This is a genomic window from Acinetobacter oleivorans DR1 (genome assembly GCF_000196795.1).
GTDB classification, from domain to species: Bacteria; Pseudomonadota; Gammaproteobacteria; order Pseudomonadales; family Moraxellaceae; genus Acinetobacter; species Acinetobacter oleivorans.
The window spans coordinates 3,977,479-4,035,149 of record NC_014259.1 but is presented as its reverse complement, the minus strand read 5'-3'; the positions used below and the strand labels follow the sequence as shown (position 1 = coordinate 4,035,149).

The 57,671-nt window shown below is 40.3% G+C and carries 51 protein-coding genes, 2 tRNA genes and 2 pseudogenes (2 of these 55 only partly in view); 45 read left to right on the top strand and 10 right to left on the bottom strand.

From position 1 onward, the window contains the following. The 9 genes and pseudogenes from AOLE_RS19015 to AOLE_RS18975 form a co-directional block, all read left to right on the top strand. On the top strand, window positions 1-918 hold the 3' end of the coding sequence (locus AOLE_RS19015) for a DUF2345 domain-containing protein (protein WP_013199235.1). The gene continues 1,863 nt to the left of window position 1, outside the view; the window shows 918 of its 2,781 coding nt (coding positions 1,864-2,781); its start codon lies beyond the left edge, outside the window; it ends in the stop codon at window positions 916-918. 8 nt (window positions 919-926) lie between these two features. Further along, entirely contained in the window at window positions 927-2,171 is a 1,245-nt protein-coding gene (locus tag AOLE_RS19010; RefSeq protein ID WP_013199234.1) for a hypothetical protein, read from the top strand. After that, on the top strand, window positions 2,171-2,533 hold the full coding sequence (locus AOLE_RS19005; protein WP_013199233.1) for a hypothetical protein: 363 nt from the start codon (window positions 2,171-2,173) through the stop codon (window positions 2,531-2,533). The genes AOLE_RS19010 and AOLE_RS19005 overlap by 1 nt, the downstream gene beginning before the upstream one ends. Window positions 2,534-2,538: 5 nt before the next feature. After that, entirely contained in the window at window positions 2,539-2,880 is a 342-nt protein-coding gene (locus AOLE_RS19000; RefSeq protein WP_013199232.1) for a hypothetical protein, read from the top strand. A gap of 6 nt (window positions 2,881-2,886) precedes the next feature. Beyond that, on the top strand, window positions 2,887-3,228 hold the full coding sequence (locus AOLE_RS18995) for a hypothetical protein (protein ID WP_013199231.1): 342 nt from the start codon (window positions 2,887-2,889) through the stop codon (window positions 3,226-3,228). A gap of 4 nt (window positions 3,229-3,232) precedes the next feature. Then, window positions 3,233-3,721, top strand: a complete 489-nt coding sequence (locus AOLE_RS18990; protein ID WP_013199230.1) for a hypothetical protein — start codon at window positions 3,233-3,235, stop codon at window positions 3,719-3,721. Between the two features lie 8 nt (window positions 3,722-3,729). Then, window positions 3,730-4,140 carry a hypothetical protein gene (locus AOLE_RS18985; protein WP_013199229.1) on the top strand — a complete coding sequence of 137 codons (411 nt, stop codon included), beginning with the start codon at window positions 3,730-3,732 and terminating at the stop codon, window positions 4,138-4,140. Continuing rightward, a pseudogene (locus AOLE_RS20800) lies at window positions 4,094-4,279 on the top strand (hypothetical protein); the annotation flags it as partial. The gene AOLE_RS18985 and the pseudogene AOLE_RS20800, both read left to right, overlap by 47 nt. Window positions 4,280-4,379: 100 nt before the next feature. Beyond that, window positions 4,380-5,252 (top strand): hypothetical protein, encoded by an 873-nt coding sequence (locus tag AOLE_RS18975; protein WP_013199227.1) that lies wholly within the window; start codon window positions 4,380-4,382, stop codon window positions 5,250-5,252. A 48-nt stretch (window positions 5,253-5,300) separates the two neighbouring features. On the opposite strand, the gene AOLE_RS18970 is transcribed toward AOLE_RS18975, so the two are convergent. Then, on the bottom strand, window positions 5,301-6,002 hold the full coding sequence (locus AOLE_RS18970; protein ID WP_013199226.1) for an SDR family NAD(P)-dependent oxidoreductase: 702 nt from the start codon (window positions 6,000-6,002) through the stop codon (window positions 5,301-5,303). Window positions 6,003-6,318: 316 nt separating this feature from the next. Here AOLE_RS18970 and AOLE_RS18965 point away from each other — a divergent pair, with 316 nt between their 5' ends. From AOLE_RS18965 to AOLE_RS18935, 7 genes are all read left to right on the top strand, one after another. Next, on the top strand, window positions 6,319-6,903 hold the full coding sequence (locus AOLE_RS18965; RefSeq protein WP_013199225.1) for a TetR/AcrR family transcriptional regulator: 585 nt from the start codon (window positions 6,319-6,321) through the stop codon (window positions 6,901-6,903). Between the two features lie 197 nt (window positions 6,904-7,100). Continuing rightward, entirely contained in the window at window positions 7,101-8,300 is a 1,200-nt protein-coding gene (locus tag AOLE_RS18960) for an MFS transporter (RefSeq protein ID WP_013199223.1), read from the top strand. Window positions 8,301-8,787: 487 nt separating this feature from the next. After that, window positions 8,788-9,291 carry a DUF2867 domain-containing protein gene (locus tag AOLE_RS18955; RefSeq protein WP_013199222.1) on the top strand — a complete coding sequence of 168 codons (504 nt, stop codon included), beginning with the start codon at window positions 8,788-8,790 and terminating at the stop codon, window positions 9,289-9,291. A gap of 80 nt (window positions 9,292-9,371) precedes the next feature. Then, complete coding sequence (locus tag AOLE_RS18950) at window positions 9,372-10,073, top strand: DUF1003 domain-containing protein (RefSeq protein ID WP_023274344.1); 702 nt, start codon at window positions 9,372-9,374, stop codon at window positions 10,071-10,073. Window positions 10,074-10,183: 110 nt separating this feature from the next. After that, window positions 10,184-10,849 carry an RluA family pseudouridine synthase gene (locus AOLE_RS18945; protein WP_013199220.1) on the top strand — a complete coding sequence of 222 codons (666 nt, stop codon included), beginning with the start codon at window positions 10,184-10,186 and terminating at the stop codon, window positions 10,847-10,849. 127 nt (window positions 10,850-10,976) lie between these two features. Then, window positions 10,977-11,357: a ribonuclease E inhibitor RraB gene (locus AOLE_RS18940; RefSeq protein WP_004706008.1), complete on the top strand. Its 381-nt coding sequence runs from the start codon at window positions 10,977-10,979 to the stop codon at window positions 11,355-11,357. A 25-nt stretch (window positions 11,358-11,382) separates the two neighbouring features. Next, window positions 11,383-11,763: a nuclear transport factor 2 family protein gene (locus AOLE_RS18935; protein WP_013199219.1), complete on the top strand. Its 381-nt coding sequence runs from the start codon at window positions 11,383-11,385 to the stop codon at window positions 11,761-11,763. 44 nt (window positions 11,764-11,807) lie between these two features. Here AOLE_RS18935 and AOLE_RS18930 read toward each other — a convergent pair whose 3' ends face one another. Next, window positions 11,808-13,898 carry a TonB-dependent receptor gene (locus AOLE_RS18930; RefSeq protein ID WP_013199218.1) on the bottom strand — a complete coding sequence of 697 codons (2,091 nt, stop codon included), beginning with the start codon at window positions 13,896-13,898 and terminating at the stop codon, window positions 11,808-11,810. Window positions 13,899-13,972: 74 nt separating this feature from the next. Between AOLE_RS18930 and AOLE_RS18925 the strand changes: the two genes are divergently transcribed. Then, window positions 13,973-15,118, top strand: coding sequence for a DUF1624 domain-containing protein (locus tag AOLE_RS18925; protein ID WP_013199217.1), 1,146 nt, complete (start codon window positions 13,973-13,975; stop codon window positions 15,116-15,118). Window positions 15,119-15,158: 40 nt separating this feature from the next. On the opposite strand, the gene AOLE_RS18920 is transcribed toward AOLE_RS18925, so the two are convergent. Beyond that, window positions 15,159-15,626, bottom strand: a complete 468-nt coding sequence (locus tag AOLE_RS18920; protein ID WP_001247568.1) for an Lrp/AsnC ligand binding domain-containing protein — start codon at window positions 15,624-15,626, stop codon at window positions 15,159-15,161. A gap of 136 nt (window positions 15,627-15,762) precedes the next feature. On the opposite strand from AOLE_RS18920, the gene AOLE_RS18915 reads away from it, so the two are divergent. The 5 genes from AOLE_RS18915 to AOLE_RS18895 all read left to right on the top strand — a co-directional run bounded on the left by AOLE_RS18915 (window position 15,763) and on the right by AOLE_RS18895 (window position 21,928). Beyond that, complete coding sequence (locus AOLE_RS18915) at window positions 15,763-17,028, top strand: D-amino acid dehydrogenase (protein ID WP_002118025.1); 1,266 nt, start codon at window positions 15,763-15,765, stop codon at window positions 17,026-17,028. Between the two features lie 20 nt (window positions 17,029-17,048). Then, window positions 17,049-18,152 carry an alanine racemase gene (gene alr / locus AOLE_RS18910; RefSeq protein ID WP_013199216.1) on the top strand — a complete coding sequence of 368 codons (1,104 nt, stop codon included), beginning with the start codon at window positions 17,049-17,051 and terminating at the stop codon, window positions 18,150-18,152. Window positions 18,153-18,162: 10 nt separating this feature from the next. After that, the gene (locus tag AOLE_RS18905; protein WP_013199215.1) at window positions 18,163-18,522 is read left to right on the top strand and encodes a RidA family protein; all 360 of its coding nucleotides are present in this window, start codon (window positions 18,163-18,165) and stop codon (window positions 18,520-18,522) included. A 161-nt stretch (window positions 18,523-18,683) separates the two neighbouring features. Continuing rightward, window positions 18,684-20,123 (top strand): amino acid permease, encoded by a 1,440-nt coding sequence (locus tag AOLE_RS18900; protein ID WP_005309081.1) that lies wholly within the window; start codon window positions 18,684-18,686, stop codon window positions 20,121-20,123. Window positions 20,124-20,500: 377 nt separating this feature from the next. Continuing rightward, complete coding sequence (locus AOLE_RS18895; RefSeq protein ID WP_081399393.1) at window positions 20,501-21,928, top strand: amino acid permease; 1,428 nt, start codon at window positions 20,501-20,503, stop codon at window positions 21,926-21,928. Window positions 21,929-21,986: 58 nt separating this feature from the next. Here the strand turns inward: AOLE_RS18895 and AOLE_RS18890 are convergent, their stop codons facing one another. Continuing rightward, window positions 21,987-22,868, bottom strand: a complete 882-nt coding sequence (locus AOLE_RS18890) for a LysR family transcriptional regulator (protein ID WP_004640467.1) — start codon at window positions 22,866-22,868, stop codon at window positions 21,987-21,989. Window positions 22,869-23,034: 166 nt separating this feature from the next. On the opposite strand from AOLE_RS18890, the gene AOLE_RS18885 reads away from it, so the two are divergent. The 7 genes from AOLE_RS18885 (at window position 23,035) to AOLE_RS18855 (ending at window position 31,635) form a co-directional block, all read left to right on the top strand. Beyond that, complete coding sequence (locus tag AOLE_RS18885) at window positions 23,035-24,552, top strand: CoA-acylating methylmalonate-semialdehyde dehydrogenase (RefSeq protein ID WP_013199213.1); 1,518 nt, start codon at window positions 23,035-23,037, stop codon at window positions 24,550-24,552. 11 nt (window positions 24,553-24,563) lie between these two features. Further along, window positions 24,564-25,454 (top strand): 3-hydroxyisobutyrate dehydrogenase, encoded by an 891-nt coding sequence (gene mmsB / locus AOLE_RS18880; RefSeq protein ID WP_013199212.1) that lies wholly within the window; start codon window positions 24,564-24,566, stop codon window positions 25,452-25,454. A gap of 77 nt (window positions 25,455-25,531) precedes the next feature. Continuing rightward, complete coding sequence (locus tag AOLE_RS18875) at window positions 25,532-27,181, top strand: AMP-binding protein (RefSeq protein WP_013199211.1); 1,650 nt, start codon at window positions 25,532-25,534, stop codon at window positions 27,179-27,181. Between the two features lie 11 nt (window positions 27,182-27,192). Beyond that, a complete protein-coding gene (locus AOLE_RS18870) occupies window positions 27,193-28,320 on the top strand; it encodes an acyl-CoA dehydrogenase family protein (protein ID WP_004795362.1) in 1,128 nt (375 codons plus the stop codon). A 21-nt stretch (window positions 28,321-28,341) separates the two neighbouring features. After that, window positions 28,342-29,115, top strand: coding sequence for an enoyl-CoA hydratase (locus AOLE_RS18865; RefSeq protein ID WP_013199210.1), 774 nt, complete (start codon window positions 28,342-28,344; stop codon window positions 29,113-29,115). 12 nt (window positions 29,116-29,127) lie between these two features. Continuing rightward, window positions 29,128-30,153: an enoyl-CoA hydratase/isomerase family protein gene (locus tag AOLE_RS18860; RefSeq protein WP_013199209.1), complete on the top strand. Its 1,026-nt coding sequence runs from the start codon at window positions 29,128-29,130 to the stop codon at window positions 30,151-30,153. Window positions 30,154-30,273: 120 nt separating this feature from the next. Further along, the gene (locus tag AOLE_RS18855) at window positions 30,274-31,635 is read left to right on the top strand and encodes an MFS transporter (protein WP_013199208.1); all 1,362 of its coding nucleotides are present in this window, start codon (window positions 30,274-30,276) and stop codon (window positions 31,633-31,635) included. Window positions 31,636-31,774: 139 nt separating this feature from the next. Here the strand turns inward: AOLE_RS18855 and abaI are convergent, their stop codons facing one another. After that, window positions 31,775-32,341, bottom strand: coding sequence for an acyl-homoserine-lactone synthase AbaI (abaI, locus tag AOLE_RS18850; protein WP_081399226.1), 567 nt, complete (start codon window positions 32,339-32,341; stop codon window positions 31,775-31,777). Window positions 32,342-32,404: 63 nt separating this feature from the next. Then, a pseudogene (locus tag AOLE_RS18845) lies at window positions 32,405-32,820 on the bottom strand (DUF4902 domain-containing protein). Between the two features lie 635 nt (window positions 32,821-33,455). On the opposite strand from AOLE_RS18845, the gene abaR reads away from it, so the two are divergent. The 9 genes from abaR to AOLE_RS18800 all read left to right on the top strand — a co-directional run bounded on the left by abaR (window position 33,456) and on the right by AOLE_RS18800 (window position 50,582). Then, window positions 33,456-34,172, top strand: coding sequence for a LuxR family transcriptional regulator AbaR (gene abaR, locus AOLE_RS18840; protein ID WP_013199205.1), 717 nt, complete (start codon window positions 33,456-33,458; stop codon window positions 34,170-34,172). 863 nt (window positions 34,173-35,035) lie between these two features. Next, entirely contained in the window at window positions 35,036-36,925 is a 1,890-nt protein-coding gene (locus tag AOLE_RS18835; RefSeq protein WP_013199204.1) for a fatty acyl-AMP ligase, read from the top strand. Window positions 36,926-36,975: 50 nt separating this feature from the next. Then, window positions 36,976-38,751 carry an acyl-CoA dehydrogenase gene (locus AOLE_RS18830; RefSeq protein WP_081399392.1) on the top strand — a complete coding sequence of 592 codons (1,776 nt, stop codon included), beginning with the start codon at window positions 36,976-36,978 and terminating at the stop codon, window positions 38,749-38,751. Beyond that, complete coding sequence (locus tag AOLE_RS18825; protein WP_004795344.1) at window positions 38,748-39,008, top strand: acyl carrier protein; 261 nt, start codon at window positions 38,748-38,750, stop codon at window positions 39,006-39,008. Before AOLE_RS18830 ends, AOLE_RS18825 begins: the two co-directional genes overlap by 4 nt. Next, window positions 39,005-42,964 (top strand): non-ribosomal peptide synthetase, encoded by a 3,960-nt coding sequence (locus AOLE_RS18820; protein WP_013199202.1) that lies wholly within the window; start codon window positions 39,005-39,007, stop codon window positions 42,962-42,964. The genes AOLE_RS18825 and AOLE_RS18820 overlap by 4 nt, the downstream gene beginning before the upstream one ends. A gap of 24 nt (window positions 42,965-42,988) precedes the next feature. After that, window positions 42,989-46,642, top strand: a complete 3,654-nt coding sequence (locus tag AOLE_RS18815) for an outer membrane lipoprotein-sorting protein (protein WP_013199201.1) — start codon at window positions 42,989-42,991, stop codon at window positions 46,640-46,642. Further along, window positions 46,639-47,913 (top strand): DUF1302 family protein, encoded by a 1,275-nt coding sequence (locus AOLE_RS18810; RefSeq protein WP_013199200.1) that lies wholly within the window; start codon window positions 46,639-46,641, stop codon window positions 47,911-47,913. Before AOLE_RS18815 ends, AOLE_RS18810 begins: the two co-directional genes overlap by 4 nt. Window positions 47,914-47,967: 54 nt before the next feature. After that, window positions 47,968-49,821, top strand: coding sequence for an alpha/beta fold hydrolase (locus AOLE_RS18805; protein ID WP_013199199.1), 1,854 nt, complete (start codon window positions 47,968-47,970; stop codon window positions 49,819-49,821). Next, complete coding sequence (locus AOLE_RS18800) at window positions 49,821-50,582, top strand: 4'-phosphopantetheinyl transferase family protein (protein WP_013199198.1); 762 nt, start codon at window positions 49,821-49,823, stop codon at window positions 50,580-50,582. Before AOLE_RS18805 ends, AOLE_RS18800 begins: the two co-directional genes overlap by 1 nt. Window positions 50,583-50,749: 167 nt before the next feature. On the opposite strand, the gene AOLE_RS18795 is transcribed toward AOLE_RS18800, so the two are convergent. Both AOLE_RS18795 and AOLE_RS18790 read right to left on the bottom strand, forming a co-directional pair. After that, a tRNA-Gly gene (locus AOLE_RS18795) sits at window positions 50,750-50,825 on the bottom strand. Between the two features lie 45 nt (window positions 50,826-50,870). Further along, window positions 50,871-50,946, bottom strand: a tRNA-Gly gene (locus tag AOLE_RS18790). 229 nt (window positions 50,947-51,175) lie between these two features. Between AOLE_RS18790 and AOLE_RS18785 the strand changes: the two genes are divergently transcribed. From AOLE_RS18785 to AOLE_RS18765, 5 genes are all read left to right on the top strand, one after another. Beyond that, window positions 51,176-51,484 carry a BolA family protein gene (locus AOLE_RS18785; protein ID WP_000051228.1) on the top strand — a complete coding sequence of 103 codons (309 nt, stop codon included), beginning with the start codon at window positions 51,176-51,178 and terminating at the stop codon, window positions 51,482-51,484. A gap of 11 nt (window positions 51,485-51,495) precedes the next feature. Then, complete coding sequence (locus AOLE_RS18780) at window positions 51,496-51,888, top strand: SirB2 family protein (RefSeq protein ID WP_013199197.1); 393 nt, start codon at window positions 51,496-51,498, stop codon at window positions 51,886-51,888. Between the two features lie 76 nt (window positions 51,889-51,964). Next, on the top strand, window positions 51,965-52,807 hold the full coding sequence (locus AOLE_RS18775) for a ParA family protein (protein ID WP_013199196.1): 843 nt from the start codon (window positions 51,965-51,967) through the stop codon (window positions 52,805-52,807). A gap of 10 nt (window positions 52,808-52,817) precedes the next feature. Continuing rightward, window positions 52,818-53,204 (top strand): hypothetical protein, encoded by a 387-nt coding sequence (locus AOLE_RS18770; RefSeq protein WP_004795328.1) that lies wholly within the window; start codon window positions 52,818-52,820, stop codon window positions 53,202-53,204. Between the two features lie 214 nt (window positions 53,205-53,418). Then, on the top strand, window positions 53,419-54,009 hold the full coding sequence (locus AOLE_RS18765) for a LysE family translocator (protein ID WP_004795327.1): 591 nt from the start codon (window positions 53,419-53,421) through the stop codon (window positions 54,007-54,009). Here AOLE_RS18765 and AOLE_RS18760 read toward each other — a convergent pair whose 3' ends face one another. Then, window positions 54,010-54,657 carry a DedA family protein gene (locus tag AOLE_RS18760; protein ID WP_005309124.1) on the bottom strand — a complete coding sequence of 216 codons (648 nt, stop codon included), beginning with the start codon at window positions 54,655-54,657 and terminating at the stop codon, window positions 54,010-54,012. It lies immediately after the preceding gene. A gap of 194 nt (window positions 54,658-54,851) precedes the next feature. Here AOLE_RS18760 and AOLE_RS18755 point away from each other — a divergent pair, with 194 nt between their 5' ends. Continuing rightward, window positions 54,852-55,289 carry a DoxX family protein gene (locus AOLE_RS18755; protein ID WP_004795325.1) on the top strand — a complete coding sequence of 146 codons (438 nt, stop codon included), beginning with the start codon at window positions 54,852-54,854 and terminating at the stop codon, window positions 55,287-55,289. A 66-nt stretch (window positions 55,290-55,355) separates the two neighbouring features. Here AOLE_RS18755 and AOLE_RS18750 read toward each other — a convergent pair whose 3' ends face one another. Continuing rightward, window positions 55,356-56,573 carry a DUF445 domain-containing protein gene (locus AOLE_RS18750; protein ID WP_171056882.1) on the bottom strand — a complete coding sequence of 406 codons (1,218 nt, stop codon included), beginning with the start codon at window positions 56,571-56,573 and terminating at the stop codon, window positions 55,356-55,358. Window positions 56,574-56,958: 385 nt separating this feature from the next. On the opposite strand from AOLE_RS18750, the gene guaA reads away from it, so the two are divergent. Then, window positions 56,959-57,671, top strand: partial view of a glutamine-hydrolyzing GMP synthase gene (gene guaA, locus AOLE_RS18745; protein WP_004795322.1) — the 5' portion only. The gene runs 856 nt beyond the window's last position; 713 of the gene's 1,569 nt are visible here — the first part of the coding sequence; the start codon lies at window positions 56,959-56,961; its stop codon lies beyond the right edge, outside the window.

The window sequence follows — 57,671 nt, the reverse complement described above, 5'->3', positions numbered from 1 at the left end:
GACCAGTGGGGCGCGGTACGTGCGGGCAGTGGGCTACTTGTTAGTACTCACAAGCAGGATCAAGCTCAAGGTGTACACCTTGATGCAAATGAGGCCAAACAACAAATCGACGGTGGCCTTAACAATGCCAAAGCACTCAGTGAAGTTGCTAAAAATCAGCAAACTGACCCTTTAGAAAATTTAGAAAACCTAAAATCCTTTATTGAAAAACTTGAGCAGCAAGACAACGCAAAAGCCAAAACCTTTAAAGAGGCGATTATGTTGTTAGCGAGCCCAAATAGCATCGCGCTGAGCAGTAACGAAGACATTCACTTAAGCGCAGATGGCCAGATAAACCAAACTGCTGGAGACAGCATTAATCTGTCTACACAAAAGAACTTGATTGCACATGCTCAAAATAAAATTAGCCTTTTTTCAGCGCAAGAAGGGGCAAGACTCTATGCAGGCAAAGGTAAAGTTGAGATACAAGCACAAGGCGATGGAGCAGATTTAATTGCCCGTAAAGCTGTTCAGGTGATTTCTACTGAAGACAAAATCGAAGCGACCGCAGCCAAAGAAATTGTACTCACCGCAGGCGGCTCTCAAGTCAAAATTACTGGTTCGGGCATTTTTATGACCACAGGTGGTAAGTTTGAGGTAAAAGCTGGGCAGCATTTGTTTATGGGGGGCGGGAGTACGAATGCTAATGTTCCTGCATTGCCAGTATTAGGCGAAATTAATAAATATAACTTGAGATATTTTTTGCAAGATAAAGATGGCAATAACTTTGCAAATCATAAATATATCGCTTTCTTACCTAATGGGGATATTGTAGAAGGTTGTACGGATGATAAAGGATATACAGATCTATTTAAATCCTACCAACCAGAAGAGATATCACTTCATTTATTTAAAGATGAAAAAATTGATATAGAGTAAAAATAATAATGGCAAAGTATTATCCGTATGTTGTTTTGGAAACAAATGTAAAACCTAGCTTATTAAAGTATAGATTGTACGTTTACAATACCGTAAAAAATAAGGCAGAAACTTCGATACTTTTTACAAGTAAGGAATTCAAAAAAGTAGGAAATAATCTTTATCAAACAAGATCTGCCGAGATAGATGGTAGTAAGTTAGGTATTGAAAATATAAGAGACTGTGTAATTCTTTTTGACTTATATCGATTGAGTATCAGTGGGAAAGAAGCTTTAGTATTAAGTAATTATATTTTGCCAGATAAGATTGAGTCTTATCCTTCAGCAAATTTTAGCCAAAACACTAAGATATCTAAAGTAAAGTATAACGAAGCAACTTACATGACTAAGGTTGTTAAAGAGGTTAAGTCTAAAAATACATTCCAGCTCAATTTGAGCAGAGATAGAGTTTTTCAATGTATAGATCCTGGCTGTAAGCCTGGGGAAGCGAAAGACCCATTTTCAAAACTTCAAATTGAAGCTGGTTTACAAGCTCGTTTGAACGAACCTCTACCTGACCAATTTGACGCTTCTTTGTGTGGCCCAGCAGCTTATTTCTTCTGTCTTATCAATTTAAGTCCGACTAAATATAAGTTTGCAGTTAAACAATTATGGGAAACAGGAAAGACAAGGATTGGAGATTTAAATATAGAGGCAACTTTAGATGGATGTCGTCGAGTAAAAAATTATTATAGAAAAAATGGAACTCCTAAAATTCCACCAATTGATTGGATAACTTTAGCTAGTTTACGAGAATCAGAAAATATTGCACTACGGTTAAAAGATCCTAATCAAGAAGTTGCAGGTATTACACTATGGGGAGAGCTAATAAATTGGTTTAAAAAAAGTGGATTTCTTGGGATACAAACTTTTCCATTTTATATTAATGGTTATAACCCTAGTTTAATTAATGAACTGAACCAGTATGCTGGAACTGGTTACTATGTAGTTAGTTTAATTTCTGCGAGCTTATTAAGTAGTGGTTCTAGTTCAGGCACGCAAAGTTTTCCAGATCATTGGATTGTTTGGACTGACAAATTAAGACAGAGTAATGGTCAGCCTATAACAAATACAACAGATCCATATAAGACGGAAGTTCAATTACAAGCCTTTTCTTGGGGAGAGAATAAACAACAATTAAAACCGAATTTGTCTCTATATGATTTTGAAAAAGCAGTTTTTTTTGCATTAATAGTAAAAAGGGAGTCTTTCTAATGAAATTTAATAAATTGGCTGTAATATTTTTAAGTTTGAGTCTTTGTGGCTGTAGTAAGGATTATAATATTGAACCAAATAAGCTTCCGATAGCACATATTGGCAAAGAATATAATCAGACATTAAAAATTACTGGTGGAAGAGTGATACCACAGTCTTTTGAAGTAAAAGATAATTTTCCAAGTGATATGAATATCTCTATTGAGCCAATAGATCAAAATGAAGCGGATGCTTATAATAATTTAAAAATTTCTGGAGTTCCAAAACATAAGGGAACTTTTACTATTAATATATATGCCAGTTTTTATGCTGGTGGTGATGGGGAGTTGGATAAGACCTATGAGTTTGTAGTTAAAGAATAAGATATATGTTTAGATATATCTTATTAGGGTTAATACTAAGTGGTTGTAGCAACTATGATGCACAACCAAAGGAACTCGCTGTAGCTTATGTTAATAAGTCATATTCCCAGAATATAAAAATTACAGGTGGAAAAGTCTCTGAACAACATTTTGAATTAACTTCTAATATCCCAGAGAATCAGGAGATTAAAATTACTCCTGTAGATGATATAGATGGATACAATCATTTAAGAATTGATGGAATTCCAAAATATAAAGGGAAATATGAAATTATAATTAATGCACATTTTTATGGGCGAGGTGATGATAAGTTAAATAAAACCTATGAATTTGTAGTTAAAGAATAAAAAGACATGTTTCGATATATTCTATTGGCAATGACCCTTAATGGTTGTAGCAACTATGATGTACAACCAAAGGAACTCGCTGTAGCTCATGTCAATGAAGCATATTCCCAGAATATAAAAATTAGTGGTGGCAAAGTAGTGGATAAGTATTTTGAAATAGATACTGATATGCCTGATGATTTAGGATTAAAAATTCAACCGAACAATGACACTAGCGGTTTTAATGACTTTTCAATTAAAGGTATTCCCAAACATAAAGGTGAATATACAATAAATATTTCAACAGGGTTTTATGGCCGTGGTAGTGATGAGCTAAATAAGAAATATAAATTAATTATTGTAGAATGAATAGATGCATAAATATTTTTTAATTATTTTATCCATTTTATTGTCAGGTTGTAATCCTTTAGCCAAAAATGAGAAAGAAAATTTTAAGGATATAGCCCTTAAGAATTTAACTTATTCTTATATGGATGGTATGAGTGGTGATATTTTTAAATTTAATTTAGAAACAAATGATGATTTAAATAAGATTTATCAAGAGAATAATTATAAATATTCACATTTTAAGTGCAATAATATTAAAAATTACTTTGTGACAGGAGCTATCTCAGTCGAGGGAGAGAAGTTAAAAAATGGAAAATATACTTCATCTGGGTACTTCAAAGTCTGCGAAGATGAATCCATGAATGTATGTATCGATAAGAATCAATTGGAAAAATTGTTAACTAGCAATATGTCTTGTAGAGTAGTTTTTGGAAGCTTATTACAAAGTAGTAAAGTTATAGCAGATAATATTTTAATATCAAAAGAAGCTATAAGAAAATCCAATTTCCAATAGAGTTTTAAATGAAAAAAATTCTTTACCTATCAGGGCTAATTTTTTTAACTGGATGTAGTGAAAGAATTTCAAATTTCACAATAGATCATATTATGAAAAGCAATGAAAAATTAAATTTTTCTATAAAAATTGAAGGTAAGGAAGTTTTAAATAAAATAAAAAAATCATCATCAAAAAAGTTAATTTGTGAAAATATGATTGATCCTCAGCAAACATTAGATGCGGATATCGATAGATTTGAGAATAACCAAATTGATGTATCTGTAGAATTCTGCTCAAATAATGATAATAGAAGCTGTGAGCCTATAGATATCAGTTCAGTTAAAAAAATCAATTTAGAATGCCAAGCCATTTTCTCTGCAATGATTGGTAATGTCTCTAAATCAGAAAAATTTCCCATTGTATGGGAAGAAAAATAATTTATTTAAAAATCTGAAACTTAAATTAATAAATTTGAGTGTGCCATTGTTAGTTATGACAGGGTGGGGTCGAGAATATACAATTGAGCCTGAAAGGCTTCCAGTAGCCTATGTAGGAAAGGTATATAATCAGCAATTGAAAACCATTTCTAAATGGGGAAATAGTAAAGCCGATTTTAAAATATATTCGAGTAGTAATAAGGGGAAGACTTGTTGCTAGATAGGCCTGGAAACTTATTATGAAGAACTATTTATCTTTATTTATCTGCATCTTTACATGCCTATTTTTAATTGCATGTAAACCAACAAGTATTAGTTTAAAGAACCAAAATCAAGATGTAATAGCCCTTCATTTTGGTAAACAAGGCATGCAGGATTTTACTAAAAATAGTACTACGCCAGTTGATCGTCAGCCTGCAGGGATGAATTTTTTATCATTAGATTGGACTCCACCAAAACTAGGTCGAGTACGTGTATTTAGTGAAAAGAGTAATTTAGAAATAGAAAATGTGATCAGTGTGCTAGGTACACAAGTAGCTCGACGAAGCAATGATGGTATTCAAATCATGGACATTAATGCCAGCTTACATCCAAATGAATATACCACGAGCCAAGAAGCCTATACTGCTTATACTAAATTAGTGCATCAGATAAATGACAAACAATGGAAGCAGTATTTTTTACCTTTTAGTGCTCGAATTGATAAACAAGATAATTTAAAGCATATGAATGAAACCATGGGTGAGGTTATAGATCCAACTTATATCTTAAGTTTTAAAGAATGGCAGGATGTTCTTTCGAAAACAAATAGGTTGGTATTTAATTTGTATAATGGGGATGTGGAATTAGGTATTAGTCTTCGACAGACCTATAAAGATGATAAAAAAGAACAGTATATGGTGAGGTATAGCTTTGAGAACTTTAAATATGCAGGGCGAAATGCTATATCTGATACAGATAAGATGAATTCAGAGCAGTTAAAGCAAGCATTTGAAACTGAAGTTGCCAATAATAAGAAAGCACGTAAAACTGAAGAAAATAATATGAAAAAAGAGGGTTACCATATAGATGAGAGCTATATAGACCCAGATATTTGGCCTTATGTGCAATAAGCTGTAAGAAGCGTAATTGATTACGCTTCTTCTTCCATACAAAATAGTTTAAGCAGCTTGAATGGCTTCACCACAAAAGGAAACAGTTTCTTGCTTATGCTGGTGTAAGTACCAGAACTGCTCTGCAATCGTTTCTGGATGCACCGTGTAGGTTTTATCTTTCGCTTCAGGAGTTCCATCTACAAAACCATTTACAATCACTTGGCTCACGTAAACATTTGAGTCAGCGAGACTATGAGCAAGCAAGTTGGTGGCTTTGTATTGAGCGGCAGCCGTAGTCGCTAATGATGAATATTCTTTGGCAACTAAATCGATGCCCACTGCATCGAAAGCAAAAATTCCGTTTGTCGATAAAATGCTACCGTGATTCTTCTCTAAATCACCTAAGCAAGCTTGCACCGTCGCAATATAGCTCGAAACACGAATATGAAAGCTTTTAGTAAGCTCTAGTGGAGGGGTTTTTAAGATATTGCCTTCAATATCATGGAAAGCATTCCAATGAATATTTTTAATCTCTCCGAATTGGTCTTTAATACGTTTAACTAGGTTTGGTATATCTTCAAGAACCGCTAAATCACATGTAAAAGTGTAAGCTTCAATACCTTGTGTTTTAAGTTCTAAAATGGCTTTTTCAAGTTTTTCAGCATTACGTGCCACTAAACCGATTTTATAGCCTTCTTTACCAAACTTATGTGCTACGGCTTTGGAAATACCTGTTCCATAACCAAAAATTATAATATTGTTGTTCATTATAAAGTTCCAAAAAACCAATTATTTGGTTAGAAATAGTTTATAATATGTTTTTATAATGTATTCAAGCGAAAAAATTAAATCTAAAAATAATGCAGAAAGAACAAGACAAAAATATGAAAAACAGTCATCAATCAGTTTGGTTTGAATAGTCCAGATGGCGTAGCTTTTATTAAATATTTTTAATTTTATAAAAATATAGAGTCATCATTTTCAAATTGCAGAAATGTTTACCCATGAAATAATTTTTTAGTTTGACTTCTTTATTAGTCTATCTTAAATTAATTGGAATGATCGTTCCTAATAAGTGTGTTTTATGCGAACTAAAGAATTTGAAACTGATGAAATTGCTGATGCTGCAATGCAGGTTTTTTGGCGTCGCGGTTATGCTGCAACTTCAGTTCAAGACTTAGTTGATGGTACGGGACTATCTAGAAGTAGCCTTTACAGCACTTTTCAAAACAAACAAGGTCTTTATCAAAAAGCGTTACAGCGCTATGAACTTTTAACTACACTAAATAATGTGAAGTTGTTGTCTGGTTCAGGTTCTGCGAAAGTACTTATTCGACAGTTACTTCTTAATATTGTTGAAGATGAGCTAAGTGATCCAGAACATAAAGGGTGTCTTGTCGCAAATGCATGTTTAGAACTGGCTGGCCATGATGAAGATGTCGCTCAATTTGTTGTAAGTAACCTACAGAAAATACAACATGCTTTAGAGAGTTTATTCATTAAAGCTCAACAGTCTGGTGAAATTCCTTCTACCCAAAACCCACGCGCGTTAGCAAGTTTTTTTGTAAATACTATTCAAGGATTACGTGTTTTGGGAAAAGGCAGCCCGCTTGAACAAAGAAAGCAATCTTTAATGGATGTGGTCGAGGTTGCTTTAAACGTTTTATAAAACTCATTTAAACCTTAACTATGGTTGAGCTGAATAGTTAAGGTTTTTATTTAACTTAAATTGGAACGATCATTCCGTAATAATGACTTTAGTTCATATGGAGAACAAATGTCTTCCCATCCTAACCTGATAAAACAAGCTTATAGCGATGCAGAACAGAGTAAGTACTCTGCAAAAAAATTTGAGAGTAAAGCTTTATGAATATTAAGAGTAATGAAACATCTCATCAGTTAACTGAAGAATTCTCTACTCAATTACCGATTTGGAGACTGTTCGCTTTTACAGTTGCAGGCTTTCTGACCATCATGACAGAAACCATGCCAGCAGGGCTTTTGCCTCAAATCAGTCAAGGGTTAAATATTTCAGAAGCTTATGCAGGGCAGCTTATAGCAGTGTATGCCTTAGGTTCTGTTCTAGCCGCAATACCGCTGATTAGCCTTACCCGTAGTTGGAATCGGAGACCTTTATTACTCAGTGCTATTGCAGGGTTACTTTTATTTAATGCGATTACTGCCTTATCAAATGATTATATTCTGACTTTGATTGCTCGTTTTATTGCAGGGATGGCAGCGGGTGTTATTTGGGGGCTTTTAGCGGGTTATGTAAGACGCATGGTGGCAGCATCGTATCAAGGACGAGCTTTAGCAATTGCTGGAGTTGGGCAACCCATTGCCTTATCAATTGGCGTTCCTTTGGGGGCGTGGTTGGGAACGTTGTTTGAGTGGCGTGGCGTATTTTGGATCATGTCTTTACTGGCATTAATTTTATTTTTCTGGATTCGCTTTAGTATTCCCGATTTTGCAGGACAGTCAGCACAAAAAAGATTGCCCATTTTAAAAGTTCTTTTAATGCCGGGCATCAGAGCTATTTTAGCAGTTGTCTTCCTTTGGATATTGGCTCATAGCATTCTTTATACTTATATTTCACCATTTTTGGCCTCAACAGGGCAGCCATACAACGTTGAGACTATCCTTTTTATATTCGGGATTTCTTCAATTGTAGGCATTCTCATTACAGGGATGTTCATCGACCATTCATTAAGAAAAATAACGATTTTAAGCTTATTTATCTTTGCAATCGCGACCGCGCTGTTAGGTGTTTATAGCTCTTCAAGTTTTGTCGTACTGGTGGGTGTTGTGTTATGGGGAGTAACTTTTGGTGGTGCTCCAACACTATTACAAACAGCTCTGGCAAATACCGCGGGTCACGAAGCAGATGTGGCGCAGTCTATGTTGGTCACGGTATTTAACCTTGCTATAGCTTCTGGTGGAATGGTTGGTGGTGGATTACTTGAAAGTTTTGGGGCAGCCTATTTTCCATGGTTTATGCTGGTTTTTGCCCTAGTCGGATTATTTACTGTTTACCATGCTCGTAAGCATGGTTTTATTTCTTCATAAAAGACTATTGCCCTTCATGACTAAAAAATGAAGGGTAATTTACTTTTTACAGTCTGGTGCCTAATTCCTCAAAACAGTTAATAATTTGGTAAAATAAACCGAAAAACACAAATAAAGTGGAATTTAAAATTAACTAGTTATTATGAAATGGGAATATATTCTTTTTAATTTGACTTTTTGCGTAAAAATTACCAAAAATATTTAAAATTAGCTGTTCTTAGAAAAACAATCCCATAGGGTGCTGGCTAAACTATATCTCAAGGGTGTGATAGGGATCGAAAAGAGTAGCATGCACCAAAACGTATAACGTTAGTGTGTACTCACCCAAAAGGTCTCGATTCGGCTTAGGACGCTATAGATCAAAAGTTTATAGGCATAAGGTTCTAACTTACAAAGTTATAATTGTTGAAGTAAACCATAGACGGTTTCCCTTGACACCCTAAAAAATTCTCTATAATAAAAACGATACTTTACAAGAATATAATTTATGAATAAGCCTTATCTTTCTACTTTACCTACCGACAGTCAAATCTCTTCTCAATTGAACAATGCCTACTTCCACGACTCGTGGAGTATTGTGCTGGGGCAACCCGACCTAAATGTATTTCAGCAGCTTATTAAGCTATTTCAGCATACTCCGCAGTGGATAGAATGGAGTATGAATCTGCGCAATAAAATTACTTCAAAGATTGGGCTGAAAGATTTAGGAAGTTTTAAGCAGATTGATTCGAATAAAAAAGAAAATGAATATGTCGCAGGTGACCGAATTGGAATTTTTACCTTAAGGCAACGTACCGAAAATGAGTTAGTCATTGGAGATGATGATAAACATTTGAATGTGACTTTATCTATTTATAAAAATGAAGATACCCAAGTGCTTACAGTGACTACAGTAGTACATATTAAAAATCTGCTTGGGCGATTGTACATGGTGCCTGTGATTCCTGCCCACCGAAAAATAGTGCCAGCAACTTTACAGATATTGGGTTAGAGCACTATTTTTATTTACGATGTGTTAGGCCGAAATCGTTTATATACTAATCTTATTATCATAATAATGGGCTGAATAATATGGACAATAAAAATCAGTATCGCCAATGCGCCGTATGCGGAAAGAGTTTTCCCTTGAAAGATCTGGTCTCTGGTGAAGTCATTCGAGATGTCATTGGTGAAGAAATCTTGAAAGATTATCCAGAGTGGTCTTTTTCAACTTTTATTTGTCGTGCTGATTTGGCGGACTACCGTATTAAATATGTGCAGTCCCTATTGCGTTCAGAAAAGGGGGAGCTAACCACTTTGGAGAATGAAGTAATTGGTAGTATGCAACGGCATGAACTCATTACTCGTAATACAGAGACAGAGTTCGATCAGAATTGGACTTTGGGTGAAAAGTTAGCAGATAAAATAGCTTCATTTGGTGGAAGTTGGGTCTTTTTAACTTGTTTTGGGCTGTTTTTAGTGGCTTGGATCCTTTTTAATACCGTAGTGATGGTGGTGCATCCTGTTGATCCTTATCCATTTATTTTGCTTAACCTGATTTTGTCATGTTTGGCTGCAATTCAGGCACCTGTCATTATGATGAGTCAGAACCGTCAAGAAGCCAAAGATCGCTTACGTTCGCAACATGACTATCAAATTAATTTAAAAGCTGAGCTTGAGATTCGTCATTTACATGAAAAAATGGATCATCTTTTATCGCATCAGTGGGAAAGGCTTGCGCATATTCAAGAAATTCAGCTCGATCTTTTAGCTGAAATGAATAAAAAACGATAAAGCTTTCCCGAGTTTCACGTGGAACATGATGATAGCTTATAGATTGTTTTGCGGTAGGTCTGAAATTTCTTTATGATTTGCCGCCATGCTCCATTGCTGTTTCTACGACCATGCCTTTAAACGACAACTTTGTTTACGCTCCGCCACAAGATCCGCTTTCAATTTTATTTGAAGATGACGATTTAATTGTGGTTGATAAACCTGCGGGATTGTTGTCTGTGATGGGTCGCCTACCTGAGCATCATGATAGCGCTTATTTACGGGTGTTAGAAAAGTTCCCTTTGGCTAAAGTCACGCATCGTTTAGATATGGCGACATCGGGCCTACTTATGTTTGCCAAGCACCGTGATGCAGAGGTTGCGGTAAGTAAAATGTTTCAGGCCAGAACAGTCAAAAAACATTATATTGCGTTGGTGCAAGGCCAAGTCACAGAAGAGGGCAGTGTTGAAGTTCCGCTCATTACTGACTGGGAAAATCGCCCAAGACAAATTGTACATTTTGAATTAGGCAAGCATGCTAAAACCTTGTTTCAACCGCTCGTTTATGACGAAAAAGTCGATCAAACGCGAGTATTACTTGAACCAGTCACAGGCCGTTCGCACCAGCTCCGTGTGCACATGATGCACATTGGACACCCGATTATGGGCGACAAGCTGTATCACCCTGAGCCTAAACGTTTTCATTTAAGCCGTATGGCTTTACATGCTGCGCATCTGGCTTTTCAGCATCCATTGAAAGGCACAGATGTAGTCATTCAATCCCAAGTGCCTTTTTAAAATTTACATACAATTAAAAATTCAATTTGATGCAATTGGGAACGGAATATATACCCAAACTGCAATAAAAGTCGGGTATTCTAAGTCCGAATAATATTAATACTGCGACAACAACAAGGATCACTTTATGACTCGTGACTACGAACAATTTCCAGATGACGATAACGGCAATGTACTTTGGCAAATGGCTGAAGATGGGGATGATTTAACCGAGCTGCATGAAATTGAATTTTCAATTGCATTTCAAGATCAAAAAAATGCAGAGCAATGTGCACTCTATTTACTTTACCAAGAACAAAAAGTTTCACTTTTCCAAGATGACTCTGTTGAGCCAAACGAGTGGGTGATCACCATCTTTGTCAATATGGAACCTGAGTATTCAGACATTGTTGACTTGGAGCAATGGTTTGCCAGCATCGCTGAAAAATTTCAGGGCGAATATGACGGATGGGGCTGTATGGCCTATGTCTTTGAGGAAGAAAGTGAAGAAGACGACCTCTTGCAATAAGGTCTAAAAAGAGTAGGAGATACTCATGAACTTATCTCAAAAACAAATTGCGGTACGGTTTTTAGAACTTGCCGCAGCAGGCGAAGTTGATGAAGCCTACAGCAATTACACTGCGCCTAACTTCAGGCATCACAACCCTTATTATGCGGGTGATGCAACTTCGTTGAAGGAAGGTATGCGTGAAAGCGCGGCTGAAAATCCCAATAAAGTCTTTGATGTTCAGCATGTCATTGAAGATGGGACTTTAGTCGCCGTGCATTCGAAACTTGAAATGCAAATGAATGACAAACCTACCATTGTGGCTGTGGTTCATATTTGTCGTTTTGAAAATGGAAAAATTGCTGAGTTTTGGGATATTGGTCAAGTACAGCCCGACCCAATCGTCAATGAAAATGGTATGTTCTAATAAAAAAAGCCCGAAATAATTCGGGCTTTTTATTTATATATGAATTAAAACTTCCACTGTGCCGAAATTGAAGCGTTGAGTGGTTCTCCTGGTTGAACCCATAAATCGCTATAGCTTGAAACATAGTAAGTTTTATCAAACAGGTTGTTTACATTCAGCTGATAGCGTAAGCGGTCTGATGGGGCATAGTAGCCATTTAGATTGACCAGTGTATAACTTGGTAAATTAAAGCCATTATCAAGATTATGTCCACTGCGTTCGCCTACATAAGTAAGGTTGGCACCTACGCCTGCTTTTCGTGGACCTTCTTGTAGAAACTCATAGTTAGTACTTACAGCGCCTTGGTGTTTTGGAACATTGCTTAGACGTGCACCCTTTGCCAAGTCTTGGTCTTTTTCAATTTGAGCATCGGTATAACTATAATTTGCATTGACGAACCAACGGTCAGTGATTTGGCTATTTAAGTCAAACTCAATTCCTTTACTGCTTACTTCGCCTGCTGCAGTTTGAAAGTTACTGTCGATTGGGTCGGTTGTGAGTACATTTCGTTTTTTCATTTTAAACAAAGCGAGACTAAGCACACTTTGGTCATTCACTTTATATTTGGTGCCGACCTCGTAGCTTTCGCCTTTTTCAGGAGAAAAAGTCTGACCATTTCGGTTCATACCACTATTCATGGCAAATGAGCGACCATAGTTGGTGTAAAAAGCCCATTTGTCAGAGGCTTTAAAATTTATTCCGAAACGCGGACTATTTTGATGAAGTGTCTGGTTGCTTTCAGTCTGTGTCAGGTGATTTTTAAAGTCTTGTTCGACCTGATCAAAACGATTGCCGAATAGCACACTCCACTGATCATTGAAAAAGATCTGGTCTTGTAAATTAAGCGCAAAGTAACGCTGCTGTTCTTTGGTGTTAGTAAACGGAGCTAAGTTCGGTAAATATTTGCCGTATTCAGGTTGGTAGATATCAATTGTGTTTTTTGAGCTTGTGCTGTGATTGCGACGAAGCTGGTTTTGCTTATAGTCGAGTTGACCAAGTTCAGTTGAAAGTAAAATTTCATGACGAGCCCACGACGTATCAACCTTGCCAAGTAACTCTGTCTGAGCAAGAACATCTTCACTCGTATAATCACGATAGCGACGTTGACGCTCTAAAGTACGTCCATCGGCTTGTATACGGCGAGGTTCGGTTGCAAAGCCGACCATTTTGGCGTCTTTATAACTGACAGCACTATTTAGCTTCCAGTCAGGGTTAAATTCGTGACTCAGACGTAATTGGTAAAAGTAATCTTTTATTTTTAAATCGCCGTCGTCAGGTTCACCTGTAAAGGTTTTCGGGTCCATCACAAACTCATGATTGACTGTGCTGACACCACGGTCAAAGGTTCCTTTATGCTCTGTAAATTCACTGTCAAAGTCGAGTAGTGTCTGGTCTGAAATTTTCCATGTGAGCTGTGGTGAAAAGAACCAGCGTTCACTGCTGACATGATCACGAAAGCTTTGATTATCTTCATGAGCTACTGCTACACGATAGGCCAGTTCATCGTTAATAGGGGCAGTGTGTTCTAGACTTATTCGATATTGTTCTTGGGTATTGGCACGTAGGTTAACTTCACTTTCGCTTTCCCACTGCGGTTTTTTACTGTTGAGGTTAAGCAAACCACCAGTTTCGCCGCGACCATATAGAGCAGCCATTGGCCCTTTTAAAAACTCTAAAGATTCAATATTTACGACATCTTTTGGCGCACTAATCCCACGGTTGACACTCAAGCCGTTACGAATCATAGAAGCACCTAAATTGGGATCGGTACTAAAACCACGGAAAGAGTAGTTATCCCAAAAGCCGCCACCAAAACTGTTTTGATGAAAAACCCCACTCACTAAGCTTAATGCGTCATCAATCCGTTGAACGTCTTGTTGTTCCATCATTTGTTTTGAAACATAAGCACGGTTAAAAGGGACATCTAAAACATCGTGAGAAAATTTAGTCGCCGAGCTATTTTGGCTCACACCTTCTTGGGTACTTTCAGCCTGAACGCGTATGGTCTCAAGTACTGTTGAGGTTTCGTCTCCCCAAGAGAATGTTGATATAAAAGATAACCCTAATGAAGACAACAATCCTAATTTATGTTGCATAAATAATCAGCCATGAAAGACAAAAGAAGTTTAATGTAATAATATAACGTTACATTATTTTATTGATTACCGCTATGTCTTTAGAAAAGAATATTGAACGTTTACAGTCGATTGATGCATTGCGTGGTTTGGTGATCATCATTATGCTGCTCGACCATGTAAGAGAAACTTTCTATTTACATAAACAGGTTACCGATCCAATGGACGTAACAGTAACAGAACCAGCATTATTTGGCAGTCGATTATTGGCACATATTTGCGCTCCGGTTTTTGTACTTTTAACCGGTATTTCTGCGTTTTTATTTCAATCAAAAAAACAGGACTCACAACAAACGCGTGCCTTTCTATTAAAACGTGGCTTATTTTTAATTGTATTAGAGCTTACGCTTGTGAATTTTGCATGGACAGCAACTTTTCCACCCGAAGTCATTTATTTACAGGTGATTTGGGCGATAGGTATTAGCATGGTGGTATTAGCTTGTTGTGTAAGTTTGCCTTTGCCAGTTCTTGCTGGTGTAGCGTTGGTCATTATTTTTGGGCACAACCTGCTAGATTCTGTGCACTTCTCACAAGGTGTTTTACAAAATATATGGTTCATTTTACATGAACGTGGTTGGATTGAATTTGCGGGTATCAAGCTTCGTACAAGCTATCCTGTTTTACCTTGGATTGGAGTGATTTTATTAGGCTATGTTTTAGGTCAGTTCTTTAGTTTAAAATATACAGCAAATCAAAGAAGCCGCGCTTTACTCAGCATTGGTTTAATAATTATTGGGTTATTTGTTTTACTACGTTTTATCAATATCTATGGTGACCAGCCGTGGCAGTATTTTGAGTCATTACAACTGAGCCTTATGAGCTTTTTTAACCTCACCAAGTATCCGCCATCTTTACTGTTTATTTTGCTGAATGTTGGAATTGGTTTGCTTGTGCTCGTTGCTTTTGAATGTATGCAGCAGCACTCGTTTTTAAAACCATTAGTGGTATTTGGCTCGGTGCCTATGTTCTTTTATTTATTGCATTTATATGTGCTGAAACTGATCTATGTGTTTGTGCTAAACGTGTGGGGAGCCAACTACGGGAATTATTTGTCGGTCAGCCATGTATGGATGCTGTGGTTAATCACAATTTTGCTGTCTTTTGCACTCTACCCAGCGGTTAAGTGGTTCTCGAAGTTCAAACATCAAAATAAACATATTTCGATTTTAAAATATTTCTAATTTTTAAAACGTGAGTAAAGCGAGTTCAATAATGCTCGCTTTACTTGCTTACATCTAAATATAAAGTTTCTTTCACTTCTTCCATGACCACATAACTGTGCGACGATGCCGAAGCGGGGAGTTTCTTTAATAGATCTCCCAATAAGCGGCGGTATGCGCTCATTTCTTTTAAACGGGCTTTTACAAGGTAGTCAAATTCGCCTGAAATAAGGTGACATTCGAGCACTTCAGGAATCTCAACGAGGTCTCTGGCCACTTGGTCAAATACATCGCCTGATTTGGCAGATAACTTAATTTCTAAAAAGACGAGCAGGTTACGGTCTACGTAAGCTGGGTTTAGACGGGCGTAATAACCCATGATAATGCCATCGCGTTCGAGACGTTTTACACGCTCTGAACAGGGGGTGGTAGAGAGGTTGACTCTCGATGCCAATTCACTAATCGCAATTCGTCCTTCGCGCTGCAAAATGTCCAGAATCATGCGATCTATACGATCTAAGGGGCGCATAGATATTTCCTCTTTTTTTAAAATTCTCGCGAGAAAAACATAAATTTACCTAGATTATACCCTGAAAAACAGTGAAATAAACTATTGAAGCAGAAATATACTAGTTAAATAAACTGGTGTGCGTGAGGGAATGGAAATGCGCGTAATTGTATTAGGTAGCGGCGTTATCGGAGTGGCAAGTGCCTATTATCTAGCTCAACAAGGAGCTGAGGTCACTGTTCTTGACCGTCAGTCAGGTCCTGCTGAAGAAACAAGCTTTGGTAATGCAGGTCAAATTTCGCCAGGGTATTCGACCCCTTGGGCAGCACCAGGAATCCCTTTTAAAGCTGTGAAGTGGATGTTCCAACATCACGCACCGCTTGCGATTAATTTAGATGGCAGCATGTGGCAGTTACAGTGGATGGCGCAAATGCTAAAAAACTGTAATCCACAAAGTTATGCTGTGAACAAAGAACGTATGATGCGTGTGGCTGAATACAGCCGTGATTGCTTACGTGAACTTAGAAAAGATACAGGCATTAATTACGAAAACCGTGCTAAAGGTACGTTGCAGTTATTCCGTAAAGAAGCTCAAATGGAAGCGGTTCAACGCGACATTAGCGTGCTACAAGAGTGCGGCGTAAGCTACGAATTATTAAATGGCAACGAACTTGGTCGTGTAGAACCAGCTTTGGCAAATGCGCAAGATAAACTCGTTGGTGGTTTACACTTACCAAATGACGAAACAGGTGACTGTTATTTATTTACCAATGCTTTAGCTCAAATTGCTAAAGAGTTGGGTGTTAACTTCCAGTTCAACCAGAACGTAGAAAAATTGATTGTTGAAGGCGATGAAATTAAGGGCGTTCAGGTCAATGGTAAGGTCTTAACCGCAGATCGTTATGTCCTAGCGTTTGGTAGCTATTCACGTGATTTCTTGAAACCACTCGATCTACAGTTACCTGTATATCCTGTGAAAGGTTATTCGTTGACGATTCCAATTGTTGACCCTGCTTTTGCTCCGCAATCTACAGTGCTTGATGAAACCTACAAAATTGCGATTACGCGTTTTGACCAACGTATTCGCGTAGGTGGTATGGCTGAGTTAAGTGGTTTCAATTTAGGTCTGAACGAAGACCGCCGTGCAACCTTGCAAATGGTTACTCAGGACTTGTTCCCGGGCGGCGATATGGCACAGGCGTCTTTCTGGACGGGTCTACGTCCAATGACACCAGACAGCACTCCAATTATTGGAGCGACTCGCTTTAAAAATCTGTTCTTGAATACAGGTCACGGTACTTTAGGTTGGACCATGGCATGTGGTTCAGGGAAATTAATCAGTGACATCGTATTGAATCATAAGACTGATATCAGTACCGATGGCCTTTCAATTCAGCGTTACTCACACGCGCACGCGGCATAACGGACGTTAGGAAAGTAATCATGCCTCGTCCTATTACCGCAGTGATCCACCGTCAAGCCTTACAAAATAACTTGGCGGTGGTACGCAAGACTATGCCAAACAGTAAGGTCTTTGCCGTTGTAAAAGCCAATGCTTATGGACACGGAATTGAACGTGTTTATGAAGCATTTAAAGCAGCAGATGGCTTTGCCTTACTTGATCTTGATGAAGCAAAACGCATTCGTGCTTTAGGTTGGACAGGTCCAATTTTATTGCTCGAAGGGATTTTTTCTCCTCAAGATTTATTTGATTGTGTGCAGTATCAACTCAGTTTCACCATTCATAGTGAAGCGCAAATTGAGTGGGTAGAAAAGCATCCTTATCCAGCCCAATTTAATGTTTGTCTAAAAATGAACAGTGGTATGAACCGTCTTGGTTTTAAACCACAAAACTATGTTCAGGCTTGGGAACGTTTAAATAACTTGGCAAATGTGTCCAAGATTACGCACATGATGCATTTTTCTGATGCAGATGGTGATCGTTTCGGCCAGCAAGGCATTGATTATCAAATCACTGCATTTGAAGAAATTATTAAAGATTTACCGGGTGAAAGATCTGTAAGTAATAGCGCAGCAATTCTGCGTTATCAAGACCAGCTCAAATCAGATTATGCACGTAGCGGCATCATGCTCTATGGCAGCTCGCCAGACTACCCGACGCATAGTATTGCGGATTGGGGCTTACAACCGACCATGAGCTTACGCAGCGAAATTATTTCAGTTCAGCATTTAGAACCGAATGAAAGCGTAGGTTATGGCTCAAACTTTGTCGCAGAGCAGCCCATAACGATTGGGATTGTCGCTTGTGGCTATGCCGATGGTTATCAGCGTATTTCACCAACAGGTACGCCTGTTTTAGTGGACTCTGTCCGCACTCGTACAATTGGCCGCGTCAGCATGGATATGTTGGCAGTCGATTTAACAGGTATTGAAAGTGCCAAAGTCGGCAGTGAAGTCGTGCTTTGGGGCCAATCAAGTACAGGCGTCGTTTTACCTATTGATGATGTCGCAGTTTCATCCGGTACGGTGGGCTATGAACTGATGTGTGCTGTCACCGTCCGTGTTCAATTTATTAATCAGGTATAAGGAAATCCGAATGTCTAATTCAGATATACAAAAGATTAACACTAACGAAGTCATGAGCGCCGTGACTGTTTTTAACAAAGTGGTTTATCTGTCAGGTCAGGTACCTAAAAATACCGAACAAGACGTGGCAGGCCAAACTCGTGAAATTCTTGCAACAATTGATGAACTTTTGGCATTAGCCAATACCGACAAATCTCGCTTGCTTTCTGCACAGCTCTATTTGAAAAATCTTTCTGACTTTTCAACCGTAAATGCAATTTGGGTTGACTGGTTAAAAGGGTGTGTTGTTCCATCGCGTGCCACAATTCAGGCCGATTTGGTCAATCCAGATTGGTTAATTGAAATTGCCGTGACGGCAGCACAAAAGTAATTCGTTTTTACTCCGAAAATGATGATGTATCTAACAGAAGGAAGATAGATACGGTTTATCCAGTCATTTTTGGTGAACAGATTCAGTGACCTATGGCATACGGTTCGATTTTCGCCATAGGTTGCTGATCTTAACAAAGGAATTCAAAAAGGAATTTTAATATGACAACGGCTCGTCATTCAGATACGGAAAACTCTCCTGATCATCTGCAACGAAAACTGTCTAACCGTCATTTACAACTGATTGCAATTGGCGGTGCAATTGGAACCGGCCTATTTATGGGTTCGGGCAAAACCATCTCCCTCGCAGGTCCTTCAATTCTTTTAATCTATATGATTATTGGAGGAATGTTCTTTTTCTTAATGCGTGCAATGGGCGAGTTGCTTCTTGCAAATCTGCATTACAAATCTTTTGTTGATATGGCTCATGACTTAATTGGTCCTTGGGCCGGTTATTATTTGGGCTGGACCTATTGGTTAGGCTGGGTACTGGTGGGTATTGCGGACCTTTCAGCAGTCATTAACTATTTGAGTTTCTGGTTGCCCGATGGCACGAGCTTTTCACCAACGCAACAAGCCATGATTAGTGCAGGTTGTGTGCTGTTTGTCATGGGTCTTAACCTACTGACTGTACGCCTATTTGGTGAAATTGAATTTTGGTTTGCACTCATTAAGATTTTAGCCATTATTGGCCTGATCGGAGTGGGTGGCTATATGATTTTCAGTCATTTCCAAGCTCCGCAAGGCGCTGTTGCAAGCATTAGTAATGTTTGGTCGCATGGCGGTTTATTCCCGAAAGGTACAGAAGGCTTCTTGGCAGGATTCCAGATTGCCGTGTTTGCTTTTGTCGGGGTTGAACTGGTTGGTACAACGGCTGCTGAAACCAAAGATCCAGAGAAGAACTTACCGAAAGCAATTAACGCGATTCCTGTACGTATTATTTTGTTCTATGTACTAGCACTCTTTATTGTGATGTCAGTAACGCCTTGGGACCATATTCGTGCAGACAAAAGTCCGTTTGTTGAGTTGTTCTTAAATGCCGGTATTCCTGTTTCAGCTATTATCATGAACTTGGTGGTACTGTCTTCGGTGATGTCTTCAATGAACAGCGGTGTGTTTTCAACCAGTCGTATGCTGTTCGGTTTATCAAAAGACGGTCAGGCTCCAGGTGCATTTGGTCGTTTATCAAAACGTGCCGTACCTTCAAATGGTTTGATTTTCTCATGTATTTTCATTATGGGCGGGGCAGTACTTCAGTACTTTGTTCCAAACACCATGGAAGCATTTACTTTGGCAAGTTCACTCTGTGTGATTCTATTCATTAGTGTCTGGAGTCTTATCATGGTGTGCTATTTACGCTATCGTAAATTACGTCCTGAATTACATGAAAAATCTACTTTTAAAATGCCCGGTGGCATTTGGATGAGCTATATCGTTTTGGCATTTATGCTTTTCACTTTAGTCATCTTGGCACTTGAGCCAGATACATTGAAAGCGCTCTATGTCAGTCCAGTATGGTTAGTTATCTTAGGTGTTACCTATCATGTGCTCTATAAACCACGCATGAAAAAACTAGGACGCGAACTCGTCAACGATCATTAAGTTTTATTAAAAGCCAATCAAACATGATTGGCTTTTTTTATTTTCTTTCGATTTTTTATCGGAATAATGTTGTTTATTTTTAACTCAATAGAGCAGTTTAGAGGGGGGCGTAAAAGCGACATCTAGCATTATCACATGCTACACTCCGGCTAATCTGGAGAATCCAGATATGTTAATTAAAATTGCCGTGAAGGCAGTACATAAATAATGTGACTTAAAAAAACAGGACAAACGATTTATCAATTAAGGAAAAAATATACTTGAACATCTTGTCCTGAGGTATAGACTCAGCAACCCACGATATACGGTTCGTTTTTCTCCCTATAGGTTGCTGATTTTAAGTTAAGCAAAATATAAAAAGGACTTCTAATATGACAATGGTTCATCATCCCGATGAGGCAGGCTCCCCTGATCATTTACAACGGAAATTAAATAATCGCCATCTACAAATGATTGCAATTGGCGGTGCAATTGGAACCGGTCTATTTATGGGCTCGGGCAAAACCATCTCCCTCGCTGGTCCTTCAATTCTCGTGATTTACATGTTAATTGGTGGCATGTTTTTTTTCTTAATGCGTGCATTAGGTGAATTACTACTCGCTAATTTGCATTACAAGTCATTTGTCGATATGGCATATGATTTGATTGGCCCATGGGCTGGTTATTATATAGGTTGGACCTATTGGTTAGGCTGGGTACTGGTCGGTATTGCAGATTTATCTGCGGTCATTAACTATTTAAGTTTCTGGCTGCCCGAAGGCGCCAGTTTCTCACCAACACAACAAGCCATGATTAGTGCAGGCTGTGTACTATTCATTTTAGGGCTTAACCTTCTTACGGTGAAGTTGTTTGGTGAAGTTGAATTCTGGTTCGCACTCATTAAGATTTTGGCCATTATTGGCCTGATTGGAGTCGGTGGTTACATGATCCTCACTCATTTTCAAGCTCCGCATGGTGAGGTTGTTAGTGTAAGTAATGTGTGGTCGCATGGTGGCATATTTCCAAAAGGCGTAAGCGGATTTTTGGCAGGTTTCCAGATTGCCGTATTTGCCTTTATTGGCGTCGAATTGATTGGTACAACAGCCGCTGAAACGAAAGATCCAGAGAAAAATCTACCGAAGGCAATTAACGCGATTCCTGTACGTATTATTCTATTCTATGTCCTAGCACTCTTTGTGGTGATGTCAGTAACACCTTGGGATCACATTCGTGCAGATAAAAGCCCATTTGTTGAGTTGTTCTTAAATGCGGGTATTCCTGTTTCAGCTATCATCATGAACTTGGTGGTACTGTCTTCAGTGATGTCTTCAATGAACAGCGGTGTGTTTTCAACCAGTCGTATGCTGTTCGGTTTATCGAAAGATGGTCAGGCGCCAAGTGCATTGGGGCGTTTATCAAAACGTGCCGTGCCTTCAAATGGTTTAATCTTCTCATGTATTTTCATTATGGGTGGGGCAGTGCTTCAGTACTTTGTTCCAAACACCATGGAAGCATTTACTTTGGCAAGTTCACTTTGTGTGATTCTCTTTATTAGTGTATGGCTTCTGATCATGGCGTGCTATTTACGTTACCGTAAGTTGAGTCCAGAGTTACATGCTAAATCGACTTTTAAAATGCCGGGTGGTGTGTTAATGGCGTATGTTGTCATTGCATTTTTCTTGTTCACTTTAGTGATTTTGGCACTAGAGCCAGATACATTAAAAGCACTCTATGTTAGTCCATTGTGGCTAGTTGTTTTAGGCGTTAGCTATCATGTGTTTTATAAACCACGCATGAAAAAACTAGGCCAAGAAAGTTTTGATTAATTATTACTAATTTCAAAAAAGCCAATCATCCGTGATTGGCTTTTTTTATTTACACTCTTTAATCAACCAACAAATGCTGATATTTATCGGCTTGTTTACGCAAATAGTCCCAGACGAGTTTAATGCGCGGTTCATGCTGTAAATCAACAAAAGTCAGCATCCAGAAGGTATGAGTAAAGCGAACTTGCTGCTCTAAAACGACGTCTAGTTCTGGTTTATCATCTGCTAAAAACTTGGGCAAAATCGCAAGTCCTGCACCAGCACTCACCGCAATTTGTTGGGCTAAAATACTGCTGCTACGGAAGTTCGCGTTAAGCTTTAAGGGTAACCGTTCTAAACAGTACAGTTCAGGGCTATACACCAGATCATCAATATAGTTCACAAAGCGGTGTTGGGTTAAATCTTCTAAACCACGAATGGGTGGGTTTTGCGCCAGATAGTTTTGGCTGCCGTAAATTTTTAAACAATAGTCTGATAACCGCGTAATGATGTAGGGTCCAGACGTAGGACGATCAATTGACACCACAATGTCTGCCTCACGGTGGGAGAGTTTAATCATTTTCGGTACTGGAATTAGGTCGATGGTCAGCAATGGATATTGAATAGAGAACTCAGCCAGTAAACGGGCTAAAAACGCAGTGCCAAAACCTTCAGGTGTGCCAATTCGCACACGACCTTGCAAAGGTTGATGTGGTTTCTCAATTTGTAAGAAAGCTTGTTCCATTTGCTCAACTCGGGGAACAAGTGCCATACCTTCGAGTGTCAACTCATAACCAGTCGCTTCACGCTTAAACAGCGTTGTACCCAAAGCAAGTTCTAGTGCCTGAATCCGTCTAGCTACTGTACTGTGCTCGACACCAATAATCCGCGCAGCGTTGGTCAATGTTTTAGTCCGAGCTAAAACCAGAAAAAAATGTAGATGATCCCAATCCACTTTCATTTTTGTTGTCATCCTTGTGCATATTTGCACAACAATCGTGCATGAATTTCCGTTGGTGGTCAAAGTTTTCTTTGTTAGTCTCAATTGAAACTGGAATAAAGAAAATACGATCAAGAAGTATTTTCTAATAATTGAACACAATAAAAATATGGCCTACGGAGAGGTTATGAACACAATCCAAAAAATCGAATTGGAAACCGCTAAATTACTCATTAACGGAAATTTTATCGAATCTGAAACACAGGAATGGCAAGACATTGTTAACCCTGCAACTCAGGAAGTGATTGGTCGTGTACCATTTGCAACGGTTAAAGAAGTTGACGCTGCTATTCAAGCTGCACAAGATGCTTTTGCTTCTTGGCGTCAGACCCCAATTCAGGCACGTATGCGCATCATGCTTAACTTACAAGACTTGATCCGTGCCAACATGAAAGAAATTGCACAAGTACTAACGGCTGAACAAGGCAAAACCTTGGCAGATGCAGAAGGTGATATTCAACGTGGTTTAGAAGTGGTTGAACATGCGTGTTCAATAGGCACTTTGCAAATGGGTGAATATGTTGAAGGTGTTGCGCGTGGTGTAGACACGTATACCTTGCAGCAACCTTTGGGTGTCTGTGCGGGTATTACGCCGTTTAACTTCCCTGCCATGATTCCACTTTGGATGTTCCCAATGGCAATCGTGTGTGGCAATACATTTGTCTTAAAACCATCAGAACAAGATCCGTTATCAACCATGATGCTGGTTGAGCTTGCGATTCAAGCAGGGGTTCCAGCAGGTGTGCTCAACGTTGTGCATGGTGGTAAAGAAGTGGTTGACCGTCTGTGTACACACAAAGATATTAAAGCGATTTCATTTGTAGGTTCAACTGCTGTTGGAACGCATGTTTATAACCTTGCTGGACAACATGGTAAACGCGTCCAGTCAATGATGGGTGCAAAAAACCATGTGGCTGTTATGCCTGATGCCAATAAAGAGCAAACCTTAAATGCCTTGGTCGGTGCAGCATTTGGTGCAGCGGGGCAACGCTGTATGGCACTGTCGGTTGCAGTCATGGTGGGTGAAAGTAAACAGTGGATTCAAGAATTAGTTGAAAAAGCGAAGACTTTAAAAGTAAACGCAGGCCATGAGCCAAATACTGACATTGGCCCAGTCATTTCAAAACGTGCTAAAGCGCGTGTGCTTGATTTAATTAATAGCGGTGTTGAGCAAGGGGCAGAGTTACTACTCGATGGCCGTGATGTTCAAGTCCAAGGCTATGAATCGGGCAACTTTGTAGGTGCAACGATTTTTAGTGGCGTAAATACCGACATGCGTATTTATAAAGAAGAAGTCTTTGGCCCTGTACTTTCCATTATTTGTGTAGACACCCTTGAGGAAGCGATTGCACTCATCAATGCCAACCCATTTGGTAATGGTGTAGGTCTATTCACACAAAGTGGCGCGATTGCACGTACTTTCCAAAACTTAATTGATGTAGGTCAAGTTGGTATCAACATTCCAATTCCTGTGCCAGTACCGTTCTTTAGTTTTACCGGTTCAAGAGGTTCAAAACTTGGTGATTTGGGACCATACGGCAAACAAGCTGTGCAGTTCTATACCCAAACCAAAACCATTACCAGTCGCTGGTTTGAAGATAGCCATGAAGTTGGCGGTGTAAATACAACCATTAGTTTACGTTAAGGGGATCACGGATGAATATCGCCTTTATCGGTCTAGGGAATATGGGCGGCAGAATGGCCCATAACCTACTTAAAGCCGGACTCAATGTTTATGGATATGACCTCAGTGAAGTTGCGATTCAGCACTTCGCCGAGGCAGGTGGCATAGTATGCGACAGCCCGCAGGCAGCAGCAAAACAAGCTGATGTGGTCATTAGCATGCTACCTGCGGCCAAGCACGTTAAAGAAGTTTACTTGGGTGAAAATGGTGTATTGGAAGTGCTAAAAGCAGGTAGCTTATGCATTGATAGCAGTACCATTGACCCACAAACCATTAAAGACATTGCCACTGTTGCGCAAAACAAAAATATTAAAATCTGTGATGCACCAGTTTCAGGTGGAACCATTGGTGCCCAAGCAGGAACTCTAACCTTCATGGTAGGTGCCGATGAGCAAACCTTTAATGAAGTGAAACCTGTACTTAGCCACATGGGCAAAAATATTGTTCATTGTGGTGATGTCGGTGCAGGTCAAATTGCCAAAATCTGCAACAACCTGATTTTAGGTATTTCAATGGCCGCTGTTGCTGAAGGTATGGCACTCGGTGTAAAGCTGGGCATCGACCCACAAGCATTGGCAGGGGTGATTAATACTTCAAGTGGTCGTTGCTGGAGCTCTGATGTGTGTAACCCATGGCCACATATTAATGAAAATGCGCCAGCATCTCGAGGCTACCAAGACGGCTTTGCGACTCAGCTGATGCTAAAAGATTTAGGACTCGCTGTAGAGGCCGCGGGCCAAGTCAAACAGCCAGTTGTATTAGGTGGCATGGTACAGCAGCTCTATCAGCAAATGTGCATGCGCGGGAATGCCAATCTCGATTTTTCGAGCATTATTCAGCAATACCTACCACAAGAGGCGTAACGGTAAAGCCAAAGGATGGCTTTAAACACATTAAACCCTGTCGTGAATAACAACAAATCCGGACTGAGGGAAAAGATATGATGGATTATCAAAATGCTGCACAGACTTTCGATTTGGAAAGTGCTGCAAAACACATGTTATCAGGTTCACTTGATGCCTTAAATGCTTGTTATGAATGCTGTGATCGACATGCAGATGGCGACAAAATTGCGCTGTATTGGCAAGGAAAAGACGGACGAAAAGAGCAATATACTTTCCGTGAATTAAAGGAATGGTCGAGTCAATTTGCTAACTTTTTAAAATCACAAGGTGTGAAAGCAGGTGACCGTATTTCAGGTCTATTACCAAGAACACCTGAATTGATCGTGACGATTTTTGCAGCTTGGCGAATTGGTGCCGTCTATCAACCACTATTTACTGCATTTGGCCCAAAAGCGATTGAGCACCGTATTCAGCTTGCACAAAGCAAGCTGGTGGTGACCGATGTTGGCAACCGTAGCAAGCTTGATGAAATTGAAAATTGCCCTGCAATTGTGACTGTCGCCGACGCACAAGGTACTCCGCTTAAAGCAGGTGATTTTAACTTTTGGAATGAAGTGAAGCAGCAGTCCGATCAATGTGATTTGGTTATGCATAGCATCCAAGATCCTTTCTTACTCATGTTTACTTCAGGCACTACAGGTCCTGCTAAACCCTTGGAAGTGCCATTAAAAGCACTGATTGCCTTTGGTCGATATATGCAAGATGCCATTGGTTTAACCGAAGAAGATTCATTCTGGAATATCGCCGATCCGGGTTGGGCGTATGGTTTGTACTACGCGATTACTGGGCCGTTATTCTTGGGCCACGCTACTTTGTTCTATGAAGGTGGTTTCAGTACAGATAGCCTATGTCAAATTGTGAAAGATTATAAAATCAACAACTTGGCAGGTGCTCCGACTGCTTACCGCATGATGATGGCAGCTGATCCAGCACAAATGGCGCCGTTAAGAGGGCAGTTCCGTGTGGTGAGCAGCGCAGGCGAGCCGCTTAACCCAGAAGTGATTCGCTGGTTTAAACAAATGCTTGATGCTCCGATTTATGATCACTATGGGCAAACTGAAGTAGGCATGGTGGTGTGTAATCATCATGGTTTAAAACATGAAATTCATGCCGGTTCAGCAGGTTTCCCAAGTCCGGGCTACCGTGTTGCGATTGTCAATGAACAAGGTGAAGAACTTCCACCAGACACACCAGGAATTTTAGCAGTCGACATTAGCCAGTCTCCAATGATGTGGTTTGGTGGCTATAAAGAAAGCCGAAAATCACCATTTGTTGGTCATTACTATTTAACTGGCGACACTGCCGAGTTACATGCCGATGGCAGCATGAGCTTTGTTGGTCGTAGTGATGATGTAATCACCACATCGGGTTATCGGATTGGGCCATTCGATGTAGAAAGTGCTTTGCTTGAACATGATGCAGTGGTTGAGGCCGCAGTGATTGGTGTGCCTGACCCAGACCGTACCGAAGTGGTTAAGGCATTTGTAATTTTAGCTACGGATGCTCAACCTTCAGATGCACTTGCTGAACAACTCAGCCAATTTGTTAAAAGACGACTTTCTGCACATGCGTACCCACGTTTAGTTGAATTTGTGAGTGAATTACCTAAAACTCCAAGTGGTAAAATTCAGCGCTTTTTATTGCGTAATCAAGAAATTGCTAAACAACAAGCTAAAGCAGGGTAAAGGAAATAACAATGCAATTTACCGAAGAACAATTACTCATTCGTGATATGGCGAAAAGTTTCGCCCAAGAACAAATTAAGCCTAATGCCAGCGATTGGGATCGAGACGGGACATTCCCAAAAGATACATTGGCTCAAATGGGGCAACTCGGTTTTATGGGTATGCTTGTTTCAGAGCAATGGGGTGGTTCTGACACGGGTAACTTAGCCTATGTACTAGCCCTCGAAGAAGTTGCGGCAGCAGATGGCGCAACCTCAACCATCATGAGTGTACATAACTCGGTTGGCTGTGTGCCTATTTTAAAATTTGGTACTGATGAGCAAAAAGAGCGTTTTTTAAAACCTTTGGCGCAAGGTGAAATGATCGGCGCTTTTGCTTTAACCGAACCACATACTGGCTCAGATGCGGCAGCTCTTAAAACCCGAGCGGTGAAAGATGGCGATGATTACATTTTAAATGGTGCCAAGCAGTTTATTACCTCGGGTGATAATGCAGGTGTCATTATTGTGTTTGCAGTGACTGATCCGAGCGCGGGTAAAAAGGGCATTAGTGCATTTTTAGTCCCACGTGAAACGCCGGGTTATGAAGTGATTCGTGTTGAAGAAAAACTAGGTCTGCATGCTTCAGATACGTGTCAGATTGCTCTGACCGATGTGCGCATTCATAAAAGCCTCATGCTTGGCAAAGAAGGTGAGGGCTTGAAAATCGCTCTTGCCAATTTGGAAGGTGGCCGTATTGGTATTGCAGCACAAGCAGTTGGTCTAGCACGTGCGGCGCTCGAAGAAGCGACTCGCTATGCCAAAGAGCGTATTACTTTTGGAAAACCAATTTTTGAGCATCAAACCATCGCTTTTCGCCTTGCTAGCATGGCAACTGAAATTGAAGCAGCGAGACAACTGGTTCACTACGCTGCGCGTTTAAAAGAAGCAGGTCAACCGTGTCTCAACGAAGCGTCAATGGCCAAGTTATTTGCTTCAGAAATGACTGAGCGTGTGTGCTCGAGTGCGCTACAAGTGTTTGGTGGCTATGGCTATCTCAGAGATTTCCCAATTGAACGCATTTATCGTGATGCGCGTATTTGTCAAATTTACGAAGGCACAAGTGATATCCAGCGTTTAGTCATCGCACGTAGTCTATAAAATCAGAACAAGGAATAAATAATGCAGTGGCAAAGTATTTTATTAGAAAAGCGTAATGGGGTTGGACTGATTACATTAAATCGCCCTCAAGCGCTCAATGCTTTAAACAGCGAATTAATTAGTGAAATTAATCAGGCATTAGATCAGCTCGAAAAAGACCGCGAAATTGGCTGCATGGTATTGGCAGGTTCTGAAAAAGCTTTTGCCGCAGGTGCAGACATTAAAGAAATGGCTGATTTAGCGTTTCCTGATATTTATTTTGATGACTTTTTCCATCTTGCAGACCGAATTGCACAGCGCCGTAAACCTCTAATTGCAGCGGTGAGTGGCTATGCGTTAGGTGGTGGCTGTGAATTGGCGCTTATGTGTGACTTTATTTATTGTGCTGACAACGCCAAGTTTGGCTTACCTGAAGTCACCTTAGGGGTAATTCCGGGTATTGGTGGCACACAACGCTTAACACATGCCATTGGTAAAGCTAAAGCAATGGAAATGTGTTTTACCGCTCGTCAAATGGGCGCTGTAGAAGCAGAGCAAAGTGGTTTAGTCGCACGTGTGTTTAGCAAAGAAGAATTACTTGAACAAACCTTGCAAGCAGCTGAAAAAATTGCGGCACGATCTTTAACTGCAAACATGATGCTTAAAGAAACCATCAACCGAGCTTTTGAAGTAAACCTTACTGAAGGCTTGCGTTTTGAAAGACGTATGTTCCATTCAATATTTGCAACATTTGACCAAAAAGAAGGAATGCAGGCTTTTGTTGAAAAACGAAAGGCAAATTTTAAAAATCAATAAGAGATCAATAAAATGAATACAGAAAATCACTTAATGATTGAGCAACAAGGTAAGCTCGGCATTATTACCTTAGACCGTGTGACTCATCTCAATGCATTGTCGTTAGACATGATTAAAAGTATTGGTGCCCAATTGGAACTGTGGCGAAATGATGCTGGTATTCAGGCCGTTTTAATCAAATCAAATAGCCCAAAAGCCTTCTGTGCAGGTGGCGATATCCGCTATCTCTACGACAGTTATAAAAATGGCACGGCCGACTACAAAGGCTACTTTAGTGCCGAATATAAAATGTTGAATGTACTACGTGAATATGCAAAGCCAGTCATTGTTGTACTTGATGGCTATGTATTAGGTGGCGGTTTTGGCTTGGCTCAGGCTTGTCACATTGTGGTGAGCAGCGAAAAATCTAGATTTGCCATGCCTGAAACAGCGATTGGTTTTTTCCCAGACGTTGGCGCAACGCATTTCCTTTCTCGTCTTGATGATATTGGTGTTTATATGGCAATTACGGGTGAGCAGATCAGCAGTAGCGATGCGCTTTATCTCGATTTAATTGACTATCATGTGCCAAGCGAGCAGTTACAAGCTTTGCAAGATGCTCTCGTTGAAGCGCCAAGTTTAACTAAAGAGGGAATTGAACACATCATTACCCGATTTATTACTCGTCCTGCTGAAAGTGAGCTCAAACAATTGGCAGAAGGTATTCGTAAACACTTCGGATATCAGCATTTAGATGAAATCGAGCAAAGTCTTGAAAATGAAAAAGATGAAAGCTTAAAAGCTTGGGCAAGTAAGATGCTCAGTATTTTGCAGCAGCGCTCATTTATAGCCAAACAAACCAGTTTGAAACTGCAACATTTAGGCCGTGGGCTTTCTTTACCGCAGTGTATGCAGCTTGAACGTGATTTACAGGATATCTGGTTTGAGCATGGTGACTTTATTGAAGGTGTGCGTGCTCTCATTGTCGATAAAGATAAACAACCACAGTGGCAAGAACGTAATTCGAAATTTGAGCCAATTTTAGAAAAATTGAACTAAATCGCATTACAAAAACATAAAAAGCTTAAGGAGATAAAGCGAGACCTGAAAATGCTTATGGTCAGGGCTGGTCATAAGCATAAAAAAGATAAAACAAGAAAATCTAAAAAGGATATTACGATGCAATCAATACATGGAAACGGTTCAAATACTAAAAAGTCGTCACATCGATTAGCAGGCATCTCTAGCATGGTCGGTACCACCATTGAATGGTATGACTTTTTTATTTACGGTGCGGCGGCGGCACTCATTTTTAATAAGCTATTTTTCCCAAATCTAGACGCACTTACTGGCGTGCTCGCTGCATTTGCCACCTATGCCGTTGGGTTTATTGGGAGACCATTAGGCGGCTTAGTCTTTGGTCACTTTGGTGACAAGATTGGCCGTAAATCGATGTTGCTGTTGACTCTGATGCTCATGGGTATTCCAACAGTACTGATTGGCTTATTACCAACTTACGAATCAATTGGTTACTGGGCAGCAATTTGTTTGGTTGTCTTACGATTCATTCAAGGGATGGCAATGGGCGGTGAATGGGGCGGTGCTGTGCTTATGGCCGTTGAACACGCACCCGAAGGTGGTAAAGGGTTCTGGGGAAGTTTACCTCAAGCCAGTACAGGTGGCGGTTTAATGCTAGCCTCAATTGCATTAGGACTGGTGTCGTTATTACCTGAACAAGCACTGTTTAGCTGGGGGTGGCGTTTACCGTTTCTTGCCAGCATTATTTTACTCGCAGTAGGTTGGTACATTCGAGTGAAAGTACCTGAGTCACCAGATTTCGAAAAAGTAAAACAACAGTCTGAAGAAGTCAAAGTTCCTGCCTTACAAGTTTTTAAAAACCATCCAAAGCAACTCATCACTATCATTTTAGCGCGTGCTGCCGAGAATGCATGGTTCTATATTGCTTCAACTTTTACCTTGGCTTATACCACTGCACAACTTGGGATCGCACGCCAAGACATTTTGTTTGCTACCATTTGTGGTGCAATAGTCATCCTATTTATGACACCGTTATGTGGACATTTGTCAGATAAAGTGGGTCAACGCAATATGTTCATGTTTGGTTTATGCATATTGGCACTTTATTGCTACCCATTTTTCACCATGCTCAACACAAAAGACCCAGTATTAGTCTGGACAGCAATTGTTTTAGCAATTGGCGTGGTCTTTCCCATTATGTACGCACCACAAGCTCAGCTTTTTGCCCGTCAATTTCCGGCAGAAATTCGATATAGCGGAATCTCAATTTCGGTACAGTTGGCTGGGGTGCTTGGTGGTGGTTTAGCACCGTTAATTGCGACCAAACTTTTAAGTATCGGGCAGGGTAATCCTTATTTAATTATGATTTATATTGGATCTATGGCTATCGTTGCGATCATATCGACTTCATTTATGCCACGTGATTGGCAGACTAAAACTGATGAGGCTTACCATAAGAAATCAGAATTAAATTTGAAAACCAAAATTACTGAGCAGTCTTAATATTCAGTTTGAATCTTCAAATAAAGAAAAGCCCTAATCTTTTGACTAGGGCTTTTGAAATTTAGCGAGTCAAACGAGATTCGGGCTTAAGACCTTCATCTTTGCTATGTCACCAATTCTTAGACTTTGATTTAGCAAACTAAACTTCAATCAAGCATGCAAACATAGCATATCCATCGATAATCATTGGCGGTCCGGCACGATGGGCGCGAAAACCCGCGGCACGTAATAACCGCTCTACCCCAAGAGGTGAGGTCGTAATGAGTTGTTTGGCACCTTGTTTTCTTGCAAAGTTGATCGCTTCTTGCAGAATTGCAATAGAGACTGGGGATGACACTGCTTGATTAGCAGAGGTCGGCGGATTTGAGAAATCTACGGCTGAAAATCTTGATAATTCCCAAATTTCTGGTGAGCAAGGAATAGGCATTCCATTCATTAATTGAGGAAATATTTCACCCAGTAAATAGGGCTGAGTCGTGGGTAGTAGTCTGGCACAGCCAATAATATTGGATTCTCTATCTTGAGCGACGACGTAAGCTGTATCGATTTTATCAAATTGATCTAGTTCTTCATTATTTGGACAGTTCAACTCCCAACCCAAATGTTCAACAAATACCTTGTAGCGGTAACTTTTAAATTTGGTATATAGGACTTCTGAAAAATTGTTTTGGAATCCAGCAATAACATTCATTACAAGTGCTTCCACTTATTTTTCAGGCGACTTTACTCGACAGCTGAAAAGGTGGTAACTGTAAGAATTTACAGGTTTCTAAGAGAAATTTGGACTTAATTTAGTCTTTGTTTGCGTTGTATTGATTTGAGCATAAATGAACTGTTCCCAAAACAAAGAATCTATTTTTTTTTGATTAATGTTTCAGTAACATCAAATCCAATATCTGTACCAGATAAATCAACAATCATGATATTGCTTCGAGGTAGCCCAATTCGTTTTAAGCTAGCAATTCCATTGTTCTCAATAAATTCCCAGTCCCATCCGGTACTTAAAGCTGGGCTCCGTGATGTTGCCCATTCAGTAAACCCACAATATAGAATTCGAGAGTCTTCAATTTGTGTAGTTTCAACAATAGATATGAGGTGTTGGAGGGGATAGTTCATAAGCTGGATTTCATTCATCCGAATAAAACCATCTGTTGAGATTGGAAAATCAGGGGGGATTGTGACCATGCTACCTATTCAAGTGACTTGAATTACAGTTCTATAGATAAATAACATAAATTATTGCCAACAAAATACTGTTAAGTTTTACAGGTTAGCCGTAATCTGGTGATACACAACGTTAAGCTGTTCTTTAGAAAGTACTTCGGGCAGGGAGTTTTACTTATGCAGAAATTGACCCATCTATAGCTTCAATATGAGAGTTGCTTGCTTCAAGATTATCAATAGATTAAGTTTTTTATATGTATTGTAGATAATATCTATCCTATTATTAAAATAATATTTTCGAAATCATTATCATTATTATGCATTTCATTAAGTAATAAATAAAAATTTATACTGCTAGTATCACTTGTAGATGTTATTCTTTAGTTAAATTAATAGAAATATACAAATAAGAAGAAATAATAGGCTCCTTTTAAAAATAAAAAATACTCATTTTTGGAATAAAATGCATCCTGTAAATTTGAGGCTTTCAAGCATAATTCGCATGTGCAATATAACAACCTTAAAAAGCTTTCTGAAACCAGTTTATCCGAAAAATTTACCACCCTCTCAGGCTCAAAAATGTTGTTAATTGGATTATGAATTCACTATATGCAACTAAATAAAAATGATTTATGCATGAGGTTTAATGAGAGTAAATGGAAAATTGGCAAGAAGATCTACTATCAGCATCTCTGATGGTAAAAAATGAATATCAGCTATTTGAAGTAGTCAAATCTACAGCTTCAAAGCTTGGATTTGATTATTGTGCTTATGGTATGCAGTCGCCATTATCTATTGCTGAACCAAAAACAATTATGTTGAATAATTATCCCGAAGCATGGCAGAAGCGTTATGTTAAACAGCAATATGTCAGGGTGGATCCAACCGTACAGCATTGTATGCTATCACTTCAACCTCTTGTCTGGTCGAGCCAATCTGCAAACACACAATCTCAAAAAGATTTTTGGGAGGAGGCGCGTTCTTATGGTTTAAACGTCGGTTGGGCACAGTCAAGCCGTGACTTTATTGGTACAAGGGGAATGCTAACACTAGCAAGGTCCACTGACCAATTATTAGAAAAAGAGCAGAAAGCTCAATATACCAATATGTTTTGGCTATCTCAGACAGTACATTCCAGTATTGCTAAAATTGTGAATGAAACAGAATTTGCTCAGTTTAATCTTTATTTAACGAACCGGGAAAAAGAGGTTTTACGTTGGACTGCGGAAGGAAAAACGTCAGCAGAGATTGCTCAGATTCTAGGAGTAACTGAAAGAACAGTAAATTTTCATCTCTGTAATTCAATGCAAAAGTTAAATGTGAATAATAAAATTTCAGCAGCGATTAGAGCCGTGATGTTAGGAATTTTATAAAGTTAGATATATAGAAATATAATAATTAATTTTGATAAAATAAATTATTATTAGATATTTATTTAAAGTGGATTTAATTGAGAATTTTTAATTTAAGAAAATTTTAATTAAAGTCGAATTTATATGGATAATCTTATTTATAAGGGTTTTTAAAATTTTTTTATGGGGTGGTTTAATAGTATTTTTACTTAATGATAAAATAAAAATAAATGAAATTTATAATTAAAAATATTTTATTAATATTATTGTTTTAAAATTTGGTATTCGTGTTTTATCGATTCTCAGAAGATAAAATTTATTAATTTATAGGGTTGTATATCAGTCAAGATGTTATACATAGTTTTAAGCTATTCAAGTACAAATTAAAGCAGATTTCTTTAGGAGCTTTATCCTTATAAATAAAGGTTATGAGGGGGTCTTACCTGAATCATTTATTGCCCTTAAGAAAAGCAAATAAAACAGTACTTTAGATTGTGAATACAAGATGTCCAATCAAGAGACTCACAAAATAAGAATACGAACAGGCCATATAGTTGGCATGCTAAAAACTTGCGAAACACTATTAAACATTAACGAAATAAGGGCAAAAATTGAGTTAGAGGTTTAATTCAATTGCCCGCCTTCACAATATTGAACTGAATAAAAATAATTTATGAAAGATATCCAATTTCTTAATTCTTAATAAAAACAGGCCAACCTGTAAAACCTTACAGGTGTAATAAAAAACACTCGCACATAAAATATAATGTGAATTTATATTTTAAACAAAAAGTATATTCATTTTTTATTAAAAGCCCCAGCTAGAAGTGTCATTTCTGAATTAGCGAGTTTAAAGGGTGAATTATAATTAATCGGAGTAAGTTATGGCTGTAATGGGTACGGATAATATCATTGCAACTTTGGAATCCCACGCAAATTCAAATGGAGCTAGGGTTGCTTTCGAGTATTTAGGGCGCCAATCCGGTGGGATTCAATCTCTGACGTATGCAGAGCTGAACGAGCAAGTTCAACGTCAGGCCCAAATCTTAATGAATCTTGTAGATAGCGGTGATCGCGCCGTGTTGCTGTTTGAGCCTGGATTGGACTTTATCGTATCGTTCTTTGCCTGTTTAAAAGCTAAAATTATCGCAGTACCTGTCAGCTTGCCTTTTAACCGCAACGGTTTTTCTAATATTTTGAATATTATGAATGACTGTGAGCCAAAGATAGTACTCACAACCAAAAAGATTCTTGAGCTATCGGGTCTTATCACATTAAAAGCCCAAAACGAAAGTTTAATATTGCATGCTGTTGATGCCCAATTGCAGCGTGACTTAGTGGAAAAGGATTTTCCACATATTGCTGAAGACGATATCTGCTTCCTTCAATACACTTCAGGGTCAACTGGTTGGCCTAAAGGGGTAATCGTCACCCATAAAAACATCATGGCAAATGAAGTCATGATTGCTGAAGCTTTTGGTACACAAGCCGATGATATCGGTCTTACATGGCTACCTGTTTATCATGACATGGGATTAATCGGCTCAGTTTTGCAGACTGTGTATGTAGGTCTGACCTGCTATGTAATGTCACCGCTGGATTTTATTCGTAAACCTCTTAAGTGGCTGCAATTCATTAGTGAAAAAGGTGTCACGATTAGTGGCGGACCAAACTTTGCCTATGAATTGTGTCTGCATCGCATTTCTGATGAGGACGCAGCAGCGCTTGATCTGAGCCGTGTGCGTGTGATGTTTAACGGTGCCGAGCCAATCAAAGCTCATGTTATGCAAAGCTTCATGGAGAAGTTCAATACTCAGTCGAAATTGAGAATGGATACTTTCTTGCCGTGCTATGGCTTGGCAGAAGTTACGCTCTTAGTCAGTGGTGTGACTGGTCCGCTTAATGCTATTTCAATTGATCGTGAAAAGTTGAATGCCAATTTGGTGCAGACCAGTCAAGATCAGACAGCCGTGCAAATAGTAAGCTGTGGCAAGATTTCCGCACACATTGATTGCCGTATTGTCAATCCACATACCCGCAAAGAGGTAGGGGCTGATGAAGTCGGTGAAATCTGGCTAGCAGGTGAGAGTGTCACTGCGGGTTACTGGCAGAAGCCTGAGGTCAATCAGGAAACCTTTGCTGCAACCATCTTCGATAAGGCAGATAAGCCTAGTCAAGTGCACTACTTGAGAACTGGTGATATGGGCTTTGTTAAAAACGGAGACCTGTATGTGACTGGTCGCCTTAAGGATGTGATCATCATCCGTGGCAAAAACTATTACCCACAAGATATCGAGTGTTCTGTTGAAACAGCACATCCTGCTGTCCGTAAAGGCTGTGTGGCAGCAGTGAATTTCGGTAATTCTGACGGTGTCACGGTTGTGCTTGAGATCAAAAAGAAGTCGATAGACAAGACACTTAATTTTGAAACCATCAGAACTCAGGTTAAAGAACAAGTCGCGGCTGATATCGGTTTGCCTGTAGAAGGTGTTTATTTGCTGCATCAAGGTCGGATCAACAAGACCACTAGCGGAAAAATTAGAAGAAGAAAAATTAAAGAGCAGATCGAGCGCGGTCAACTGATCTGTTTAACCCATCCAAACCGTAGAACGGTGATGGCTCGAAACTATGTCAAAAATAGCTTAGAAATCATCCGTGATCGTGAGCAGCGGGGGCAACTAATTCGTTATAGCTCCAACCTACTCAACTCAATGATCAAGGAACGAGAAGTGCGCGCGCTCATTTTTAATCGATTGAAAAGTGCTTTGTTTTAATCCTTACCCTTTAATCATTTGAGCAAAAACTCATGTCACTTACATCTAATTTGCGGCAGTTTCAATCTGCTGCTCGTCTGGAGCAAATTTTAGGCTCCGTACATGATACCAATAATGATTTTTCTTGGTCCGCTGCCATTGAGCGTGATGAGAAGGAACAATACCCTCAGCGTGCTGTTGATTTTCTGAATGCCGTGGGCATGAACCGTTTTTATGTACCTTCAGAGCTTGGAGGTCGTATGGAAATTGGTGAAGAGTTGCTATATCTGCATCGTGTGCTGGCACGACGTGATCTAACCATCAATTCGACCTATAGCACGAATGCTTGGTCTGTGATTGTATGGATTGGCGGTAATGCGAACCAATGCCAAAACATTGCTAGTCGAATTTTGAGTGGTGCTGCACCAGCGCTGGCTTATAGTGAGAAAGCGCACGGAGCTGACCTTTTATCTAGTGAAGTAACTGCACAAGCTACTGAAAGCAAGTACGTTTTGAATGGCGAAAAATGGTCAATCAATCGCGCTACTCTAGGTGACTCTTTAAGTCTGATTGCTAAAACGTCGGATGACCGTGGACCACGTAGTCTGAGTGCATTCTGGCTTGATAAGCGTCATATGGTTTCTAAGGGAACGTATAGCCTGAACCGTCTACCAACAGTGGGTATGCGTGGGTTAGATATCAGTGGTATTGGCTTTAACAATGCTGAAATTCACAAAGATGCTCTGATCGGTGAAGAAGGTCAGGGCTTAGAGCTTGGGCTCAAGACGCTACAGGTGACGCGTGCATATTGCAGCAGCTTCTCTTTGGGTGCGGGCGATACGATGCTGCGCATCGCGACTGAGTTTGCTATTGAGCGTGAGTTATATAACAAAAAAGTAATAAGCATTCCGCTAGTGCGTGAGCAACTGGCTACAGCCTATGCCTATCTATTGGCGGCTGAGGTGTTGTCACTCGTTGGTGCGCGTGGGTTACATGTTTGTATCAATCAGTTCAGTACATGGTCACCGATCATTAAGGTACTGGTGCCTGAGTATGTAGAGTCACTCGCTAAGATCACCTCCTCAGTGCTTGGGTCGCGTTTTTTCTTAAGAAATGCATATGCGGATGGAATGTACCAGAAAGCTTTCAGAGACCATCTGATTGTTAGTGTGTTTGACGGCAGTAGCACCGTCTGTCTAGACAGCCTGAGTTTTCAGCTCAAATCTGCCAATAAAGGCCGTAGCAAAAAAGTAAACCATCTCGACCAAGCCGAAGCTAAAGCACGCTATCACCAGTTATATGACTTACAGGTGAAGACGGATGCTATTGATTTTCGTGAGCTTGAGATTTTCAACCGCGATGGTGACTTGGTGATGGAGTCACTGGGAACGATCATCAAGATGCTCAACGATGCGGACGTTACAGAGGGACTGACTGCTGAGATTCTGTCCCCGCTACGTGAACGTGCTGATCAGCTTCTTATCGAGCAGCGCACGCTAGATCAAAAAATTCAGGATTATTTCTCAAATTCAGAAGCGGCTAAAGAGTTTGAAACATTACGTTTCAGCTTGGCCCGTGACTATGCCGAGTTATTTGCTCGCATTGCTGTGCTGGGTTTTTGGATATTTAACCGTCATGGCTTAAGACCTGCTTTGCAGGATGGTGCGTGGCTGATCATTTTCCTAAATGCTGCTGAAGGGCAGACATCCCCTCCAATGACATCACTACGTGAAAGCACATTGGCAGATCTGCTAGACCGAATTTCAACCAACCATATGTTATCTGTCATCGATTTTGCACTGGCACCACGTGATGCCAAACCGGTTAAAGAGGAGATTACCCCATGAATAAAGATAAAGCTTACTGGAGCGCAATCATTCGTACGCTAGTAGCCAAAGAAATGCGCGTAGAGCCTGAGACGATTAATCCAGATCAAAAATTTACCAGTTACGGTCTTGATTCGATCGTTGCTTTGTCTGTGTCTGGGGATTTAGAAGATCTGACAAAACTAGAGCTTGAACCGACACTACTATGGGATTACCCGACAATTAATGCGTTGGCTGAATATCTTGTTTCTGAGTTGCAACAGGGAGTTGCTTCGTGAATAACCTTGTACGACTAGAACCAGAAGTTCTGTCACGTCATGCGATTTCTGCAGAACAGCTCGGCATCTGGTATATCCAGCGCCTTGAGTCGACCTGTAGTGCCTACAACATGGTGGTGGCTTTTGATGTGAAGGTCAACCAACCATTAGGCAATAAGCCGATGGAGATTCTAGAAGCGGTAATGCATGATTATCCGCTGCTACGTGTAAGTATGCCTGCCAATGATCAGGGTATTGAGCAACTTATCTGGGATCGAATCTATCCTAATATCGTCTTCTCTGATGCTCGTCATGTCGATGCATCTGATTTGACACAATTGGTCGAGCAGGATACTAAACAGCCGTTTGATCTGACTCAGCCACCGCTGTGGCGTATTCATTGTTATGAACGTGGTGAAAATCACTATGTGATTGCAGTCGTGATTCATCATGCCCTCATGGATTTCTGGTCGATTGGTCTCTTACTGCGTGATGTCGGCAAACGTTTTGGACTAGTTGCAGAGTCAGACGTAGTGAACGGAATCGAGTTCGCACAGTATGCTGATAAGCAGCAGAGTACTGCGATTGACGATGCTGATGAGAGTCTACTGTTCTGGAAAAATGCGTTACAACATGCACCACACGTACATAGCATTCCGCTTGATTATCCTCGTCCGGCTGTGCAGCAACACAAAGGTAGCTCACTGGTGTTCCGTGTGCCTGAGTCAGTGTCGTCTGGTCTTGTGAACTTAGCGAAAGATTATGAGATCACGCTGTTTGGACTCGTACTATCTGGCTTCTATATCCTGCTACACAAGCTATCAAATGAAAATGAACTCGTTATTGCTACACCTGTAGCTGGTCGACTTGAACGCTCGTTGCGCAATGCGCTGGGGCAGTTTGTCAATACGATTGCTATTCACATGGACATTGATGCTGACCAGACTTTACGTCAATTTACACAGCAGGTTCAGGAACAATTAAGACAGAGCCTCAAGCATCAAAAAGTTGCCTTTTCCAGAGTAGTTGAAGCTGTCTCACCAAAGCGTGATGGCAGTATTAACCCATTAGCTCAGGTGGGAATGTTTTGGGAACGTCTAGGTGGCATGGATGAGTTTAAAGAACTACTTTTGCCAATACAGACCCCAGCGACTTTGGTCGGCCAAGACCTGACCTTAGGAAGTTTTCCAGTTCGCCAGCAAGAAGGTCAATTAGATCTGACGCTGGAAATGGGCGGTGAATATCAAGGCGAATTGGTTGGTGTATTGAAATATAACTCCGAGTTATTTTCTGCACAGTCTGCCGAGAATATGGTGCAACTGCTGCAATCTGTACTATCAGAGATGGTAGCTCACCCTGAACGTAAGATCGTTGAGTTAGATATTGCGCCTGATTATGTGGATGGCATCCAGTTCGACACCCTACGTGGAAAGGCGACTGATTATCCTCAACATGATCTACTGGCAATGATTCTAAAGCAGATTGATGAGCGTGGTGACAATCATGCTTTGACCTCGAAGGATCATGCGGTTAGCTATCGTAAGTTAGGCCAACATATCGCTGGTATTGCTGAATATTTGCGTGCGCATGGCGTTACCCGTGGTGATCGTGTAGGTCTGATGTTAGATCGTACAGCTTTATTGCCAGCAGCAATCCTCGGGATCTGGGCGGCAGGAGCAGCTTATGTACCGCTAGATCCTAATTTCCCAAGTGAACGTCTACATAACATCATCGAAGATGCTGAACCTAAAGTCATCTTAACTCAAACCGAGTTGATGGATGCTCTTAACATTTCTGTGCCGCGTTTAGATATCAATCAAGCTGGCGTTGTACCGCTAGAGCAAGTGCGCGAGACGCTGGCCTTTGGTGAAACCGCTTATGTGATGTACACCTCAGGCTCGACAGGTAAGCCTAAAGGTGTGCGTATTGGGCATCCTTCAATCATCAATTTCTTGCTATCTATGAATGATAGGTTGCAAGTAACGACTGAGACTCAGTTGTTAGCAATCACCACTTATGCATTTGATATCTCGATTCTTGAGTTGCTCATTCCGCTGATCTACGGCGGTGTAGTACATGTTTGCCCACGTGAGGTATCACAAGACGGCAATCAATTGGTGGATTATCTAAATACTAAATCTATTAATGTTTTGCAGGCAACACCGGCTTCTTGGAAAATGCTCTTAGATAGCGAGTGGAGCGGCAATGCGGGATTGACAGCACTCTGTGGAGGCGAAGCGTTAGATACTATTCTGGCAGAAAAACTGCTGGGTAAAGTCGGTTGCCTATGGAATGTCTATGGTCCGACTGAAACTACAGTATGGTCTAGTGCAGCTCGTATCACCGATGCAAAGTGTATTGATTTAGGCGAACCACTAGCGAACACCCAGCTTTATGTTCTTGATGAACAGCAACGTTTAGTCCCACCGGGCGTCATGGGAGAGCTTTGGATTGGAGGTGATGGTCTAGCAGTTGATTACTGGCATCGACCTGAGCTGACAGATGCACAATTTAGAACTTTGCCATCTCTACCAAATGCTGGTCGACTCTATCGTACAGGAGATAAAGTCTGTCTGCGTACGGATGGAAGTTTGACTCATCATGGACGTCTAGATTTCCAAGTCAAGATTCGTGGATTCCGTATTGAACTAGGTGAAATCGAGAATGTTATCAAGCAGATCGATGGTATCACCGATGCAGTTGTACTGGTTAAGAGTACAGCAAGCAATGACCAGAAACTGGTGGCTTATTTAACTGGACATGAGATTGATATTGCTAGTCTGAAAAAGACGATGCAAATCCATCTACCAGCTTACATGGTACCAAATACGTTTATGACGTTGGATGAATTTCCAATGACGGCCAACAATAAGTTGGATCGTAAAGCGTTTCCTGAGCCTGTGTTTGAACAAAGTAACGATTATGTTGCACCACGTGATCCGATTGAAATTGAACTCTGTACTACTTTTGAGCAGATTTTGTCGGTTAAACGGGTTGGTATACATGATGACTTCTTTGACTTGGGTGGACATTCGTTACTTGCTGTGAAGCTTGTTAATCACCTCAAAAAAGCATTTGGCACCGAACTATCAGTTGCTTTGTTGGCCCAATATTCCACTGTGGAGAGTTTGGGTGAGATCATTCGTGAAAATAAAGAAATTAAGCCTTCTATTGTAATTGAACTACGCCGTGGAACTTACGAGCAACCACTGTGGTTGTTCCATCCAATTGGTGGTAGCACCTTCTGTTATATGGAGCTTTCGCGTCATCTCAATCCGAAACGTACCTTGCGTGCTATTCAGTCTCCTGGACTGATTGAGGCAGATGCTGCGGAAGTGGCAATTGAAGATATGGCAACGCTCTATATTGCTGAAATGCAAAAGATGCAGCCTGAGGGACCTTATTTCCTCGGTGGATGGTGCTTTGGCGGTGCGATTGCATACGAGATCAGTCATCAGTTGCGTCAAATGGGACAGCAGGTCACAGGTATTGTCATGATCGATACCCGTGCTCCAATTCCAGAGAATGTGCCTGAAGATGCTGATGATGCGATGCTTTTGTCTTGGTTTGCCCGTGATTTGGCTGCGCCTTATGGCAAGAAGTTGACGATCCCAGTGCAATACTTGCGTGAATTGAGTCCAGATCACATGTTTGATCATGTGCTTAAAGAAGCCAAGGCCATTAATGTCCTACCTTTAGATGCAGACCCATCAGATTTCCGACTTTACTTTGATACCTATTTGGCGAATGGCATCGCACTCCAGACTTATTTCCCAGAGCCTGAAGAGTTTCCGATTCTTTTTGTGAAAGCCAAAGATGAACCAGAAGATTTTGGGGAAAGCCTAGGTTGGGATCAATTGGTCAAAGACACCTTTAAACAGGTGGATCTGCCTGGTGATCATTCATCAATTATGTACGCTGAGAATGTCGTGGCTGTTGCCCAGACAATTGATCAGATGTATCCAATTCCCGCATAAGAAATACAAGAAGGTAGAACCACTATGGTGACCATAGAACATGCTTTCCTCATACCGGCCGAGATTGACAAGGTTTTCAACTACCTTGCAAACCCGGCCAATGATGCAGGTTGGCAATTGTCGTGTAAGCATTCTGAGCTGCTAGACAGTACTCCGCGTGTAGGTAGTAAGTACGAAATCGGTTTTAGCTTTATTGGTCGTGAAATGTCCTTTAAAGGTGAAATTACACATCTAGTACCGAATGAATTGTATGCGTTTAAAGTAGTGGAAGGACCCTTTCACTACACTGGGACTTACCGTTTCAAACCACATGCAGAAGGTACCTGGATTGAATGGGTGTTTGAGGCAGAGCCAGGCAGCTTTTTTGGTGTATTGCCCCCAGCACTGCTAAAAAAGATGGTTCTTGCTCAGTTTAAAAAAGATGTTGCTAATCTTGAAGCATTGGCTCAGAAGGGTGAAGCCTATGAGTCGGTTGGCAACGATGGTAAGCAAACGCATGAGACCAATAGTAAACCACTTCGTAAAACTCATCAGATGATGGAACAATACGCGCGTTGGATTCTCAGACATCGCCGTATTGTACTGACTGTGGTGATGCTTTTAACGCTTGCCTTGGCATATCTCGCATCTGGCGTAAAAATTATTATTGATCCAGATGCGCTTGCCCCCAAAGGTCATCCTTATATCACCTCCACCAAGCTGATTGAAAAGAAATTCGGCTCCAAGTACATGGTCGTGATTGGTATTACACCGAAGCAGGGTGATATTTATCAGCCGCAAGTGTTAGAAAAAGTCAAACGTATTACCGAAGAAGTTGATAATGCTCCGGGCGTGGTTCGATCTACTCTAATGAGTCTGGCCGCGCGTCAGGCCAAAGGGATCACCGCCAATTCGGATGGATTTGATGCCAAGAAACTACTGCCGAATAGTTCTGTGACCGAGAGTGATGTCGATCACCTGAAAAAACTGCTGGCACTGAATCCAATATATATGAATTCGGTGGTATCTAAAGATCAGAAAACGGCTGCTATTTTGCTTGAACTTGAGGAAAGTCCAGAAGGCTTCCAAAAGATGATGGGCCCGATCAACAAAATCGTAGCGGCTGAACAGTCTAAGGATATGACCATCAGTGTTGGTGGTAATCCAGTCTATTTAGATAAAGCTGAAGATTACTCTAAGCGTATCAACATCTTGTTCCCAATTGCCGTGTTGGTTATTGGATTATTGCACTTCGAAGCATTCCGCAGTAAACAAGGTCTGATTTTGCCATTAGTTACAGCTTTGCTGTCTGTAACATGGGGTATGGGCATGATGGGGCTGTTCAAACAGCCGATGGATATTTTTAACTCTCCTACACCAATTCTGATTCTGGCCATCGCGGCAGGGCACGCCGTGCAGTTGCTCAAGCGATACTATGAAGATTTTGATCGTCTGATTGCCCAAGGGATGGAGCCTAAAACTGCAAATAGCGAAGCCGTGGTGCAGTCTATGGTTCGTGTTGGTCCAGTTATGATACTGGCTGGCGGAATTGCAGCGGCTGGATTCTTCTCTCTGTTGACCTTTAATATTCCAACTATCCGTTCATTTGGTATTTTTACAGGAATCGGGATCATCAGTACGCTGATCATTGAGATGACTTTTATTCCTGTACTTCGCTCAATGTTACCACCGCCTTCGGTTACCAAGGTTGCACGCAAAGGTTTGCCGATCTGGGACTGGATTCCAAAACGAATTGGTGATGTCATTCTGTCAGTTCGTCCGCGAATGATGCTAATGACTGTGATTGCAGTACTGGGCGTTTTTCTTGCTCTCGGCACGAGTCGTATTGTAGTGGATAACGATAGCCGCAACTTCTTCTCGCGCGATCTACCAATGCAGCAAGACGACAGATTCTTGAATCAGTCTCTTGGTGGTACAAACAGTCTCTACATCATGGTCGATACCAAAGTTCGTGATGGTATTGAAAACCCAGAAATTCTAAAAGCGATTGATAATACAGAGAAGTTTGCGAATTCAATTCCAGAGGTTGGTAAAACTATCTCTATCGTGGATTATATCAAAAGAATGAATCAGGCAATGAATGCCGATCAGCCACAAGCATTTCAGGTTCCAGCAACCAAAGATGTGGTTGCTCAGTATCTGCTGCTGTATTCAATGTCTGGTGAGCCGACTGATTTTGAATCTTACATTGATACAACTCAACGCTATGCCAAGATCACGATTCTGCTAAAAACAGGTAGTAATCACCGCATCAAAGAAATACTTGAGTCGCTAAAAACATATATGGCGGGTCAATTGGGTGATAAAGCAGTCGTGAGTTTTGGTGGTGATGTGACTCAGACCATCGCTTTAACCGAAACCATGGTTCACGGCAAGCTCATGAACATTCTACAGATTTCATTTGCCGTATTCTTTATCTCTGCCTTGGTTTTCCGTTCGTTCTCTGCTGGACTCATTGTCCTAACACCACTTCTATTCTCGATTCTTGCGATTTTTGGTGTGATGGGCTGGCTCGACATTCCGCTCAATATTCCGAACTCTCTGATCTCAGCCATGGCGGTTGGTATTGGTGCAGATTATGCCATTTACTTCCTCTATCGCTTGCGAGAAATCTTGAGTGAAGAGGGTAGTGATATCAAAGATGCTATTCGTAAAACTTTAAGTACTGCTGGTAAGGCTTCGCTTTTTGTTGCGACTGCTGTTGCTGGTGGGTATGGCGTATTGTCCTTATCGCAAGGCTTTCATGTGCATCAATGGCTAGCGATGTTTATTGTGATTGCGATGCTTTTCAGTGTATTTGCAACCTTAATTATGGTACCTACAATGATTCTAATGTTGAAACCTCGTTTTATTTTTCCCTCAAATAAGAAGAACATTACCGTTGCACAAACTGTTGTGACAAGTCTCTTGTTGGGTACGGCACTCACAATGTCGATGCCTAAAACATCTCATGCAGATGAAGTTCAAGATATTGTTAACCGTAGTGATGATGCCTCTAAGTTCTTGTCTTCAAGTGCTAGTGCTAAATTTGTGCTGACTTCTAAAAGCGGCGAGCAACGCGTACGTTTGACTAAAAATATGACTAAGCTTGCTGGAAATACTCAGAACAATATGCGTTTGACTGAATTCATCTCACCAGCAGATGTACAGGGAACCACGACGCTGTTGATCGAGAATGCGAAAGGCAGTGATAGCATGTTTGTCTATTTGCCTGCATTAAAAAAAGTACGTCGTTTGGCATCAGCGAATAAGGGCGATGCTTTTATTGGTACGGACTTTAGTTATGGTGATGTACTTGGTTATAAGCTAAGTGACTGGAAGTACACTAAACTGGCAGATGGCAAATTTAATGGCAAAGATTGCTACACGATTGAAGCAACGCCAATCAATAATACTGTGAAGAGTGACTTTGGTTATAGCAAACGTCGCATGTGTATCCTCAAAGACAACTTTGTTACAGCAACCATCGACATTTGGGATACAGCAGGTAAGCCATTAAAACACATTGAGTTCACGGATATCCGTCCTTACGGCAAAGTGAAACCAAGATGGCAGGCCATGAAGTCTATGGCAAAGAACCTGCAAACTCAGCATATGACACAAGTGATCGTCAATGATTTTGTCGCAGAGAAAACCTTATCCGATAAGCTTTTCTCACCGCAGAGTCTTGAAAAATGATGCAAGGTGCCTATTGGGTATTTGCATGCTGCAGTAGCTTTATGCTACTGCAGCATGCTCATGCAGATGACAGCGAAATTAGTTTTGTGAGCCAGAACTCAGCCAGACTTGATGTGTGGTCATCAGATCGTGATTTAAGTTCGTTAAAAAACATTGGACAAGCAAGCTTCTGGTCCAATGGTACGCTCAAGTTTAATCCAGAGTTTAAGATCCATTACGACATAAATATTGGAGACGAAACAGACCATACTGTAAACCCAGATCAGGTGAGCAAGGTAAATCGCAACTTACGTGAGTTGTATGCTTCTTATAACTGGGATCAGACAGTCTATGTCGATGTTGGTCGCCAGATTGTAGTCTGGGGGAGAGCTGATGGGATTAATCCAACGGATAATCTATCACCCCGTGACTATACGCGCCTAGTGCCCGATGAGACAGATCAACGTCTTGGAAATGATGCAATTAAATTGACATATATTCCTGAATCAGGAACCAATAAATGGACAGCATTGTGGTATCCGCGTAGTCGTTCAGATGTGATTCCATTGCGTCAGATTTCTGGTGTCCAGTATGAAATAGATAAGAAGAGCCGTCCTGCATTTGCAATGCGCTGGGATTATTCTGTAGATGGTCTCGATGTTGGCGCATCGTATTTCTCAGGTTTGGATCACATGCCCGATCTGTCAATTCTTTCTGCATCTCCAACAGGGGAGGCAACATTGCAGCTGAAAAATAATCCTATTTCCGTCTATGGATTTGATTTCAGTTATAACCATAATGATATCGTATGGCGTGGTGAAGCGGCATATACCCACACTGACTCGAATGGTAGTGAAGATCTTACGCACAAAAAAAATAATCTGACCGTGGTCATAGGTCCAGAATTAGCATTGAAGAATTCCACGCTAAGTTTGGTTGGCGTATATAAACATACGGAGGACTTTAGATCTGCCGACAGCTTAATAAATCCGGTATTGAGAGAAGTTTACCGTTATCAGCAAACGATCAGTGACCAATATGAGCAGGATCAGTATGGAGCTATGCTGCGCTATGCACTTAACCTACTGAATGATAATCTGAAATTAGAAGTAACAGGATTCTACTTTGCACCAGAGCCTAATGAATTGTTGAGAGTACGTATTAATTACAGCCTTGATGATCACTGGCAATTGAATGTAGGTGGAGATCGCTTCTGGGGTAGAAATGATACGGTGTTAGGACAATTTAGAGATAACAGTCTGGTGTATGCCCAGGTTCGATATAATTTTTAAGATAATTCGCTCCAAAACAATGCTGGGAGTGCCCAGTCCCTAATAAGGTGATTTATGGATAATTTAAATAACGCAAAAAAAGATAATTTTTCACGGAAGACCATATTAGTAACAGGTGCAGCAGGTTTTATTGGTAGCAGACTGATCGTTGATCTTCTGCGTGAAGGTCATCAGGTGATTGCTGCGCTGCGTAATGCCGCAACCAAGAAAGATAAGCTGTTAGGTTTCATTGCAACAGAAGGGCTGGTCGATCCGTCTATTTCGTTTGTCGAATATGATTTAAGTCGCGATTTTAAGCTGGACTCTCTGCTAGCGGATGCTCAGGCAAAGATCCATGTGATTTATCATCTTGCCGCATCATTTAATTGGGGCATTAGCAAAGCTGAAGCTGAACGTACCAATATTAAGTCAGGACTTGCCTTGATTGAATGGGCTGCAACATTGAAGCAGCTTGAGCGATTTATCTGGATTGGTGGATATCGTGTGGCTGCTCCGCCACAAGAGTCGGCTGATGAGTTGTATTGCAAACATGGTGGCTATGAAGCTTCAAAAATTTTGGGTTATCAAGCTTTTATTGAGGCTTGTAAGCGTTTAAATGTGCCATGGACTGCAATAAATCCAGCGACGGTCATTGATGGTTTTTATAACTATGGTGATATGCAATATATCGGTATTGCTGACATGATTGATAAGCTCTATCAGGGACGTCTGCTGGCATTGCCAGGTGGTCGTGACACTTTCCTGCCACTATGTAATATGCAGTATATCGTGAGCTTTTTGATTCGAACGATGTCTTATCCTGAGACTATTGCTCAGGAGTATATGTTGCTTGATCCTGCGACGCCGAAATTTCATCGTCTCGTTCACCTAGCTGCCGAGCATTTGGGAGTCAGCACACCACATTTACAAGTACCCAAAGGTCTATTAGAGAAATTACCTGAGGTATTGCTTGATGGTTCTAAAGAACAACTCTCTTTCATTTCTACCGAGCACTATCATGTTGCTGGGGCAGAGGCGATGGCAGCGAAAATGGGCATCGCGGACCTGATCAATATCACTCCTTATTTTTCTCGTTGGATTGATCGTTTGGTGCTTACACGCTTTGGTCGTATGCAAGTACCAACACCTAGTCATTTCAGCTATCAGAATCGATATTGGACAGAAATTTATACTAAACAGCCGATTAGTTCTGACACATCATCTGCATTATTTTTACATGGGATCCCATTTGATAGTGCATGCTGGTCTCCAATCATTAATAAAATCACATACAATCAGGTCGCTATGATGGACCTGCCGGGACTTGGACGTTCAGGCAGTTATGAGATGATGGAAGACAACAACCATCAATTTATTGATGCCGCTGCAAAACTTTTAGCGCCAAATAGTGTTGTTATTGCACATTCGTTAGGATGTCTTTTTGCGTTGAATCTTGCAAAGAAATATCCAGATAAAGTTGCACGTCTTATCCTCATATCACCTTATTTTGTTCAGGCGCAGGCCGCTAAAATGTTTCAGATACAAGCTATATCTAATCTGATTTTCCGTTTTGTGCCAAAAGATATGATTGCTAAAGACCTACATCCAGATGGACAACAAAATCCGTCTGTTGGTTATGCGATGGATTCATTACGTCGAGTGTCGGTAGCCAAGCATATTAGTGAATATATGCACCGTATTAGTTTGCCGCAGCAGCGAGCAACTCAGACAGCTTTGTTAAATGAGCTTCGTTCTAAAGTTGAAATCATTGTGGGAGATAAAGATCCAATTGTTACCACAATAAGCGCAGATATCCCTATACATATTATCGCTGGCGCAGGCCATAATCCACACGTTACACATGTAGATGCGGTTTCTGACTATCTCGCACCTGTTCTAATGAAATACAACAGCACTACCGCTTCCTAATGTCTGATCGTGCCCAAGTGCAGGTTTATGTCTGCCCAGTTTCACGGGTACCACAAGACCATATGGTATTGAGTCATTATCTCGGCTTTCTCAGTTCGGCAGAGAAGCTGAGATATGATCAATATCATCCTAAGGCGGCTCGCCTTTTCTTGATCTCTCGAGTATTAGTGAAGACTGTCTTGGCGGATAAGCTAGGCATCTCACCTCATCAAGTTAATATTCAATTACATCCCAACGGCAAGCCTTTTGTACAAGGCAGCAAGGCTGTGTATTTTAATCTTACTCACTCAGCGGACGTTATTATCCTCGCTGTGACTGAAGAAGGGGAAATAGGAGTGGATATTGAACAAGTGGATCGTGAGTTCGAGTGGATGCGTGTTGATAGTGTGTTAGCACCGATTGAAATTGAATGGATTAAAGAGAATGAACTCACTGATCCATTCAGTGTATACCAGCGGTTTTTTCAAATATGGACCTTAAAAGAGGCTTATATCAAATGTACTGGCGAAGGAATGAGCCGTCATTTAAGGAAGCTCAACTTTCATGTGTTGCCTGAGCATATACAGTTTCTCGACTCAACCAATGATGCTCGAAAGACAGAAGAGTATTATTTTGAAAGCTATATATATGATTCTCACTTCATCTTTTCTATCTGTTTACAACAAATCCATACCCTAGAGCGCTTTAACTTGGACTGTTTTCAATTATTACCCTTTATATCTACGCATCGAATAACCCCAACGCCTTGCAAATATAACTAGATTAAATTGTTATAACTGACAATTTAAAAATATGAATCTAGTAATGAAATATTTGGCTTTGAGCTGGGCCATTCTCAATGAATTATGCTGTGAATAGATAGACTGTAAAAATTATGAATCAATAAAAAGAAAAAAGCCCCAGTCTTTCGACTAGGGCCTTTTAAATTTGGAGCGGGAAACGAGACTCGAACTCGCGACCCCAACCTTGGCAAGGTTATGCTCTACCAACTGAGCTATTCCCGCATATATAAGCAGTTTTTACTAAAACTTTCTCAAAAAAAACCAATTTGGAGCGGGAAACGAGACTCGAACTCGCGACCCCAACCTTGGCAAGGTTATGCTCTACCAACTGAGCTATTCCCGCGTGCCGCTTATAATACATTAAGCGAAACATGGGTCAACAACTTTATGCAAATAAATATGCTGATTGCATAAAATAAAAACAGAAATGAGCAATTAGATGTATTTTTATCGTTAAGTTGCCGAATAAATAGACATTTTGTTTGGAGTCAAAGCATACAAGAGCAACTTTTGTTTGTGTGTAGACAGGGTATACTAGGTTCAAATATACGAATAATCGTAAAGGAAAAGCTATGAGCCTTGAACAACAATTGATTGAACGGTTACAAACCCTTGCACCTAGCCATTTGGAAGTTATTAATGAGTCGGCTGGACATGGCGGTTATTTCCCAGGCAAAGAGTCACATTTTAAAGTGATTGTAGTGAGTGAAGAATTTAACGGATTACGTTTAGTTCAACGTCATCAAAAAGTTTATGCCTTAGCTTCAGACTTAATGAATCCAGGTCAAATTCACGCTTTAGCAATTCATGCCTACTTACCAAGTGAGTGGCAAGGTCAGGCGCCTGCTAGCCCAGAATGTGCACATGCACCTAAAAGTTAAGGGCTAATTTCATGGATGCACATTTACTCACTAAAATTATTCATATGACTGCGGTGGCTGCCGCACTTATGGTTTTTGTCTTACGCGCTTCGACTCTGTTTGTAGGCGTACAAGGGGAGCAACCAAATCCCGCGGGACGCAAAATATTAGTTGCCTTACAGCATCTATCATTTACCGTAGTTTTTATTACGGGCGCAATTTTATTGGTCATGAAAGACTTTCAGGTACAGCCGTGGTTTTACGCTAAAATTATTCTATTTTTAGTCTTGTTATCTTCGCTGATGAAAGCCTTTAAAAAAGATGACACTCTTTTATTGGCACAACGTAGGACGGGTTTAATTATTAGTGCGATCGCATTTATTGCTATTATTATTTTAGTGATTGTGAAACCTGTTTTTGCTTAATTGTTCTACATTCTTTGCCTTTTTGCTTAAGCTCTAGGTTAAACTGCGTACAGTAAAAAAATATGCAGAGGGAAACATGTTAACTCGTGTGGTGTTTAACCAAAAAGGCGGTGTAGGGAAATCAAGTATTACTGTAAATTTGGCCGCAATTAGTGCCAAACATGGCTTAAGGACATTGGTCATTGATCTCGATCCTCAAGCCAACTCTAGTCAGTACCTTTTAGGGGATGACGCAACCTATTCTGCTGAAAAATCAATTTTAGAACCAAATATCGAAAATTTCTTTAATGATGTGTTGGGAAACAATCAACAAAAGGGTTTAATCGGTAATGCATTAGGTTCGATTTTGAAAGCCCCACGAAATAAAGATATTGATAGCTTTGTACACTCAACTCCCTTTGCAAAATTGGATGTGCTTCCTGCTAGCCCAACACTTGGTGCTCTTGAACATGCTCTTGAAAGTAAACATAAAATTTATAAATTACGTGATTCAATTCAAAACTTAATTGGACGATATGATCGTATCTATATAGATACACCACCTGCATTTAACTTTTTTACTTTATCGGCACTCATAGCAGCAGATAAAGTCTTAATTCCCTTCGATTGTGATGTCTTTTCAAAGCGCGCGTTACAAACATTGATTGAAAATGTTCTCGAAACGCAAGATGATCATAATGATCGCTTGGAAATTGAAGGAATTGTCGTCAACCAATTTCAAGCTCAAGCAAAATTACCTCGGGAAGTGGTTCAGCAGTTGAAAGATGAAGGGTTGCCTGTACTTAATAGCATGTTACCGCCTTCGGTTTTAATGAAAGAATCGCATCAGAAAAATTTACCTTTGGCTCATTTGGCACCAGAACATAAATTGACTCAAGCTTATGAGACATTGTTTGGTGAAATTGAGCCAAAACGATAAGAGAAAAATGATGAAAGGCTTATATATTGCGCCTTTGGTGGCAGCCACTTTATTACTCGGCGCTTGTGCTACGACGGTAAAACCGACTTACGTGTCTCCGACTCAATATCAATCTTTGGGCTGTCAGCAGCTACAAAGTGAATATAACCGTATCCAACAATATATCGATAATGGCGTACAAACTCCGAAAAGTACTGGTATGGGTGTTGGGCTTGGACTCGGCGGTGGCTGGGGACGAGGCGGTTGGGGATTCGGTCCATCTATCTCTGTAAATATGGGACAATCTTCTTCAACGAAAAATACCGAACTTTCACGGGTTTTAGGTCAGCAAGAAGCCATAGTTCAGGCTGCTCAGTTTAAAAATTGCCCGATTATTGTTCGAAAAAAGACGAATTAATAGTCGATTTTGCATCACAATATGCTAATTAAGGCATATTGTGATGAATAAAGTTTAGCAAAATGTTTCATAATAAAATCAATATAAATCAATGCATTTTAAATTTTCAAGCTTAATAAATTCTGTATTTTCTATAATCAAAAGCCCTCACAAACTTGCTATATTTTGCCTATTTCGTTTAAGGTGGCCCCATCTTGGATGTTGTGGAAATTTTATGATTGAGAGTTGGTTTTTTGTATTGGCAATGTTGGCTGTTTTGCTCATTCCGGGGCCGACAAATGCTTTACTTGCAACCGCTGCTCATTCTCAAGGTTTATCTAAAGCATTCTGGCTTATCCCAATGGAATGGTTAGGCTATGCCTACGGTATTAGCTTTTGGGCTGTATTTATTCATTTAGCTGCTCCAATTTGGCCAGCACTACTGCTCATTTTGCATATTACGAGTGTACTTTATGTATTCTGGCTTGCTTTTCACTTATGGAAGAACACGCATTTACAACAGTTCAGTCAAAGTCATCGTAATATTCGACCACGTCAATTATTCTTATCAACCTTAAAGAATCCTAAAGCTTTATTGTTTGCAGCGGGTATCTTTCCTGCTGAAGCATGGAATTCACCTGAAAATTTTCTTATTGTATTTGGTGTTTTTACATTAATCCTGATTCCGGCAGCAAGTTTCTGGATGCTTTTTGGACGAGCGTTGTTAGCGGGTCCAATCAAAAAAATAAAAGCCGATCATTTATATAAAGGATCGGCTATGTTGCTCATTTTATGTATGCTTCCGGTGGTATTCCGTTTCTTCTAATTAGTCTCGAACATTGGCTTTTCGGTTTTTGAGTTTTTCACGTAGAAATCCGATGATGCCAGGTAAAACACTAATAATAATGATGCCGAAAATAAGATGGGTAAAGTTATCTTTAACGATTGGCATATTTCCAAATAAATAGCCTAAAGTTACAAAAGACGCGACCCAACACAATGCTCCAATCAAGTTATAAGTTAGGAAAAACTTATAGTTCATGCTACCAGCCCCAGCAACAAAAGGCGCAAAGGTGCGGGCAAATGGAACGAAGCGAGCAAAAATAATCGTCTTGCCGCCATGGCGAGCAAAGAATTCTTGAGTTTTAACTAAGTGCTGTTTATTAATGAATCGGGAATTCATTTCAAACACACGTGGACCGATAAAACGTCCAATATGGTAGTTTACCGTGTCACCTAAAACGGCAGCAATGAAGAGTAGAGTGCCCAGTACCCATGGATCCATCGCACCTGTAGATGCTGCTAAAGCACCAGCTGCAAATAACAAACTATCTCCCGGCAAGAACGGCATAACCACTAAACCGGTTTCAACAAAAATAATTAAAAATAGAATGCCATAAATCCACGTTCCGTAATTTATAATAAATTCGGCGAGATGTTGATCAACGTGTAGAATAAAATCAATAAGTTCCATGATGAGAGCAAGTGGTAAACCGTGTTCAAATCCTAGCAGTGAGCCTATAGAAAGTCAGTATAAAGCATCAAAAAAATACAAATTGATCATCTCGTTTATGCAACGATATATATGGATTTTGAGTATTTAATTATCAATGTCCCAAACCTAGAATGAGCTCATCAATAAATAAGCATTTAAATAAAGGTGGCAATATGTTTAATCCAAATGTAGTGGTCAAAAATATCGTAACGCAATCAGGCGCAGATAGTTTCATTAGCCTTATTGCGCGTCTTCTTATCGCCTATATCTTCCTTGTTGCAGGTTGGGGGAAAATTACCGGTTATGCAGCAACTGCTGGATATATGGAAGCAATGGGGGTTCCAGCAGGAATTCTTCCTTTAGTGATCTTGGTTGAGTTTGGTGGTGGTTTAGCCTTGTTATTTGGTTTCCAAGCACGCTTTGCGGCTTTTGGACTTGGAATCTTTAGTATTCTTACTGCATTTTTATTCCACCAAGGTGGTGCTGATGCAGCGGCGCAATATAACAATGGCATCCATTTCATGAAAAACCTTGCAATGGCAGGTGGTTTATTCTTCCTGATGCTTCATGGCGCTGGACGCATTAGTTTGGATCATGCAATCGAGAAATAATATTCAAGACAAAATAAAACCGGATGAGCAATTCATCCGGTTTTTTTTATTTCTAGGGACGTAAAATTAAAGCATGAACTGGATTTGTAATTCCCCAACAACAAAACCAAGTACTGCACCTACTGCAATCAGCGCCCACTCATCTTCTTTGAACGCAGGGCGCAACATACCTTCAAATTCAGATGGTGTTAGTTTTTGCATACGTTCAATTAAAGTACTGCGAATATTCATAGCATCTTCTGCATAAGATTCTACGTATTTCATCGTCTCTGGAAGTCGTTGCATAATACGTTCAGCAACTTGCGATTTCATATCCTGATATTTTTCTCCGCCAATTGCGTAAACAACAAGTGGACGAATCACACCTGCTTGCATATCAATTTCTTGTTTGACATGACGGTTAACCAGATCAATAACACGCGCAGAATGTGTACCAGAAAATAATTCTTCCATCATATGGCGAGAAGTTAAAAGCTGTTTGGAAATTAACGCTGCGTAGTCGGCGGCAACTTCATTTTGACGTTTAATAAATAAACCTTGCCATGTATAGCCCAATATTTTCTTAGGATAAAGGGGTCTAAACATCATTTGTAATGCAATCCAGTCACTGAAAAAACCCACAAAGCCGCCAAACATTGGCAGCATCCAAGGATATTTACCCTGTGTGATAATCCAGCACAGCATCTGAATCACACCGATACCGAAGCCAAATACAAATCCGACATTACTAAAAAATTTAAATTCTTGTTTGCCCACTCGTTTAAAAATATTGTTGAGTAGGCGTTTGTCTTTAAGCAAGTTACTAATAACAAGGTGTTTAATATCAAAATATCGGTTCACATCACGTTGTACTTCACTCATGATGTGTTCAACAATCTCGGGTGCTTTTGATTGCACACGACGAATGAGTCTTTGACGCGCAAACTCTGGCATGCCTTCCCATAATCCCGGCTGATACTCTTGCGCAACATCACGGGTAATATCTTCAGCTGCGGCAAGCAGTGGTTTTTCTATTTCTTTGGCAATACGTTTAGGATCTAGGCGTGCAAAAATTTCTTCAGGTTTAATGAGCTTGGCTGTCATGAGTTCAACAGCAATTGTTGCCATTTTCTCGGCTTTGCGTGGCACGATGCCTTGCCAACCTAGAAATGGTTTAATGCCTTTAAACTCAAGTGGCGAAAACATCATCTGAATGGCAATCACCTTGGTGATGTAGCCAATTAAACCACTCATAAAAGGAATAGAGATATACAACCAAAAATGTTGCTGGAAATCTGCAATCATAGTTTGAAGCATTGTTGTTCCTTAGATTTCTATTGATTTTGATAGGGGGCAACAAGCCATAAAAATGGATAATTGTTTAAGCACAGACAAATATCGCTTATGGTATTTACCTTTCCATGGTAATGCCTGTTTTATCGGGTCATCTTAACATCAAATTCATGGTGATGTTGCATAGAATGTGATGAATTTATCAATACGTATGAAGTTTTTAAGACTAATCCAGATGTTTGATAAATATAAGTAAATATTAATTTATGTCAAAGAATTCAACGATAGAAATGATTCAGAAATGAAAAAAATAAGATATATGATGATTTGCGGTGCGCCGAAGCGTGAAAAATGTTAAAATGGCGCGCTTAATTCTTTTGCCATTTAGTGGTTTGTCATGACTACCAATACTCAAATTACTGAAGATCGTATCCTGATTCTGGATTTCGGCTCTCAATATAGCCAGCTCATTGCACGTCGTGTACGTGAAGCCGGTGTTTACTCTGAAATGTATGCTTTTGATATGTCTGAAGAAGACGTTCGCGCTTTTAAGCCAAATGGCATTATTTTGTCAGGTGGACCTGAGAGTGTGCATGAAGAAGGCAGCCCACGTGCACCACAAGTGGTGTTTGAGTTGGGTGTTCCAGTATTGGGTATTTGCTATGGCTTGCAAACCATGTCTGAACAGTTAGGCGGTAAAGTTGAGCCGGGTACTGTACATGAGTTTGGTTATGCCGAAGTTGATATCGTTAAACGTGACCAACTGATTGGCAACTTACAAGATCGTGAAGATCAACTTCATGTCTGGATGAGCCATGGCGACAAAGTGAGCCAGATTCCAGAAGGTTTTAGCATTACTGCAAGCACACCAAGTTGTCCTGTTGCTGCTGTAAGTGACGAAACACGCCGTTTCTATGGTGTGCAATTCCACCCAGAAGTAACGCACACGGCAAAAGGTGAAGAATTACTTGCAAATTTTGTTCATAAAATTTGTGGATGTGGTGGCCTTTGGACACCTGAACACATCATCGACTTACGTGTAGAACAACTACGTGAACAGATCGGTGATGAAAAAGTTCTTTTAGGTCTTTCTGGTGGTGTTGACTCATC

Excerpts from the sequence above, each read along its gene's own strand:
- AOLE_RS19010 (WP_013199234.1), top strand. The coding sequence starts at position 927 with ATGGCAAAGTATTATCCGTATGTTGTTTTGGAAACAAATGTAAAACCT.
- AOLE_RS19005 (WP_013199233.1), top strand. The coding sequence starts at position 2,171 with ATGAAATTTAATAAATTGGCTGTAATATTTTTAAGTTTGAGTCTTTGT.
- AOLE_RS19000 (WP_013199232.1), top strand. The coding sequence starts at position 2,539 with ATGTTTAGATATATCTTATTAGGGTTAATACTAAGTGGTTGTAGCAAC.
- AOLE_RS18995 (WP_013199231.1), top strand. The coding sequence starts at position 2,887 with ATGTTTCGATATATTCTATTGGCAATGACCCTTAATGGTTGTAGCAAC.
- AOLE_RS18990 (WP_013199230.1), top strand. The coding sequence starts at position 3,233 with ATGCATAAATATTTTTTAATTATTTTATCCATTTTATTGTCAGGTTGT.
- AOLE_RS18985 (WP_013199229.1), top strand. The coding sequence starts at position 3,730 with ATGAAAAAAATTCTTTACCTATCAGGGCTAATTTTTTTAACTGGATGT.
- AOLE_RS18975 (WP_013199227.1), top strand. The coding sequence starts at position 4,380 with ATGAAGAACTATTTATCTTTATTTATCTGCATCTTTACATGCCTATTT.
- AOLE_RS18970 (WP_013199226.1), bottom strand. The coding sequence starts at position 6,002 with ATGAACAACAATATTATAATTTTTGGTTATGGAACAGGTATTTCCAAA.
- AOLE_RS18965 (WP_013199225.1), top strand. The coding sequence starts at position 6,319 with ATGCGAACTAAAGAATTTGAAACTGATGAAATTGCTGATGCTGCAATG.
- AOLE_RS18960 (WP_013199223.1), top strand. The coding sequence starts at position 7,101 with ATGAATATTAAGAGTAATGAAACATCTCATCAGTTAACTGAAGAATTC.
- AOLE_RS18955 (WP_013199222.1), top strand. The coding sequence starts at position 8,788 with ATGAATAAGCCTTATCTTTCTACTTTACCTACCGACAGTCAAATCTCT.
- AOLE_RS18950 (WP_023274344.1), top strand. The coding sequence starts at position 9,372 with ATGGACAATAAAAATCAGTATCGCCAATGCGCCGTATGCGGAAAGAGT.
- AOLE_RS18945 (WP_013199220.1), top strand. The coding sequence starts at position 10,184 with ATGCCTTTAAACGACAACTTTGTTTACGCTCCGCCACAAGATCCGCTT.
- AOLE_RS18940 (WP_004706008.1), top strand. The coding sequence starts at position 10,977 with ATGACTCGTGACTACGAACAATTTCCAGATGACGATAACGGCAATGTA.
- AOLE_RS18935 (WP_013199219.1), top strand. The coding sequence starts at position 11,383 with ATGAACTTATCTCAAAAACAAATTGCGGTACGGTTTTTAGAACTTGCC.
- AOLE_RS18930 (WP_013199218.1), bottom strand. The coding sequence starts at position 13,898 with ATGCAACATAAATTAGGATTGTTGTCTTCATTAGGGTTATCTTTTATA.
- AOLE_RS18925 (WP_013199217.1), top strand. The coding sequence starts at position 13,973 with ATGTCTTTAGAAAAGAATATTGAACGTTTACAGTCGATTGATGCATTG.
- AOLE_RS18920 (WP_001247568.1), bottom strand. The coding sequence starts at position 15,626 with ATGCGCCCCTTAGATCGTATAGATCGCATGATTCTGGACATTTTGCAG.
- AOLE_RS18915 (WP_002118025.1), top strand. The coding sequence starts at position 15,763 with ATGCGCGTAATTGTATTAGGTAGCGGCGTTATCGGAGTGGCAAGTGCC.
- alr (WP_013199216.1), top strand. The coding sequence starts at position 17,049 with ATGCCTCGTCCTATTACCGCAGTGATCCACCGTCAAGCCTTACAAAAT.
- AOLE_RS18905 (WP_013199215.1), top strand. The coding sequence starts at position 18,163 with ATGTCTAATTCAGATATACAAAAGATTAACACTAACGAAGTCATGAGC.
- AOLE_RS18900 (WP_005309081.1), top strand. The coding sequence starts at position 18,684 with ATGACAACGGCTCGTCATTCAGATACGGAAAACTCTCCTGATCATCTG.
- AOLE_RS18895 (WP_081399393.1), top strand. The coding sequence starts at position 20,501 with ATGGTTCATCATCCCGATGAGGCAGGCTCCCCTGATCATTTACAACGG.
- AOLE_RS18890 (WP_004640467.1), bottom strand. The coding sequence starts at position 22,868 with ATGAAAGTGGATTGGGATCATCTACATTTTTTTCTGGTTTTAGCTCGG.
- AOLE_RS18885 (WP_013199213.1), top strand. The coding sequence starts at position 23,035 with ATGAACACAATCCAAAAAATCGAATTGGAAACCGCTAAATTACTCATT.
- mmsB (WP_013199212.1), top strand. The coding sequence starts at position 24,564 with ATGAATATCGCCTTTATCGGTCTAGGGAATATGGGCGGCAGAATGGCC.
- AOLE_RS18875 (WP_013199211.1), top strand. The coding sequence starts at position 25,532 with ATGATGGATTATCAAAATGCTGCACAGACTTTCGATTTGGAAAGTGCT.
- AOLE_RS18870 (WP_004795362.1), top strand. The coding sequence starts at position 27,193 with ATGCAATTTACCGAAGAACAATTACTCATTCGTGATATGGCGAAAAGT.
- AOLE_RS18865 (WP_013199210.1), top strand. The coding sequence starts at position 28,342 with ATGCAGTGGCAAAGTATTTTATTAGAAAAGCGTAATGGGGTTGGACTG.
- AOLE_RS18860 (WP_013199209.1), top strand. The coding sequence starts at position 29,128 with ATGAATACAGAAAATCACTTAATGATTGAGCAACAAGGTAAGCTCGGC.
- AOLE_RS18855 (WP_013199208.1), top strand. The coding sequence starts at position 30,274 with ATGCAATCAATACATGGAAACGGTTCAAATACTAAAAAGTCGTCACAT.
- abaR (WP_013199205.1), top strand. The coding sequence starts at position 33,456 with ATGGAAAATTGGCAAGAAGATCTACTATCAGCATCTCTGATGGTAAAA.
- AOLE_RS18835 (WP_013199204.1), top strand. The coding sequence starts at position 35,036 with ATGGCTGTAATGGGTACGGATAATATCATTGCAACTTTGGAATCCCAC.
- AOLE_RS18825 (WP_004795344.1), top strand. The coding sequence starts at position 38,748 with ATGAATAAAGATAAAGCTTACTGGAGCGCAATCATTCGTACGCTAGTA.
- AOLE_RS18815 (WP_013199201.1), top strand. The coding sequence starts at position 42,989 with ATGGTGACCATAGAACATGCTTTCCTCATACCGGCCGAGATTGACAAG.
- AOLE_RS18810 (WP_013199200.1), top strand. The coding sequence starts at position 46,639 with ATGATGCAAGGTGCCTATTGGGTATTTGCATGCTGCAGTAGCTTTATG.
- AOLE_RS18805 (WP_013199199.1), top strand. The coding sequence starts at position 47,968 with ATGGATAATTTAAATAACGCAAAAAAAGATAATTTTTCACGGAAGACC.
- AOLE_RS18800 (WP_013199198.1), top strand. The coding sequence starts at position 49,821 with ATGTCTGATCGTGCCCAAGTGCAGGTTTATGTCTGCCCAGTTTCACGG.
- AOLE_RS18785 (WP_000051228.1), top strand. The coding sequence starts at position 51,176 with ATGAGCCTTGAACAACAATTGATTGAACGGTTACAAACCCTTGCACCT.
- AOLE_RS18780 (WP_013199197.1), top strand. The coding sequence starts at position 51,496 with ATGGATGCACATTTACTCACTAAAATTATTCATATGACTGCGGTGGCT.
- AOLE_RS18775 (WP_013199196.1), top strand. The coding sequence starts at position 51,965 with ATGTTAACTCGTGTGGTGTTTAACCAAAAAGGCGGTGTAGGGAAATCA.
- AOLE_RS18770 (WP_004795328.1), top strand. The coding sequence starts at position 52,818 with ATGAAAGGCTTATATATTGCGCCTTTGGTGGCAGCCACTTTATTACTC.
- AOLE_RS18765 (WP_004795327.1), top strand. The coding sequence starts at position 53,419 with ATGATTGAGAGTTGGTTTTTTGTATTGGCAATGTTGGCTGTTTTGCTC.
- AOLE_RS18760 (WP_005309124.1), bottom strand. The coding sequence starts at position 54,657 with ATGGAACTTATTGATTTTATTCTACACGTTGATCAACATCTCGCCGAA.
- AOLE_RS18755 (WP_004795325.1), top strand. The coding sequence starts at position 54,852 with ATGTTTAATCCAAATGTAGTGGTCAAAAATATCGTAACGCAATCAGGC.
- AOLE_RS18750 (WP_171056882.1), bottom strand. The coding sequence starts at position 56,573 with ATGATTGCAGATTTCCAGCAACATTTTTGGTTGTATATCTCTATTCCT.